The following is a 45,847-nucleotide window of genomic DNA, read 5'->3' as shown; positions in this document are numbered from 1 at the left end:
GCCGAACGGCGGGGGCGGCTCCTTGCCTGGTCCCACGAAGGACCGGCCGTGCACGGACCATCCGGGGTGTCGGGATGCCCCCGTCGGAGGGGCTTCGCCACAGTTGTCCCGACTGTCCCTACTGCCTCATAAGTCACAACTGTTTCGGTGGCCTCTATGTCCCCAAACGACTCGTTCGTCCCCTCCGTCTCAGCCGGTCCGTCTCGCCCGGCCGGTCTCAGCCGGCCGGGCCGGTGCCGAGGACGAGATGGGCGGACTGGGCCTGGCCGCTGGTGTCGGTCCAGCCGAGGGTGACGGTGTCGCCGGGGTGGTGCTGGCCGAGCAGCGCGGTCAGCGTGTTGGGATCGGGCACCGAGGCGCCGTCGAGCGAGGTGATCACGTCGCCGGCGAGCAGCCCGAGGTGGTCGGCCGGGGAGTTGGGCACGACCTGGACGACCGCCGCGCCATTGGTCGTGGAGTACTGGTTGGCGGTGCCGACCCCGACGCCGAGCCAGGCCGTCGCGCCGATGTGCACGGTCGACGAGGCGTGGCCGCCGGCGATGGCCTCGGCTGTGGTCTCCGCCTGGGTGGCCGGTATGGCGAAGCCCTCGGTCGACGCGTCCTGGAACTGGTAGCCGGTGGAGGCGGCGGTGTCGATGCCGATCACCTGGCCCTGGGCGTTGACCAGTGGGCCGCCGGAGTCGCCCGCCTGGATCTGCGCGTCGACCTGGATCAGACCGCTGAGCTGCTCGGAAGTGCCCGAGCCCTCGTCCGTCGCGGTGATCCGCTGGCCGAGCGCGGTGACCGAACCGGCCGCCTGGCTCGGTTGCCCGCCGCGCCCGCCGGCGTTGCCGAGCGCCGTGACCGAGTCGCCGACGGAGACGTTCGTGCTCGCCGCCAGGCTGAGCGTCTGGAGTCCCGAGGCGCCGTGCAGCTGGACCAGCGCCAGGTCGTGGCTGCGGTCGTAGCCGATCACGGACGCGCTGTAGCTGCGGCCGTTCCCGATGTCCACGGCGCTCAGCGACGTGGCGCCGTTGATGACGTGGTTGTTGGTGAGGACGATGCCGTCCGAGGTCAGCACGATGCCGGTGCCCGCCGCCTCGGTGCCCTGCAGGCCCTCCTCGCTGACCAGGTCGACGCTGCCCGCCGCGACCTGCGCCAGCGTCCGGGTCGTCGTCGCCGAGCCCGACCCGCCCAGCGACCCCGACGACGATCCCGACGAGGGGGACGACGACGGAGCCGTCGTCCACGGTGAGGACGACCGTGTGGGGGACGCCGTCGAGGACGTCGAGAGCGTGCACCCCGCGACGCCCATGGACGCGGCTATCCCGCAGGCCACCAGTCCTGCTGCGTTCCACCTCATGGCGCCACCTCCGTGCTCGGCGCGCCTCCATTGCCTGACTGATCCGTGCCCGGTCGGCGGGAGCGCCACGCGTGGGAGGAGGCGATTTGAAGGCCTTTCTCATGAAGCGGCAGAGCGGGCGCCGGATCCACCGCAGCTACTGCATCTGGCGGCGGGCCAGCTGGTGGAAGGGGCCGGAGGTGTCCGCGAGGAGCGCCGCGGGCGTGCCCTCCTGCACGATCCGGCCCTCGGTCATGACCAGGACCCGGTCGGCGTCCAGCACGGTCGACAGCCGGTGCGCGATCACCACGCGGGTGGCGCGAAGCCGCCGGGTGCTCTCGATCACGATCCGCTGGGTCTCGTTGTCGAGCGCGCTGGTGGCCTCGTCGAAGAGCAGGATGCGGGGACGGCGGACCAGCGCCTGAGCGATCATCAGGCGTTGCCGCTGCCCGCCGGAGACGGTGCCGCCGCCGTCGGACAGGACGGTGTGCAGGCCCATCGGCATGGCCTTGATGTCCTCCGCGAGCCCGGCCATCGCCGCCGCCTCCCACACCTCCTCCATGCTGTGCGGCTCGGTGCCGCGGATGCAGTCCAGGATCGAGCCGTTGAACGGCTGCGCGTGCTGGAGCACGACCCCGCACTGGCGGCGCACCGCCGCCTGGTCGAGCGAGGCGAGGTCCTGGCCGTCGAAGAGGACGCCGCCCGAGACGGGCTGCTCGAAGCCGATCAGCAGTCGCAGCAGCGTCGACTTGCCGCTGCCGCTCGCGCCGACGACGGCGACGAACTCGCCCGGCTCGATCCGGAACGTCACGCCGTCGAGCACCGGCGGCCCGTTCTCGGTGTAGCGGAAGGACAGGTCGCGGGCCTCGATCCCGCCGGAGAGCGGGCCCGGCGCCGCGCTGCCGCCGCGCACCTCGGGCGCCTCGTCCAGCACCGGCTTGATCTGCTCGAACAGCGGCAGCGCCGACACCACCGAGAGCAGCGAGCCGGTGAGCTGGGTGACCGAGGTCAGCACCATCGTCACCGAGGTGCTGAAGGTGAGGAAGCTGCTCGCCGACATGCTGCCGCGGGCCGGTCCGGCCAGCAGCATGAACATCCCGAGCATGCAGACCGGCAGGTAGACGGCGTTGCAGACGGTGATCAGGTTCTTGATCCGGCCCACCCGGCGCTGCATCTCCCGGCTGCGGGCGAACTCGCCCGCCCACGCCGCGTAGGCGAAGTCCTCGGCGGCGGCGACCCGCAGCTTGGGCAGCCCGCGCAGGGTCTGGAACGCCTGGTTGTTCAGCTTGTTGTTCAGCACGGTCAGCCTGCGCTGCCAGCGGACCTGCCACAGGCCCAGGCCCAGGAAGACCGCCGCGATCACCACCAGCATCCCGATCGCCGCCAGTGCCAGCGGGACGCTGAAGCAGAGCAGCAGCACGAGGTTGACCAGCCCGACCGTGCCGGCCTGGACGACCACCGTGCTGACCCCGGACAGGAGCCGGCGGATGGCGCTGATGCCCATCGCCGCCGAGGCCAGCTCGCCCGTCGACCGTCCCGCGAAGAACCGCGTGGGCAGCCGCAGCAGCCGGTCCCAGACGGCCGGCTGGAGCGTGGCCTCGACGCGGCCCTCCAGACGCAGGATGGAGAGGTTCTCCAGCAGCATGAACGCCGCGGAGACCAGCGTGGTCGCGACGATCGCCAGCGAGGTCTGCACGATCAGGTCGCTCTCGGCGTTGGGCACGTAGTCGCCGAGCACCTGCCCGGTCGCGATCGGCACCAGCGTGCCGAGCACCACCGCGACCAGGCCGCTGACGACCAGCCGCCGCAGGTCCGGGCGCGTGCCGCGGACGCTGAAGCGCAGCAGCCGCCAGGCCGAGAGCGGCTCCTCGGGGAGCGGCCGGTAACACAGGACGGCATAGGGCTCGAACTGGTCCGCGTTCTGCGCGCGGATCCGGGTGCGCCTCCCGTCGGACGGCTCCACCGCCTCGTAACCGGTGCGACGCCACAGCAGTGCGACTGGGGTGCCGGACGCCGACCGGAACCCGAGCAGCGGCCCGGCGTCCTGGCTCCACCACCGGCCCTGGAGCCGGACCTGCCGGGTGCGGAAGCGGGAGGCGACCGCGATCCTCTCGATCGGGGAGCGCCGGTCGGTCCCGGCACCGCCGCCGGTGGGCGCGGTGATCGCGATCCCGGCCGCCTCGCCCACGATCCGGCAGGCGGCGAGGGTCGCCTCGTCCACGCCGGAGCCGCCACCGGGCGTCGAACCGGGCGTCGGACCGGCACGGCCCCGGTCGGACCGCTCGAGCGAGGTGAGCAGCGCCCGGTCGGCCTGGGCGCGCGCCGCGTCGCCTGCCTTGACGCCGGCTTCGGCCCGGTCCTCGAAGGTCCGCTCCAGCTCGTCGATCCACCGGTCCAGGGCGAACAGCAGGCGGCTCTGCTGGTCCACCAGCTGCTGCCAGGCGGCCGGATCGACGAACAGGTCCAGCGCGGTCTCCTGGCTGTAGACGCCGCCGTGGACCAGGCTGCCCGGAGGGAGCGACAGCCACTGCATGTCCTCGCCGAGGTCGTCCACCACGACGTCGGGACCGGCCGACCCGCCTCCCGCGCGGGCCTCGAAGAGGAGCCGCAGGCTGCGTCCCATGCCGCGGGCGAAGGCGTCCTCCAGCGGGGACGGCGCCCCGTGCGCGCCGTAGTACGCCCAGTCGGGCGCGTACTGGGGCGCGAACATCAGCTCACGCAACTGGATCCGGCGCAGCACACAGCCGGACTGCGGCCGGCCGATCACGGTGTGCCGCGGGCCGTCGACGGGGCCGGGCAGCAGCGCGCCGGCCCCGAGGCGGCCGAGGAAGTGCCAGCGGCCCTCGAACACCGCGTCCACGGCGAACAGGTCGAGCGCACCGGCCACGACCAGCCACACCACGTGCGGGCCCTCCAGCGGCAGCCGTCGCACGCCCGTGCAGTCGACCGGCGCGCCGAGGCCGCCGAGCGCGGTGAGCACCGCGTCCTCGCCGAGCGGCTGCCGGGCGGACTCCGGCACGTACTCGGGCACGTACTCCGGCGCGTACTCCTGTCCGTACGGGGTGACCTGGACGATCTGTCCCGTCGTCCACGGGCCCTGGGGATCCGGCGAAGGCACGGGGGGTTCGGCGAACGACATGTCAGTGCTCCCTGACCAGCTGGGCGTAAGGCCCCGCGGCCGTCACCAGGTCCTCGTGACGCCCGCGTTCGACCACGACCCCGCGGTCCAGCACCACGATCTCGTCGCTGTCCCGGACGGTGCTGAGCCGGTGGGCGATCACCACGCAGGCGCAGCCGCGCCGGCGGAGGTTGTCCATGACGACCTGCTCGGTCTCCGCGTCGAGGGCGCTGGTCACCTCGTCGAGGACCAACACGCTGGGCTGGCGCACCAGCGCGCGGGCGATCTCCAGGCGTTGGCGCTGACCGCCGGAGAAGTTGCGGCCGTCCTGCTCGACCCGGCTGTGGATGCCGCCGGGACGCCGGGAGACCGCGTCGAGGACCGCCGCGTCGCGCAGCGCGGCGGTGACGGCCTCGTCCGGGACGGAGGGGTCCCAGAGCGCCACGTTGTCGCGGACCGTGCCCTCGAAGAGGAAGACGTCCTGGTCGACGAAGGACACCGAGGCCGCCAGCGAGCTGCGCGGGATGTCGGCGAGCCGCTGCCCGTCGATGCTGATCTCGCCCTCCCAGGGCTGGTAGAGGCCGGAGATCAACCGGGACACCGTGGACTTGCCGCTGCCCGAGCCGCCCACCAGCGCGACCTGCCGACCGGGTCCGACGTCCAGCGTGAAGCCCTTGAGCAGCGGCTGGTCCAGCGCGCTGTAGCCGAAGGTCACGTTCTCCAGCAGCACATGACCGCTGAGGCGGCGCGCCCCGGCGACGGCGCGGGAGCTGGTCAGCCGCGCGTCGGTGGGGAAGCTCTCGACGTCCTTGAGCCGGGCCATGTCCGCGGCGAAGTCCTGGACGCGTCCGGCCACCCCGTTCAGCCGGGTGACCGGCGCGGTGAAGCTGGCCACCAGGGCCTGGAAGGCGACCAGCAGACCGATCGAGATCTGGCCCTCCACCGCCCGCAGTCCGCCGATCAGCAGGATCAGCGCACTGTTGAGCGCGGAGAGGGTGGGGGCGACGATGCTCAGCGCGGCGCTCGGAACACCGAGGCGCTGCTCGCCGTTGAGCGTGACCGCGTGCTGGCCTGCCCAGCGCCGGAAGTACCCGGTCTCGCCGCCGGTCGCCTTCATCGTCTCGATCAACTGAAGTCCGCTGTACGAGGTGTTGGTCAGGCGGGCGCTGTCCGCGCGCAGCTTCTGCACGCCGGTCCCGCGGATGCGGACCACCACCCGCAGCGCCACCACGTTGAGCAGCGCGATGCCGATGCCGAGGACGGTCAGCTGCGGGTCGTAGGTCCACAGCAGCACGGCGTACAGGACGACCACGATCGCGTCGACGCCGACCGCGGCGAGGTCCCTGGCGAGGGTCTCGGCCACCGAGTCGTTGGACTGGAGGCGTTGGACCAGGTCGGCGGGGTTGCGCTGGGTGAAGAAGGCCACCGGCAGTCGGAGCAGGTGGCGCAGGAAGCGGGCGCTGCTGAGCGTGGACGCGATCATCCGGCCGCGCAGCAGGTTGGCCTGCTGCACGGCGGTCAGCACGCCGGTCAGCAAGACCAGCGTCGCCATCGCCGCGAACAGCACCGGCAGCAGCGAGGTCTGACTACCGATCAGGAAGGAGTCGATATAGGTGCGGCTCAGTGCCGGCATCGCCACGCCGACGGCGACCAGCAGCAGGCTGGCCGCGAGCACGGCGGGCGTGGTGCCCTTGGTGCCGCGCAGCCGGGCGGGCAGGGCGCTCAGCACGCCCGGCCGCCTGCCGCCCGGCCGGAATCCCGGGCCCGGCTCGAAGGTCAGGACCACGCCGGTGAAGCCGGAGTCGAAGTCCTCCTCGTCGACGAACCGGCGTCCGCGCGCCGGGTCGTTGAGCTGCACGCCGCGTCTGCCGAGGCGGCGGCGGGCGCCCTCGTAGACGACGAAGTGGTTGAACTCCCAGAACAGCACGGCGGGTGTGCGCACCTCGGCGGCCAGGGCGGCGGGCTCCATCTGCATGCCCTTGGCCGTCAGGTCGTATCCGCGCGCGGCCTTCAGCACGTTGCTCGCGCGGGAGCCGTCCCGGGAGACGCCGCAGGCGATCCGCAGTTCCTCGAGCGGGACGTGCCGTCCGTAGTGCCCGAGCACCATGGAGAGGGCGGCGGCGCCGCACTCGACCGCCTCCATCTGCAGGACGGTGGGGGTGCGCACGGTCTTCTGCCGCACGGTCTTCTGCTGCTCGGTCCTTTGCCGAACCGTCCGCTGCCGGGCGGTGCGTTGCGGGGCGGTGCGTTGCGGGGCGGTCCGCTGGGGGGCGGCGCGCCTGGAGCGGTTCGGGCTGGCGGCGCGTCGTCCGCTCACGGCAGGATCCAATCGATCGGGTGCTGTCCGGCCAGGTGCACGGCGGCGCTCACCAGCTCGGTGGACTGGAGCTGGTACGGCGGGCCTTGCGTGGTGGACCAGGCGTAGCCGGACCTGCTGCTGCCGTACCGCTCCAACTGCACGACCACCGGCACCGGTTCGCCCTGCGTGCTGAAGGCCTGGGCGAGCTGGTCGCTGCCGAGGAAGCCCGCGATCTGCTGCTGCGACTCGGGGCTGCGGCCGACCGACTGGACCTTCCCGCGCAGCAGCCCGTACTGCTGGACCGGCACCGACTGGACGGTGAGGTCCACCTCCGCGCCGACGGGGATCGACGAGGCGGTGGTCGCGGACGCGTACAGGACCGCGACGAGCGGCTCGTCGGGGCTGGTGACTCGTTCGACGGTGGCGAGTCCCGAGCCGGTCGCGACGACCGAGCCGAGCGGGGCGGAGAGCGTGGTGATCCGGCCCGCCGACACCGTTCTGACCATCTGCACCTTCTGGCTGCTGCCCGTGCGGACGCCGAGGAGGGGCGCTCCGGCGGCGAGGGTGTCACCCGCGCTCGCGTAGACGGCGACGACCTGACCGGCCACCGGGCTCTCCAGGGTGTAGCTGCCCTCGGCGTGGAAGAGGATGCCGGGCGCGTCGGCCTTGGTGGAGACCGTGCCGGTCACCGCCCAGAAGCCGGCGGCTGCCACGACCGCCGCCGTGACCAGGAGCACGAGGCGGCCCTGCGGGCGGGCCAGCTGAGCCGGCACGTCGAGATCCTCGGGCGACTGCTGCTTGGCCAGCGCCTGCTGCCGGAACTGCACAGGGTATTTCCTTAGGCTGCTCGGCGCCGAAATGCGCCGGAATGAAAAAAGGCGCGACGCAGGCCCCGGAACGTATAGTTCCAGGGCCTGATCCCGAACCGTTCAGCTCGGCGAGGATATCCAGAAATCAGATACCCGTGACCATGTTGGTCAGGTTGCTGACGGTGCCGGTCATACCGGCCAGGCCGGTGACCTCGGAGACCAGGCCGCCGACCGGGAGGACGGAGCCGACGCCGTTCAGCGCGTCCGAGATGCCCGACACGTGAACGCCGAGGCCGGCGACACCGTGCACGCCGGCGCCGGCGTTGAGGCCGAGGCCGCCCGCCACGCCGTCCAGGTCGGCGTCGTCGATCTCGCGGGTCTCGACCTGCGGCGTGAAGTCGCTGCGCATGAGTGTATTTCCTCTCAATGCTCTGAGCATTTCCAGTCGTGGGTACGGGTATATGCCCGCCCCTTTCTTGGCATGATCCAACCAGTCGGCGGTCGTATATGTCCACTCGCGGCCATTGGGTTTTATTGTGAACGTTCGAGTCGGCTCGTGGGCGGGAGCATCCGCAATTCCGACCGAATGATGGGGCTGCTGTGAACGAAGCTGACGATGATGGCGTTGCTGCGTTCGTTGTGTGATGTCCGGGAGGGCGTGATGTGTCCGGAATGGATGCACGTGTACCCAACGCGGAGAGGATGGGGACGAAGTGAGGAGTCGTCCGGTGTCTCCGGCGGGCGGACGAGCGCGTGAAGATTCCGCGAAGCATCGTCCTGATGAGCCCAGCATGCCGGTGCCGTGGGCGTCCTGGACACCGACGATCGGCGGAACCGGGGCCACCGGACGGGGGTACGTCCCGGGTGCCCCGGTTCCGCCGGGCTACCGCGCGACGGCGGCGGCGACGCCGACGCGGTTCCACGCGTTGGTCGTCGCGATCGTCCAGACCAGGCGGTTCGCCGACCGGTCGCCGAGGCGGCGGACGGCCTCCGCGCGGACCGGCGCGGGGACGGCGCCGCCGGTGGGGCGGGTCAGGTGCTCGGCGAGGGCGAGGGCGGCGCGTTCGGTCGGGGTGAAGTCGGAGGAGTCCTCCCAGCTGTCGAGTCGGGTGAGCTTGGCCGCCGACTGCCCTGCGGCGAGGGCTCCTTCGTGGTGGAGGCCGGTGCAGTAGGCGCAGCCGTTAAGCCGGGAGACGTGCAGGCTGACCAGCTCCGTGAGGGCGGGCGGCAGGTCCTGGCCCGCGACCTGGGTGAGCTCGGCGAGGGCTCGCATGGCGTCGACGGACGCGGTCGGGTCGAGGCGCGGCGCGTCCGCGTCCGCGTTCGTGCCGGAGCCGGTGCCGGTCGGGGCGGGGGACGGGGAGGTCATGGCAGGCCTTTCACGAGACAGAGGGGCGGGGTCGCCTGTTCGAAACTGACCGGGGTCTCCGGGGTCAGTGCCAGATCGGCCCCGGTCAGCGGGGTTTCGGTGCGGATCAGGATGTTGTAGTGGTTGGGGAGGTGGCACGCGTCGAAGCCCAGCACCGTGCCGACGGCGCGTCCGGCGATGCGGACGGTGTCGCCGCGGTCGATGACGCCGCCGCGGTCCAGTTCGACGAATCCGAGGAAGCCGACGCGGTCGATCCGCGCGCCGGGCGCCGTCTCGTGGTGGTCGGTGGTGACGAGCTCGTGCACCTCGCCGGCGCGGACGCAGCGGCTCGCGTGCGGTTCGAGCGTCATCCCGCGGTTCTCGCGGCGGTGGACCAGGACCTTGACGATCAGTCCGTGGACGGTGCGCTTGGGGCCGTCCTCGCGCAGGAGCCCGGGCAGCGGGTCGGCGGAGCTCAGCACGGGGCCGCCTCCGTCGGCTCAGGACCGACGGGCAGCGCCTCGTCGAGCAGCAGCTCCTCGAGCACCGGCTCGTCGGACGGCGGTTCGTGGGACGGCGGTTCGTGGGACGGCGGTTCGTCGGACACGGTGCGGGCGAGTCGGTAGGTCGCCGCCACCAGCGCCAGGGCGGCGGCTCCGCCGGGGTCCGGGCGGAAGGGGCCGCTGAGCCGGGTGGCGAAGGCGGCGAGAACCGCCTCGTACTCGTGCCACAGGGAGGCTTTGAAGCCCTGGTGCCCGGCCAGCATGTCGGCATGGTGGACGGAGCCGTCCGCCAGGACGACCTCGACGTCCTTCAGCTCGCCCGGGTAGGACCAGTCGAGCTCGACCGTCGCGCGCGCGTCGCCGGAGGCCGCGCGCAGGTCGATCTCCGCCTGGCGGTCGAGCCCCGCCTCGTCGTAGCGGATCCGCGCGCCCTCGACGGTCACCTCGCCCAGCAGCAGGCGGACCAGGTCGAAGGCGTTGGGCCCGTTGTCGGCGACGCAGCCGCCCCCGCAGCGGGCCGGGTCCAGGTACCAGCGGTCGGGGCCGACGTGTTCCTCGATCCGCTCGAAGTAGCGGACGGTGACCCGGGCGATCGGAACGCCGCTCGGCAGGCGCGCGGCGAGCGCGGTGACGGCGGTGTTGTGACGCCGGTGGAAGGCGGTGAACAGCGGCGTCCCGGAGACCTCGGCCAGCGCCACGAGTTCGGCGCCCTGCTCGTCGGTCAGGGCCAGCGGCTTCTCCACGCACACCGGCACGCCCGCGCGCAGGAAGTCGGCGCAGACCGCGGCGTGCGCGTCGTTGGGCACGGTGACGACGACGCCGTCGAGCGACGGGTGGGCGGCCAGCAGCTCGCGGTGGTCCCGGTAGGCAGGCACGGGGAGACGGTCACGCCAGGGGCTGAGCGCCGCGTCGTCCCGGTCGCAGACGGCCGCGAGGCGGGCGGTCGGGGAGGCCTCGAGGGCGGCGAGGTAGTAGCGGGAGATGACGCCGAGTCCGACCACGGCGACGGCGTGCGAGCGCATCAGCGTTCCCCGTCCCGCGGCGCGGGAGCCGCCGGGAGGACGGACACCGGCGGCAGGGGCGCAGGGGGCCGCAGAGCGAACCGCTCGGCCACGGCGCTGAGCTCCCGGTACTGCTCGGCGCTGACGGGCACCCCGGCGGCACGACGAACGCTCGCCCGCTCGCCCTCCGCCCAGCCCGGGTAGCGGACGGGGGAGTCGACGTCGAGCGGCGGGCAGGCGAGCAGGCTGCTGAACAGGCTGTCGGCGTCGACGGCGAACTGCTCGCGCGGACGCAGCAGAGCCGGGGCGACGGCGGCGACCAGGTAGCCGATGTCGTCGTCACGCCCGGAGGGCCGTCCGTCGCCGTCGAGCGCCTCCGGGGCCGGACCGAGGCCGGAGCCGCTGACCAGCCCGGCGAGCACCTCCACGGCCAGCCCCAGGCCGTATCCCTTGTACGCGCCGGTCTCGGGGAAGCCGCCGAGCCAGCCGAGATGGGCCTCGCCGCGGTCGAAGGCGGCGGGGTCGGTGACGGCCCCGCCGCTGTCGTCCGTGAGCCAGCCCTCCGGCACCGGTCGGCCCGCCCGGGCGGCGGCACGGACGCGCCCGGTGGGGACGACGGTGGTGCTCATGTCGAGGACGAACGGGTGGTGCGGTCCGGCGGGGGCGGCGACGGCCAGCGGGTTGGTGCCGAGCATCGCGACGCCGCCGCCCGGCGGACGGGCGATGCGCTGGCGGCCGCAGTTGGAGGCGACCAGGCCGACCAGGCCGCGCCGGGCCGCGCGGGCGGCGTGATGCCCGGCGCAGCCGAGGTGGGTGGCGTTGTGCACGGAGACCAGGCCGACGCCGAAGCGCTCCGCGCGCTCCACGGCGAGGTCCATCGCGACGGCGGCGGCCCACAGGCCCAGCGCGCGGCGGGCGTCGAGACGGACCGCCGCGCCGAGGTCGGCGGTGAGTGCCGGCTCGGCGGCCGGATCGGCGCGGCGCTGCTCGAACAGCGGGAGGTACAGGCGGGTGAGGTTGGCCAGCCCGTGGGAGCTCATGCCCGTCAGATCGCCGTAGCACAGGGCCTCGGCCGCGACGGCCGCCCGGTCCTCGGCGAGGCCGCACCGGGTGAAGACCTCGGCGACGAAACCGGTGAGCTCCTCATGGGCGAGCCGGACCGGGGCGTCCGGCCCCGCCTCCGGCGGATGACCGGACGGCGGACCCGGCGGAGGACCGGATGGCGACGACGGGCTCGACAACTGCATGGGGGAGGCTCCTCCTGACGGTCGTGGGCACGGCTTGCTCGGGGTGCTCGGGGTGCTCGGGGTGCTCGGGGCGCTCGGGGTGCTCGGGGTGCTCGGGGTGCGAAGGGTGTGGGGGTGAGCGGCGCGGAAGGCGGCGAGCAGGCGGGGGATCACGGCGGCGAACGCGTCGAGCTCGGCGAGGTCGGCGAACTCGCCGTGGGCGTGGGCGTGGTTGGTGTCGAGGCTGCCGGGGCCCAGCACGACGGTGTGCGCGTCGGGCAGGCCGGACATCCAGATCGCGTCGCAGGTGAAGGCCGGTTCGCCGGCCGGCCATGGCGGCACCTGCGCACGGTCGAGCAGCGGCGCGAGCCAGGAGGGGTCGCCGTCGAGGGCGGGCAGGCCCCGCTTGAGCCAGTCCAGATGGACGATCGCCGACGCTTCGGCGGCCGTCAGGGCGAACCTGCGGCTGTGCCGGAAGGTGGTGGCGAAGGAGCGCAGCCCGTCCGCGACCGCGTCGCGCAGCAGCCCCTCCAAACGCCGTCCGACGGCGGGCGAGCGGTAGGAGAGGTTCAGCAGCAGCTGCCCCGAGCCGTGGACGCGGTTGTGCAGCACCCCGGCCTGGAGCCCGCCCACGCACAACTGGCCGTCCTCCGTCGCGAGTTCGTCGTCGATCATGGCGGCGAGGTGCTGGGCGAGCCACCCGAGCAGGACGCCGGCGTTGTGCCCGGCCTCGGGCCGGTCGTCGATCGCGTCGCGGCCGCGGACCCGCAGCCGCGCGGTCATCGCGGCGGTGCTGCGGAGCAGGGCGCGGCCGCCGGTGGGTTCGCAGAACACGTTGAGCCGCCCGTGGTACCCGGCCTCGACCAGCGGCCGGGTGCCGAGGGTGCCCAGCGCGCCGCCCTCCTCGCCGGCCACGGCCTGGATCAGGACGCGGGTGTCGCGGGCGAGTCCGGGCTGCTCAGCGAGGGCGCGACGCAGTCCGGACAGCAGCGCGACGGCCGGCCCCTTGGCGTCGACGGCGCCGCGCCCGTGGAAGCGCTCCCCGTCGAAGCGCACCGGCTCCGACCCCGCGACGGTGTCGAGGTGGACGTTGAACATCACCGTCCGCGTGTGCGGCGCGCGGTCCGGCCCGAGGCCGAGGACCAGGCTGGGCTGGCAGGCGAGGAACTCAGGCTCCTCGTCGGCGGCTTGGCGCACCGGCAGCGGCACGTCGTCGCGCTGGACGCACTCCGGCGGCGGTGCGGCGTGGTGCAGCACGGTGAAGCCGAGCTCCGCGGCGGCCCCGGCGTAACGTCGCTGCGCCTCCCACAACTCGGGCGCGGGCGAGCCGGGCCCGCACTCCAGAGGTCCCGCGGTGGGCAGCGCGAGCAGGTCCAGCAGCAGTGCGCAGTCGGCGTCGCTCACCACCCTCGCGCTTCCCGCGCGCGCCGCGCCAGCCGGGCTCGCGGGGCACGCCGCGCTCCGCGGGCCCCCGCCGGCTGCCGCGCCTTCCGGGTTCGGGGGGCTGGCGGGGCTTCCCTGGCCAGCCGTGCTTGCCGGGTCTGCCGCGCCAGCCGGACTTCCGCCACCCGTCGCGCTTTCTGGGCCCAGCGGGCCTCCCGAGCGCGCCTGGCTCGCCGCGGTTAGCGGGCTACCAGGACTCGCGGGGTTTCCCGGGCTCTTCGTGCTTCGCGGGCTTCCGGCGCTCGGTGCGCTTCCTAGGCTCGCCGGGCCTCCCGAGCTCGCTCGCCTTCCCGCGGTTGCCGCGCTTCTCGCGCTTCTCGCGCTCGGCGCGCTTCGCGCGGTCACCGGGCGGGCTCCGGGAGGGCTGGCGTCGTGGCGTCCGGGGCTGGCGTCCCGGGTGGTGCGGGGGGTGGCGCGGCGACGGAGTCGAGCAGGCGGCGCAGTGCCATGCCGCAGCGGAGGAAGGCGGCGTGGCACTGGTCGGCCGAGTCGCGGTGGTTCTCGTGCGGCCGGACCGCGATGTGGGGTTCGATCGACAGCGCGCCGCCGTAGCCGTGCGCCAGGAGCAGACGCAGACTCTCGGCCACGCGCAGCGTGCCCGCGCCCGGCTCGCAGTAGCGCGGGCGTCCGTCGGGGCCGAGGACGGCGTCCTTGATGTGGACGTGCAGGATCCGGTCGACGTGCCGCAGCAGCCGCCGCAGCAGGTCGTGCCCGTCGTAGCCGTGGGCGGGGCCGTTGCCCGTGTCGAAGAGCAGGCCCAGGCCGGGGCCGGCCGCCTCCAGCAGGCGGACCGTCCGGTCCGCGTCCGCGCCGGCCCAGCCGGAGCAGTTCTCGTGCAGCAGCGTCAGCCCCGCCGCGTCGGCCCGTGCGGCGAGCACGCGCATGCGGCGCAGCGCCTCGCGCTCCCAGGCGTCCGCGTCCAGCCCGCCGGCGGGGAAGGACATGACGCGGACGAAGCGGGTGCCGAGCCGGGCGCAGCGCCGTTCCAGCACCGCGAGTTCGTCCAGGTCGTCGGTGAAGTCTCCCGCCGCGGACCGGGCCCAGCCGCCGATGCGGGCGTCCACCGCGACGACCGACACCCCGGTGTGCGCCAGCGCGCCCACGACCCGGTCGAAGGCGGCCTCGGACAGTTCGGCGAGCGGCGTCCCGTCCACGGTCCGCAGTTCGATCGAGCGCCAGCCCAGCGCGGTGACGGCGGCCAACTGCTCCTCGATGCCGAGCGCGGCCTCGTCGCCGATCCCCGCGAGCACCGGCGGGCCGGGCGGCTTCGCGTCGACCGGCTCCGCGTCGACCGGTTTCGCGTCGACCGGTTTCGCGTCGACCGGCTCCGTCTCAGTGGGCACCGGCCAGCTCCCTTCGTGCGTCCGGCGAAAGGCGTCCGGCCGTGAGTCGTTTGGCCTCGCCGATCAGCTCGACCACGCGTGCCTGCCGGGCGAGCGCGCTCGGGCAGGGGCCGTCCGCGGCGAAGTCCTCGTAGGCGCGTAGGAAGAACTCCGTCAACGCGTCGTCCCGCAGCACCGTCCTCGGCTCCATGGGAGCCGCGTCGCCCACGATCAGCCGCAGTTGGGCGTGGTGGTCGGACGCGTCGGCCGCGTAGTGGCCGACCGCGGTGCCGCCGTCGAAGCGCAGGGTGATCCGGCGTTCGCGGACGGGCGAGGTGAGGTCGGACCGGACGGCGGTGCGCACGCCGCCGTGGTGGACCAGGTCCACCGTCGCGCCCCCGAGGCGCGGCTCACGTCGCCCGACGGCGTCCAGGTCGGTGCACGAGGCGGTGACCACCTCGGCGTCGCCCGCAAGGCGCAGCGCGACGCCCAGCGCGTGCGGGACCTCGACGTCGAACGCGGTCGGATGCCCGGAAGTGGTGAACGAGCGCTGGAACCGGGGCTTGTTCTGGACGACCTCGATCCGCCGCAGCCGCCCCAGCACGGCCTCCTTCTCGACGAGGTCGACGAGGCGGGCGGTCAGTGTGCTCGCCAGCCAGGGGGCCACGACGGCGGACTGGACGCCGGGGCGTCGCAGCAGCTCCAGCAGCCGCGCGAGCTGGCCCGGATCGGCGGCCGGCGGCTTCTCCAGCAGCAGCCTGCGGAACCCGAGTTCGAGCAGCTCCGTGACGACCTCGGTGCGTGCGACCGGGGGAGTGCAGACGTGGACCACGGTCCGCTCGGGGTCGAGCAGCTGCCGGGCCTGGGCGAGCGAGGCGACCACCCGGTGCTCCCCGTCCGCGGCGGCCTCAGCGGCCCGCGCGGCCCCAGCGCCCCCACCGCCCAAGGCGGATCCGGCGGACCCGGCGGACCCGGCGTCCCGGGCGGATCCGGCCGGTAAGGCCGATGCCCGGTCGACGCCGATCACGGCTGCCGGTGCGAACAGGTCGGGCCGCCGTCGCCGTGCCTTGGCCAGGACCGGGAGGTGGAGACCGGCCCCCGCCCGGCCGAGGCCGACGACCAACGTGCGCAGCATCTCCTGCACCAACCTTCCGTCAAGCCGCCGACTTCGGCGTCGGCGCAGATGAGTTCGGACACGTACGGAGGGAGTGACGTCGGTCAGCCTGAAGGGCGAAAGGCGTCAAGTCAAAACCCGCGCCGCAATCGCTCCCTGTTCGGGTGAATCGGAAGAGGAACCGTGTCGCCTGGCATCGTTCGCCTACGGACATGCTCTAGCGTCGGCCGGTGAATCCGTGGCATCCGTGCCCCAGAAAGGCGGAGATGGAACTCCAGCAGACCGTGGACCGGCGCGAACCGCCGCCCGCCGCCGTGCCGTTCTTCACCCAGGCGGAGGGCTTCGCCGCGCTGTGGCCGCTGATCGAGCGGCATCTGACCGAGGTGTTCGCCGACGGGAAGTTCTCCCACGGCGCCAAGGTGCAGGAGTTGGAGCGGGCGCTCGCCGACTGGACCGGGGCCCGGCACGTCGTCGCCGTGAACAGCGGGACGGACGCGCTGGTGCTGCTGCTGCGCGCGGCCGGTCTGCGGCCGGGGGACGAGGTGGTCGTCCCGGCCTTCTCCTTCGTGGCCTCCGCCTCCTCCGTCGTCCTGGCCGGAGGTCGGCCGGTCTTCGCCGACATCGACCCGGTGACCTACGCCCTGGATCCCGCCTCCGTGGAGCGCGTGCTGACCCCGCGCTGCCGCTTCCTGATGCCGGTGCACCTGTTCTGCCAGCTCGCCGACGTCGGACGGCTCGGCGAACTCGCCCGACTGCACGGGCTCACCGTGGTCGAGGACAGCGCCGAGGCCATCGGCATGCGCCGCGACGGCGTGCACGCCGGGCTGTTCGGCGCCGGGGGCGTGCTCTCGTTCTTCCCGACCAAGACCCTGGGCGCGATCGGCGACGCCGGCGCGGTGCTGACCGACGACGACGAGATCGCCCGCACCGTGGACGCGCTGCGCCACCACGGGCGGTTCGGGCGCACCATCGCCGACTTCTCCACCATCAACACCAGCAGCTCGCTGCCGGGCTGCAACAGCAAGGCGGACGACCTCCAGGCGGCCGTGCTGCTGGCCAAGCTCACCCGGCTGGACGCCGACATCGCCCGCCGCGCCGAACTCGCCGACGCCTACGGCCGACAACTCGCCGGGATCCGCGGCGTGCTGCGGCTGCCCACGGTCGTGGACCGCGGAGTGAAGGCGGACCCGGTGTTCTACGTCTACCTGGTCGAGGTGGAGCGCCGCGACGAGCTGGCCGCGCATCTGGCCGCGCACGGCGTGGAGACCGAGACCTACTACCCGCGTCCGCTCCACCTCCAGCCCTGCTTCGCCGAACTCGGTCACCGCCTTGGGGACTTCCCGTGCGCCGAGGCCGCCTGCGCGCACGCCCTCGCGCTGCCGCTCCACCCCGACCTGCCCATCGCCGCCGTGGACCGGGTCTGCGACCTGATCCAGGGCTTCTACGCCGGAGCCGGAGCCCGCGCATGACGCCCACCACCGCCGCCTCCCGACTGCGGCTGCCGTTCTTCCCGCCCGACCTCTTCGAGGCCGACCGCGAGCACCTGCTGCGCCTCGTCCGGGAGACCGGCACCGCCCCCGCCCAGAAGTTCATCCTCGGCGAGCGGACCGCCCGCTTCGAGCAGGCGCTGCGCGACCGGCTCGGCGCGGCGGACGTGGTCGCCTGCGGCAGCGGCACCAGCGCGCTGACGCTGGTGCTGGCCGCCATGGACGTCGGCCCCGGCGACGAGGTCGTGGTCCCCGCGTTCGGCTGCGCCCCCCTCGCCGGTTCGGTCGTGGCGCTCGGCGCGACGCCCGTCTTCGCGGACATCGACCCGTGGACGATGGTCGTCGACCCGGACGCCGTGGAACGCCGCATCACCGCGCGGACCAAGGCGCTGCTGCCCGCCCACATGTTCTCGGTGATGGCCGACATGCCGCGCCTCGGCGCGCTCGCGCGGGCCTGCCGGCTGCGGCTCGTCGAGGACTCCGCCGTGGCCCAGGGCGGCGTCCAGGGCGGCGTTCCGGCCGGTCTGGCGGGCGAGGCCGGGGTCTACTCGTTCGTCCAGGTGAAGACCTTCGGCACCGCCGGGGAGGGCGGCGCCGTGGTCACCCGGGACGTCGGGCTCGGCCGCACCGTGCGCATGCTGCGCAACCACGGGCAGGACGGCGTCCACCGCTTCCTGCACCACAGGATCGGCTGGAACAGCCGCTTCGACGAGGTGCTGGCCGCCTTCCAACTCCACCGCCTGCCGGGCCTCCCCGAGCGCCTGGAGCGCCGTGCGCGGATCGCCGAGCGCTACACCGAGCGCTTCACGGACCTCGCCGACCGCGGCGTCCTCGCGCCGCCGCCGGGCCGGGACGGCCGCTGCTTCTACGTCTACACGCTCCAGGTCGAGCGCCGCGACGCGCTCCAGGCGCACCTGGCCGAACGCGGCATCGGCTCGCACGTCTACTACCCGCTGCCGCTGCCGCGCCAGCCTGCCTTCTCCCGTTACGCCGCCCCGGGCGACGCCTGGCACGCCGCCGAGCGCGCGGGGGAGCGGATCCTGTCCCTGCCCCTGTATCCACAGCTGAGCGACGCGCAGGTCGAGTACATCGCCGACGCGGTCCGGGAGTTCGCCCTCGCCGGCTGACGCCGCCGCGCGGCCCGTCGTCCCCCAGCCCCCGGGCGCCGCCCGGGGGCGATGAGTCCTGTCCGGCTCGCGCCGTCCACCGTGATCGCGCCAACTCGCCCCTGCCGCCCACGGGGTGCGGTCGGTAGGTGCCGGTCAAGCGGGTGAATTCTCCACCGGGCCGGCCGCCCTTCTCCCGGCCCCGACCCTCCCTCGGCCCTGAAATTCCGGGCATCGCAGCACTATTGGGCAGAGATTCGTACACGACACGTCGAGAGCGGCAGAAGTGCTCCGTGTACCGACGATGTGGTCCACTACGTCCGAACCCGGGCAATCGGTCCGGTCCTTTCAAGGAGATTCCATGACCCGTTTTGTCACGTCGAAGCGCGCCGCCCTGGCCGCCGCCGCTGCCGGCGTCGCCGCCCTCGCCCTGGTGGCCGGCGTCTCCGGCACCGCTTCGGCCGCCCACCTGCGCGCCGCCAACGTGCCGGCGATGACCCTCGACTTCAACGGCAGCAACGACGAGGCCGGCGCCGCGAACTCCGTGGGCGCGGGCTTCGGCGGCACCGCTGCGGTCAAGGACACCAGCGGAAACAAGATCGGGACCGCCTACGACATGTGCGACAAGGACGGCATCAACGCCAACTCGGTGACGGTCTTCTGCAGCGGGGAGATCGTCCTCAGCAACGGTGACCAGATCGCGGTCTCCGGGGTCTTCCCGATCCAGGACCCGGCCACCGCCACCTATCCGAAGTCCTTCGAGGGCGTCGTCACCGGTGGCACGGGTGCCTACGAGGGCATGACCGGCACCGCCCACTTCACCAACCGGTCCCTCGGGGTCTACGACGTGACGTTCAGCTAGCGGCTGCCGCACACCTGACCCGGTGGGCCGCCGTCGTCCGGCGGCCCACCACCGCAAGCCCGACGCCTCGTCGCCCCGACGCACCGGAGAGACCGTGCCCACCGCCGCCCCTGGCCGCTACGCCTTCGACAACGACAGCCCGTACGTGGAGGAGCAGCACCGCTGCCTGGCCGCCGCGCTCGACCCGATCACCACCGCGCGTCTCGCGACGACGGGGGTCGGTCCCGGCTGGCGCTGCCTGGAGGTCGGCGCGGGCCGGGGCAGCGTCGCCCTGTGGCTGGCCGAGCGCGCCGCGCCCGGGGGCCGCGTGCTGGCCACCGACCTGAGACCCGAGCACATCCCGTCCCGGCCGGGGCTGGAGACGCTGCGCCACGACATCGTGCACGACCCGCTGCCCGAGGCCGCCTTCGACCTGATCCACTCCCGTCTGGTGCTGACCCACCTCCCGCAGCGGCGGGCCGTCCTCGTGCGCCTGCTGCGTGCCCTGCGGCCGGGCGGGTGGCTCCAGTTGGAGGAGTTCGACATCGACTACGCGCCCGTGCTGCTGGCGCCCGACGAGCGCACCCGCGCGGGCTACCAGGCGTTCCAGGCCGCCAAGGGGCGTGCCCTGCGGGCCGCCGGAGCGGACCCGTCCTGGGGGCGCTCCTGCGCGGCGGACCTGCGCGCCGCCGGGTTCACCGGCGTCGAGCCGGTGCCGCACCTGGTGCCCTGGCACGCGGACTCCCCGGGCCTTCAGGCGCAGTTGAACCACCTCCACCACCTGCGCGACGCCCTCGTCGCGCAGGGGCTGACGGAGGACCAGTGCGCGGCGGCGTCCGAGGCCATGCGCCATCCCGCGTTCCGGGCGGCCTCCTCGGTCCTGTACTGCGTGCAGGCCCGGCGGCCGTCCTGACGACCGGCAGCACGCCACCAGGCAGCACCCGAGCAGCACCGCATCGTGCAGGAGGAGCACCGTCCATGGATTCCGCGACCGCACTCGACCGGGCCGCGCCGCCCGTCCGCACCCCGGCGGGGGTCGGCCGGGCGGCGACCGCGCCCGGCGGTTGGCGCGCGTACGCCCGGCTGGCCAAGCTCGACATCGTCGACTACTACCTGAGCGTCCCCCTGGTGGCGGCGATGCTGGTGGCGTTCGGAGGCGCGTCGGCGGGCCGCACGGCGCTGGTGTCGGGGCTGTTCCTGCTGGGCGAGGTGACGATGGTGGCCGCTTCGGTGGCCTTCGACGACGTGACCGGCCTTCGCGACGGCAGCGACGCGGCGAACTACGGCCCCGACGCCGCCGCCCGGCGGCTCGTCCGAAAGCCGCTCCTCTGCGGCGTGTTGACTGAGCGTCAGGCGATCCGTTTCGGCTGGACGTCGGTGGCGCTGTGCGCGGTCCTGTGGAGCGCGGCCGTCGTCGCCGCGCCGGCCAGGCCGCTGTGGGCGGTGCTCGGCACGGCGGCCTGCGCCGTCTTCGGCTTCCAGTACTCCTGGGGGCTCAAGCTCGGCTATCGCGGTCTCCAGGAGCTTTTCCTCGCCGCCGTCGGCTGGGGGTTCGTGCTGCCGCAGTTCGGCCTGCTGAACGGCGGGGCGCCCGGATTCGTGGTGGTGCAGGCACTGCTCTTCGGGCTCGGGCCCGCGTTGTTCGGCGTCTACTCCAACATCAACGACCGGGCCGCGGACCGCGCGGTCGGCCGGCTCACCGTCGCCGCCGTCGTCTCCGCGCGGGGCAACGCCGTGTTCATCGGAGCCGTCTCGGTGCTGGAGGCCCTGCTGATCCTCGTCCCCGCCGCCGTCGGGATCGGTCCCGGGTGGTTCCCGCTGGCCATGGCCCCGGTCCTGGTGCTGCGCTGCGCGCAGTGGCTCCAGGGGATCGTGCGCGGCGACGTCCTCGGGGCCCGCAGGCGCGGCATCCACGTGCACCGCCTCTCCGTGGCCCTCATGGCCGCGTCGGACCTGCTGTCGGCGGTGGCGTGGCGATGAAACCCCTCGACCCCGGCATCGTCCTCGACGCCCTGGCCCGACGCGGCTCACCCACCGTCGTCCACCTCAGCCGCCCCTTCGACATCGCGCCCGAGCACGGCACCCGCTGGACCGTCCCGGAGTTGGCGGACCTGGTCCGCGCGACGGCGGCCCGTCTCGCCGCCGCCGGCGTCGGCCCCGGCGAGTACGTCGCGGTCGTCAAGCGCAACCACTGGGACTACGTGCTGCTCGCCTGCGCCGCAGCCCGGATCGGCGCGGTCCCGGCACTCCTCTCCGACCACGTCGATCCCGGGACGCTGGACACGCTGCTCGGCCGGCTGCGCCCCGCCGTCCTGGTCACCGACACGCGGGTGCTGCGCGCGGCGGTGGCCGCCGGGGTCGACCCGACCCGGCACGCGGCCCGCACCGTGACCCTGGACGGCGCGGTGTCGGCCGTTCGTGGCGGGGACGTCCTTGACTTCCACCGGCTGCCCGCGCGTCCGCCCGCCCCGATCCACTACCGCTCCGACGGCAGGCCGCTGGCCGTGCACCACACCTCGGGCACCACCGGGGTGCCCAAGCTGGTCGTCCACTCCACCACGACGCTGATCCGGCGGCTCGCCGGATTCGAGGCGTTGCCCTGGCCCGTCGTCACGGCGCGACGGACGGACAGCGTCGCTTCCGCCATCGCGTTCGCTCACGGCCGTGCGCTCTCGTGGACCGTCAGCACACTGTGGCACCAGCCCCGCGAAGTGGTCATCGTCGACGACACCGACCCGGAGACCGCCCGCCGCACCCTGGGCGCGCACCCGCCCACGGTCGTCGAGGCGCTGCCGTCCACCTACCAGCGCTGGCAGCGCCTGGCCGCCGGGCCGCGAAGCCCTTTCGGCGACGTGCGCCTGTACGTCTCCACCTTCGACGCCGTCCACCCGCCCACCGTGCGGGCCTTCCTCGACTCCAGCCACCGTCGGGCGCCGCTGTGGATGCAGGGTTGGGGGCAGACGGAGACCGGTCCGCTCACCTTCCGGATCCTCACCCGGCGTTCGCTCGCCCGGCGTGCCGAGCGTCATCCGACGACCCGCAACCTCGGCCGTCCCGTGCCCGGCTGGGTCGGTCTGCGGATCGTCGACCCGCAGACCCTCGCACCCGTCCCGCGCGGGCGCCTCGGACTCGTGCTCACGCGGACCGGAGCCCGCTGCCTCGGCTACCTGGGCGAGGAGCAGCGCTGGCAGGAGAAGCTCCACGGCCCCTGGTTCAACACCGGGGACCTCGCCGTGCGCACCCGCTCCGGCGTGGTGCACTTCCTCGACCGCGAGGTCGACATGATCCCCGGCCTGAGCTGCGTCGAGATCGAGGACGTCCTCCACGAGCGGCTCCCCGAGGTCGAGGAGGCGGTCGTGCTGGGCGGCGTCGACCGGGTGCCGCAGCCCGTTCTGGTGGTCAACGCCCCGGTCGACCGGGGGCGTTGGCTGGCCGCCGTGAGCGACCTGCCCGCCCTGGCCGAGCCGCTCGTCCTGGACTGGGACGCCGTCCCGCGCACCGGCACCGGCAAGGTCCGCCGCCACGAACTGCGCGAGCGCCATCTCGCCGGAAGCCTCACCCACGGCACCGGGCAGTGGACATGACCGATCTGGACGTCGCCGTCGTCGGAGCCGGCGTGGGCGGGCTCACCGCCGCGTACCGGCTGCTGCAGGCAGGACGATCGGTCCAGGTCTTCGAGGCCGCCAAGCGCGTCGGAGGTCGCATGGCCACCGCACACGTCGACGGCCACCTCGTCGACGAGGGCGCGGAGACCATCGCCGAGCGCGGCTACGAGGCCACCTGGCGGCTGATCCGTGAGCTAGGCGTCCCGGCCGACCGACTCGCGGCGATCCAGGCGGGGTTCGCGCTGTGGCGAGACGGGCGCGCTCACGCGCGCCTCGGCCACCCGCTCGGACTCCTCAGCGGCGCCGGCATGTCCTGGCCCGGCCGATGGGCCTGGCTGCGCTCCACCGCCGGTCTGGTGCGCAGGCGCCGCGACTTCGACCCCGACCGGCCCGAGCTCTCGCCCCTCGGCACGGTCACCCTCGCCGACTACGCCAGGGCCTACCACCACGATCTGCACGACTGCCTCTTCCAGCCGCTGGCCGGCGCCTTCTTCGGCTGGCGTCCCGAACGCTCAGCGGCCGCCCCCATGCTGGCCACCCTGCTCGCCTCCGGGGGCGCGGGATGCCGCTGGACCACCTACACCACGGGCATGGACACCCTCGCCCGCGCGCTGGCCGCACACGTCCCCGTGCGGCTCGGCAGCCCCGCCCTGGCCGTCGAGCGCACCGGCCCCGAAGCCGCCTGGCTGCGCCTCGCGGACGGCCAGGTCCTGACGGCACGCCGGATCCTGCTCGCCGTGCCCGCGCCGGTCGCCCTGGCGCTGCACCCGGGTCTGCCGGCCGAGGAGCGCTCCTACCTGGAGGCCTGCACCTTCACGCCGATGCTGAAGGCCGTCTGCCTCCTCGACCGGCCGCTCGCCGGTCCCACCCGCTCGCCCAGCTACGCCCTGGCCGTCCCGGAGACCGAGAGCGGCGTCTGTGCCGGTCTGCTCTGGGACCATCTCAAGAACGGGGGGCGGGTGCCGCCCGGACGCGGGATGGTGGGCCTGTTCGCCACGCCCGGGCTCGCCGCCGACCTGCTGGACGCGCCGGACGCCGAGGTCACGCGCCTGCTCGTCGGGGAGGCCGAGCGCTTCCTGCCCGGTCTCCGGGCCGCCACCACGCGCACCCTCGTCTGCCGCTTCCGCCACGGCCTCCCTGAGGCCACGCCCGCGGCGCTGCGCCTACGCGGCGCGTTCGCCGCGCGGCCGGCGGGTCCCGTCGACTACGTCGGCGACTGGACCCTGCTGCGGCCCAACAGCGAGGGCGCGGTCCGCTCCGGAGAGCAGGCCGCGCGCCGCGCTGTCGCCCACGCGGCGACCTCCCCGCTCGTCCGGAGCGTGGGGTGAGCGGTCCCGCGCCCGCCCTCCCACGCCTCGGCCGCACCGCCCGTCCACCCCGACACCGTTCATCCCGACCCATCGGAGGTACCGCCATGCGCCGCAGCGCGACCGCCCTCGTCCTGACCCTGCTGACCCTGTCGGCCGCCTGCCTCGCGGGCGCCCCCGCGCAGGCCGCGACCGGTCAGGTCGTCGTCTTCTCCACCGAGCTCCAGCCGCTCGACGTCTACCAGAACCCCACCGGCTGCGTGAAGTTGCCGCTGCTGGCCCACGTGCTGGACAACCTCACCGACCAGTCGATCCGGGTCTACGCCGATCCGAACTGCACCGTCCCGGCCACTCTGCCCGACGCGAACGGCGTCGGCAGCCTGCCGCCGAACCACGGCTCCCACGTCACCGGCATCGGCAGCTTCTCGCTCTGAGCCCGGCGCCGCCGCCGGGTCAGAAGTCGCGGACCCGGCGGTGGCTGGTGAGCCCCCAGATGATGAAGACGTCGATGCCCATCATCACCACGGACCAGAACGGGTAGTACGGCAGCCACAGGAACTGGGCGATCAGGCTCAGACAGGCGATGGCCACGCCCGTCCAGCGGGCCCAGCCCTGGTCGGCGAGCAGACCGAGGCCGACTAGGATCGCGATGATCCCGAGCACGACGTGGATCCAGCCCCAGCCGGTCAGGTCGAACTTGTAGAGGTAGTGCGGGGTGGAGACGAAGACCTTGTCCTTGGACACGGCCGACGCGCCCTGGAGGATCCCCAGGACCCCGTTGACGAGCAGCAGCACCGCCGCGAACACGACTGCGCCGACGGCCCAGCGGCCCTCGCCGTCGCCAGCCCCGGGGGTCGGGGTCGATGTGCTCATCTGCCTGCCTCCTCGCAGCCGGACCTCATCGCCCAGCCTCCGTGCGGGACCGCCGGGGGGCGAGCGGACGGGGCCGTTCGGGGGAGAGGCGAAAAGCCGTCGGGGCCCGGTGATCGAGGATCACCGGGCCCCGACGGGGCTGCTCCTGCGTGCGCTGCTCGGTGTCGGCGCCGCTCAGGTCAGGCCACGTGCCAGATGGTGCCGGGCGTGGCCGCGACGGAAGCGGCCAGCACGGCGAGATCGGCCAGGCCCAGGGCGATGCCGAGCCCGGCGCGGACCGGTCGGCCGGTGCGGCGGACCAGCGCGATCGTGGCCAGCACGATCGCGCACGGGCCGAGCACCAGGTTGAACACGAGCAGGCCGAGCAGGCCGAGGATGAACGACGCCACGGCCATCTGGTCGGCGTCGAAGGTGCGTTGGCGTTCGGTGAGGGTGTCCACGGGTCGCTCCGGGTGGCTGGTCAGTGCTGCTTCCGACGGGCGAGGCGCTCGCGGGCGCCGAAGGCGAGCAGCCAGGCGGCGATCGCGGCCGCCCCGGTCGCGAGGACGGACGAGTCGGTGTGGAAGGCCGCGCCCGGCAGCAGGCTGAGGGCGGCGAGGGCGAAAAGGAGACTCACAGCGAGGCTCTTCTCTGGTCTCTGGCGGAGTGTGCAGTCGGCGTGAACTTTCAGCGAACACTTGTGATGACAACTGTTCGCTGACTTCTTCATCCTACGCCGGGTGGCGGATTTCAGCAAACAGTTGTTTACTCAATGGCGTGAGTCACACGACAGGGGTCCGGCAGGCCCAGAAGCAGCAGTCGCGCCGGGCGTTGATGGACGCGGCCCTGCGGCTGCTGGAGCATCAGAGCTTCTCCGGCCTCGGTATGCGCGAGGTCACCCGCGAGGCCGGCATGTCGCCGGCGGGCTTCTACCGGCACTTCCGCGACCTCGCCGATCTCGGGGTGGCCCTCGTCGAGGAGGCGCTCGCCAGCCTGCACGAGATGGTCCGCGCCGCCTTCGCCGAGCAGGGCGAGCCGGAGGAGCTGATCGACCACGCGGTCAAGGTGATCGCCGATCACGTCCGCGAGCACCGCGCGCACGTCCGCTTCGTCGCGCGCGAGCGGTTCGGGGGAGTGGCTCCCGTCCGCGAGGCGATCGCCGCCGAACTGGAGCGGTTCACCGAGGAGGTGGCGCAGGCGCTCGCCGAGCAGCCGGCCTCGGCCGGGTGGGGCCGGGCGGACGTCCGGATGGTCGCCGAGCTCTACGTCGACCACATGGTGCTGACGGCCGCGGCCCTCCAGCAGGCCGACGCCGAGACGGAACGCCAGATCACCGCGACCGCCCGCCGCCAGCTGCGCCTGATCAGCCTCGGCCGGCGGCACTGGGTCTCGGGCTGAGCCTCACCCCGGCCTTGATCCGGCCTCGGCCCGGCCTCAGCCGAGGTTCAGCTGCCAGGAGACCCCGAAACGGTCGTTCACCCAGCCGAACCTGGTGCTGAACCCGTAGGAGCCGAGCGGCATCAGCTCCTGCCCGCCCTCCGCGAGCTCACCGAAGAGCCGGTCGATCTCCTCCTCGGTGTCGCACCGGACGTAGAGCGACACCGACGGCGTGAAACCGAAGGCGTGCCGGGCCGGGCTGTCGATGCACATGAACGACTGCCCGGACAGGGAGAAGAGAGCGTGCCGCACGGTCCCCTCCAGGCCGTCCTGGTCGGGGCCGTAACGGTCCACGGACAGCACCTCGCCGTCGTCGAACAGCGAGGTGTAGAAGCGCATCGCCTCCTCGGCACGCCCCTCGAACATGAGGAACGTGGTGATCTTCTGCGGTGACGTCGCGATGGCCATCGGTCGCCCACCTCCGGAGCGGGTCGCGGTTCGGGAACGCTGACTTCTCGGGTCTACACCAGCCGGAGGCGGTGTTCCCGATCCGCCGCGCATCGAGCAGGATGATCGCTACCGGAACGAACCATCCGCACCTCGGGGGAGACCACGCCCATGAGCAGTACACCGACGAGCCCGGCGACGACCTCGCCCGCCACGCCGCCCGACACCGCGCCCGCCGCCCCGCCCGCCACCGCGCGACAGATCGCCGACGACTACGTCGCCCGGGCCGCCGTCCTGGACCCCGGCGTCACCACCTGGCTGGGCCTCGACCCGACCGACGACCGGATGCCCGACCTCTCGCCGCAGGGCGGCGAGGCGGAGGCCGACCTCGCCCGCGACACGCTGCGACGGCTCGACGCCCTCCCGCGCGACGCGGTCGCGGACCCGGCCGAGCAGGTCTGCGCCCGGCTGCTGCGCGAGCGGCTAACGTCCGAACTGCGGGTGCACGAGTCGGGCGAGAACTTCCGCGCGGTCCGCAACATCCACGCGCCCGTGCACGGGCTGCGCGGCATCCTGACCCAGATGCCCACCGCCGCCGACGAGGACTGGGTCCCCGTGCTCGGGCGGCTGCGCAAGCTGCCCGCCGCCCTGGAGGGCCACCAGGCCACCCTGGTCGAGGGCGTCCGGCGCGGCCTGTTCGCCGCGCCGCGTCAGGCCGAGGTGCTCGCCGCGCAGCTGACCGCGTGGACCGGCGAGCGAACCGGCACGGCCGGCTGGTTCGCCGAGTTCGTCGAGCCCGCGCCGCAGCGGCTCCGTCCGGAGCTCGACGCCGCCGCCCTCGCGGCGACGGAGGCGCTCGTCGGGTTCCGCGACTGGCTGCGCACGGACTACGCGAGCGCCGCCCAGGGCACCCCGGACGCCGTCGGACGGGAGCGCTACCTGCTGTGGGCCCGCCAGTTCACCGGCTCCGACCTCGACCTGGACGAGACCTACGCCTGGGGCTGGGAGGAGTTCCACCGCGTCTGGGCCGAACTCCAGGCGGAGGCGCGGCGCGTGCTGCCCGGCGCGGGCGTCCAGGAGGCGCGGGAGCACCTGAACCGGCACGGGCACACCGTGCAGGGCGCCGAGAACATGCGGGCATGGCTCCAGCAGATCATGGAGGACGCGATCACGGCGTTGGACGGGACCCACTTCGACATCACCGGCCCGCTGCGCCGCGTCGAGACCCGGATCGCCCCGGCCGGCGGCGCCGCCGCGCCCCACTACAGCGGCCCGAGCCTGGACTTCAGCCGCCCCGGCCGCACCTTCCTGCCGCTGGCCAACGGCGACGCCCAGGAGCGGTTCCAGACCTGGCGGCTGGTCAGCACCTGGTACCACGAGGGGGTTCCGGGCCACCACCTGCAGATCGCCTCCTGGGCGGCGGAGGCGGAGCGGCTCTCGCGCTACCAGGTCACACTCGGCAAGATCAGCGCGAACGTGGAGGGCTGGGCCCTGTACGCGGAGCGCCTGATGGACGAGCTGGGCTTCCTCGAGGACCCCGCGCGTCGGCTCGGCTACCTGGGCAAGCAGATGATGCGCATCGTCCGGGTGATCGTCGACATCGGCATGCACCTGGAGCTGGCGATCCCGGCCCACTCCCCGTTCCACCCGGGCGAGCGCTGGACCCCGGAGCTGGCCACGGACTTCATGACCGACTACGTCGGCATGCCGCCCGCGGCCCGCGACAGCGAGATCGTCCGCTACCTCGGCCGCCCCGGCCAGGCCATCGGCTACAAGCTGGGCGAACGCGCCTGGCTCGCCGGCCGCGCCGCGGCCCGCGCCCGCCAGGGCTCCGCCTTCGACCTCAAGACCTGGCACATGACCGCCATCCGCCAGGGCTCCCTCGGCCTGGACGATCTGACGGACCACCTGGCCGCGCTCTGACGCTCCGAGGCCAGGCGGTCGGGGCCTCTGAGCGGTCGGGGTCCTAAGCGGTCGGGGCCGGGTGCGGGTCACGGAAGGTGAACGCACGCGGCCCCGAGCCGTGTTCGCGCAGGAGGGCCACGCGTTCCATGGCCTCGGCGACGGTCGGCCGGTGGCCGACCGGGACCCACCACAGCGCCTGGTGCGCCTCGGTCATGCGGGTGAACCACTCGCGGCGGCGGCTGAGCACCCGCAGATGGTCGCTGCGGTAGACGTAGTCGCGCAGCGCCTCGACCGACTCCCAGACCGAGCAGTTGACCAGCAGGAGGTCGTCGGCGCCGTCCGGCCGCAGCGCGGTCGCGTCCGCGCCGTCGTCGTCGACCATGCGCCAGACGAAGCCGGGCGACTCGTCGGCGAGCTTGTTGATCGCGGGCAGCTCCGCCACGAAGCCGGCGAGCTCCGGCCCGTCGATGGGGGCGACGATGCGCCCGATGTTCACCTGCGCGAGATGAAAGCCAGTCATGGAGCAAGGATGGCGGCACCCTTGCTCTATCGTCAATGATTTTTGTTTTTAGAGCCTGCGAAGGGCGACGCAGCAGCGGCCCGGTCCCGGCGACATCTCCGCCGACCAGCCGTCGCATCCCTCCACCAGGCCCTTGACCAGCGCCAGGTTCATCCCGCAGACCAGTGCGGGGAACTCCTCGGCAAGGGCGTGGAACGGGCAGTTGCGCAGCCGCACGACCTCCTCGCCGCCCGCCTCGCCCGCCTTGCCCTGCTCGCCCTGATCGCGGAAGGGTTCGTAGCCGTGGGCGCGGAGCGTCCCGACGGGGTCGCCCGTCGCCTGCTCCGCCCCGCGCTCGCGCGCGACCGCCTGCAGTTCGCGGTCCAGCCCGGCGCGCTCCACCGCCTCCGCCAGCAGGCGTCCGGCGGTGTCGTACGCGCGCGGGGGCAGCGACAGCGTGTGCTCGCGCCCGGCCCGCCGGTACAGCTTGGCTGGGCGGCCGGCGCCGGGGCCGGACCGGCCCGAGAGCCGTCGGAAGACCGTCTCCAGCAGCCCCGCCTCGACCAGCCGGTCCAGATGGAAGGCGGCGAGCGAGCGCGAGATCCCCGCGGCCTCGGCCGCGGCGTCCCGGCCGACCGCGTCGGGCGCGGCCGCGGCGAACCGGTAGAGCCTGCGCCGCACCGGATCGCCGAGGGCTCCCAGCGCGGTGAGCGCCTCGTCCTCGGCGTCCTCGGCGTGCTCGGGGTCGTCCTGCGGGTCGGTCATCGGACGAGTCTATGGTCGGCGCGCGGTGACGACGAAGTAGTCCAGGACCCGGCCCTCGTAGGCCCGGCGGAAGTTGCGCGGCCAGGTGTCCGACGCCCACCACCGGCTGAGCCAGAGGTCCCAGCCGGGCCAGACGTCCGCGCCGATGGACTCGACGCGGACGTCGGTGAGCCCGGCCGCGGTGAACGCGTCCGTAAGGGCGGTCACCGGCCGGGCGATGTCGAGGCCGTCGGCGAAGGTGGGGAGCAGCCTCGCCAGCTCCTCGGGTCGGCCGGGCACGTCGTCCACAGTGAAGAAGCTGGTGACCGCGGCCCGGCCACCGGGCCGCAGCACGCGCGCGGTCTCCGCGGCGAAGGCGGCCAGATCGGGGAAGTGCTGCGCGGCCTCGACGCTGAGGACGACGTCGAACTCACCGCGGCCGAACGGCATCCGCTCGGCCGCGCCCTGGACGAACCGCAGTCGGCTGTCCTCCTCGCGCAACAGGTCGGCGTGCGTCTCACGCGCCCGCCGCAACTGCTCCGGATGGATGTCCAGGCCCGTCACCGCCGCGGCTCCGTACTCCCGCAGCGTCACCGCGCATCCCATCCCGAGCCCGCAGCCCACCTCCAGCACCTCCGGCAGCTGCGGCACCGGCGGCCCGCCCCGCAGCCCGGCCGAGTCCAGCACCCGCCGGTACAGGTCAACCTGACTGCGGACCCGTTCCGCCTCCCCGAGCGGACGGCCGAGGTCGACGGCGCGCCAGTAGCCGAAGTTGATGAACCCTCCGGCGAACATCGGCTGTGCGCTCAGATCCGTGGGCCCGTACACCTCCCGCACGGCGGGGCGCATCGCGGGAGCGGTCTGCCGAGTCTCGTCCGTCACTGTGCCGTACCTCCCGGATGAGCAGTCGTCACCGCGTCAGCGGTCCTCGACCATCCTGCCCGCTGTGCGGGCCGCGCGTTCATCCCGAGCCGGTGGCCACGACGGCGCAGACGAGTCCGGCCAGCAGCAGGAAGCCGAGGAGGAGCACGGACTGCCAGGCGGAGTGGCCGAGGGGCCGGCGCAGCCGCATGCGGTGCTGGCGGCGGCGCCACTGGACGTATCCGGTGACCGCGGCGGCGAGGGCGAGGGCGATCAGGTAGGCGGACAGCGCGAGCCGCAGCGGCAGCGGCGCGACCCCGCCCAGCGGGAGGACGGCCAACGAGCCCGCGAGGAGCGCGAGTGACGTCCGGGTCCAGGCCAGGAAGGTGCGTTCGTTGGCGAGGGTGGCGCGGTAGTCCGGCTCCTCGCCCTGCTCCCACCAGGGCCGCTCCGCGTCCTCCGGATCCGGCGTCGCCATCTCGTGCTCCCGCTGCTCGTGCTCGGTGCCGCGCCCGTGCGTCCATCCCTATCACCCGACGGGTGGAATTTCCCGTCGCGCCTCTGGGCTTTGTGTTTACCGCGCGGTAACTTACTCAGTCGTCAGGTTCATGTGTGATCCGTTTCACGATCCCTGGGGGACTTATGCCCGGAAGAGCCGCCCGTCTCCTGGCCACCGCCGTCGTCGCGGCGACGACCGTCGCCGTCGCCCCGGCCGTCACGGCGGAGGCCGCCACCTCGCATGCGGCGTCCGCCGCGAGCGACGCGTTCTACAGCTACGACGGCAGCCGTCCGCTGTCCTCCTTCGCGCCCGGAGACGTGCTGAAGGAGCGGACGCTGGAGTACCACGTCCTGGGCGTGCCCACCCCGCTGAAGGTGATTCAGCTGCTCTACCGCACGGTCGACGCGCAGGGACGCGCCGTCGCCAACGTGACCTCGGTGGTGCGCAGCCTCGGCGGCGACAGCGCGAAGGCGGTGTCCTACCAGTCGTTCTACGACTCGCTCAACCCGGCGGACAGCCCCTCCCGTGCCATCGCGGGCGACGTCACCCTGGGCGGCGTGATCCCGAACGCCGAGTCCGTGCTGCTGGCTCCCCTGCTGCTCCAGGGATACAACCTGGTCATCCCGGACACCGAGGGGCAGAACGCGGACTTCGCGGCCGGTCCGGAGTACGGCGCCGCGACGCTGGACTCGATCCGGGCCGCGACCAGGGCCGCGGACACGGGCCTGAACGGCGACACCAGCTTCGGCCTGATCGGCTACTCCGGCGGCGCGATCGCCACGAACTGGGCGGCCGCCCTGGCGCCCGGGTACGCGCCGGAGGTGAACCGGAAGCTGGTCGGCTTCGCCGAGGGCGGCCTGCTGGTGGATCCGGCGCACAACCTCAAATACGTGGACGGCTCGCTGGCCTGGTCCGGCGTCATCCCCATGGCGCTGATCGGCGTCGCCCGCTCCTACGGTCTGGACCTCACGCCGTACCTGAGCAGCTACGGCCTCCAGGTCTACAACGGCCTCCAGCAGGGCTCGATCGTGAACGCGATCGGCGAGTACCCCGGGCTGACCTGGAAGAAGATGGCGAAGCCGCAGTACGCGAACCCCGACTCGGTGCCGGCCTTCGTCAACGCCGTGAACAAGATCAACCTCGGCTCGGCCGCCACCCCCACCATCCCCGGCTACATCGGCCAGGGCGACGGAGGCGTCCTGGAGGGGACGTTCAGCAACGTCCCCGGCATCGGGACCGGAGACGGCGTGATGGTCGCCGGCGACGTGCGCGCGCTCGCCCGGCAGTACTGCGCCACCGGCGACAGCGCGATCGACTACCAGCAGTTCGACCTGCTCAGCCACATCGGCACGGCCGTCCCCTGGGCCGTGGCGGCCATCGGCTACCTGGACGACCGCTTCGCGGGCCACGCCGCGCCCTCCGACTGCGGCCGCATCGCCGCGGGCAACTCCCTCGCCCCGGAGGTGCCGACGTCCGGTTCGTGACGGAGAGTCCTACGCCTTCGCCGACCGGCGGCCCAGCCCCTCGGCGAAGGCGTGGGCGTCCGCCAGGTCGGCCGGTCCCGGCAGGCCCTTGTTGAGGCCGCCCACGAGCCTGAACGGGAGGAAGGTGTCGAAGGCACGGCAGGCGAAGGCGCCGTCCAACTGGAAGCCCTTGTCCGTCAGCGCCCGTTCGAGCGGCTGGAAGCGCACCCCCGGCAGCCCGCTGGTCGCGAAGACGAACGCCCGGCCGTGTCCGCCCGCCGGGAGGGCACGGACGAACTCGCGCAGCCGCGGGTGGAACCGGCGCAGGTATATCCCCGAGCCGAAGCCCACCAGGTCGAAGCCCGACAGCCGCTCCGGGTCGACCTGACCGGGCTCGACGACCCGGGCCCGCAGTTCCTGCCCCATGACGTCGGCGATCCGCCGGGTGTTGCCGTGGGACACCGAGGTGCACACGATGAGGGCCTTCATGGCCGCGCTCCTTTCGTCGCCGCTTGCACCCATGGGGACAGGGCAGCGGCGCGGAACGTGACATCAGCGGTGCACGGGACCGGAGGCTCAGAGTCTTCGGGCCGAGCGGAAGCCGCGGGCGTAGAAGTCGGTGCCGTCCAGCAGGGCGTGGCCGGCGAGGTCGCCCATGGTGGGGCCGTCGGCCGCGGAGCGGCTGGAGTAGAAGCGGGGGCGGCCCGCGTCGTCCGGGCCCAGGTACATGCCGCAGTGGTCGATCACGCTCGGCTGGTCCTTGCGGATGGCGAAGAAGACGAGGTCGCCCGGCTGCAGCACGCTCAGATCCGTGGCCTGGGCGCCGGTGTTGGGGATGAGCAGCACCCCGGGACCGGCGGCGGCGATGGCGTAGGCGCGGCGCGGCAGGCCGACGCCGGCCGTGTTGGTGTTGTGCATGGGGATGCCCATCCGGTAGCCCCACACCAGCCGCTGGAAGCCCGAGCAGTCCGCGTCGCCGTAGCGGTCCTTCTCGGGCTGCGCGTGGGTGCCGTCCGAGAAGGTCCAGGGAATGCCGAGGTAGTCGTAGAAGTCGGACTTCTCGTCGTGGTAGCCGAAGTCCAGGGAGCTGGTCACCCCGGGGTTGCGGGGGCCGAAGTGGGCCCGGCCCGCGTAGCGCAGACCCGAGGAGTTGAAGTGGTTCGGCGCTCCCGCGCTGCTGTACTCGAACGCCACCCCGAGGACGTCCGGGCTGGTGTCGTGCAGCGCCTTCGGGAACCACTGGGCGAACCAGGCGCTGTGCTCCTGGCCCTGCTTCCAGGCGTTCGGCAGTACCCGCACCCAGGTGCTGGAGGTGACCGTGGCCTGCGTGGTGCTGGGCTCGCTGAAGGTCCGGCTCGGGCCGGCGAGCACGGCCGTGCGGGCCCCGTCGGTGAAGACCGCGAGCTCGTTGCCGGAGCCGTCCTGGACCACCGTGCGCCCGGGGGAGCTCTGGCGCTGGAAGCGGTAGCCGCCGGACTGCGTCGTCGGGGCGTCGGACGACGCGTCCGCGCTGCCGAGCGAGGGCCCCGAGGCCGCGGACTTGCCCTTGTTGAGCTCGTATCCGAGCGCGGCGGCCGTTCCGGCGAGGGCGACGCCGCCGACGCCTGCGAGCAGGCGGCGGCGGGAGAGCGGCGAGGACATCGGAACTCCAGGGTCGAGGCTGGACGCCGTCGAGGGTCGGGCGTGGGGGCGGGTCAGGCGGTGGGCAGCGCGCCGAGCAGCAGACCAGCTGCCAGGACAACATAGGCCGCCAGGGTGACCGCCGTGGTGGAGATGATGGTGGCGGCCTTGGGCTGGCGGACGAGCTGGTAGGCGATCAGGCCCGGCACGATGAAGCCCAGCGTCTGCGCGGTGTACAGCAGCGGGAACGCCTGTTGCAGCGCCAGCATGACGGTCATCTGCAGCACCACCGCGGTGAGCACCACGGCGGCGAAGAGCCGCTTGCCGTAGAGGATCACGACGCGTTGGAGCGCCACCGTCAGCAGGAAGGTCAGCACGGTGACGCCGATGACCAGCCCGAACCGCTGCAGGTCGGTGACCAGGGTCAGCGCCAGCCAGCCGGGGGTGATCATGCCGCCCGGCGAGAGGTTGGTGGTGAGGTAGCAGATCAGCGAGAAGACGAGGCCCAGGGCGATACCCAGCGCGGCGGTCTGGGGGGTGACGTTGGCGGGGATCACAGGGCTTCCTCGTGGTGGCGGCTGGTGTCGTGGCGGTCGTTCGTCGTGGGGTGGTGACCGGCCCAGTGCTGGTCCGGGGTCCAGCGCTGCTCGCTGTAGGGCTCGTCGCCGTAGCGCTCGGCGCTGCGGTACTCCTCGGTCCGGAACTCCTCGGTCGGGCGCTCCTCGGCCCGGTGCTGCCCGGCCTTGTGGTCGTCGCCGAACCAGGACGAGGACGAGGACGAGGACGACGACGAGGACTGCGGCCGGGACTGCTGGCTCCGGCGACGCTGGAGCTGGAGGGGCAGACGCAGCGTCATGGTGGGCGAGTCCGGCAGCTGGGCGCCGGGCCAGGACGCCCAGGGGTCCTCGATGCCCTCGGGGAACTCCTCGTACCGGCTCGCGGGAGCGGCGGCCGGCGTGTAGGCGTCGTCCTCCTCGTCGTCCGGCGGCAGCTCGGCCAGGCAGTCCAGGAACAGCTCGCCCTGGCCGTGGATGTTGCCGACGGCCACGAGGGAGGAGTCGGCCGGCAGCGCCGCGAGCAGGTCCCGGGTGAGCTCCTCGGGGTCGCGCTTGTCGCCGCCCAGGTCGACGATCTGGCCGCGCCAGCCCTCGGGGATGCCGTCGCGCGCGCTCTTGGTCGGATGGCCGATCAGGAAGACCGTCTCCGGGTCCAGGTCGGGCACGATCGCGCCCATCTGCCCGTTGCGCTCGACCCGGTCGGGGCGGCAGTTGATGACGACGTTGACCGGTCGGCGGATCGCCCCGAGGTCCAGCAGCTGCTGCACGTTCATCAGCGTGGACTCGGGGTCGTTGGCGGCGAAGACGTTGGCGAAACGCAGCCGCTTGCCCTCGGGCGTCCGGTAGCGCTCGACCGAGAGCACCCCCGGGTCCGGCGGGGCCTCCCACATGCCGCGCAGCGCGGTCTGCCGCTCGACGCCGAGCAGTTCCGCGACGGCCAGGGCGATGGCGACGTTCTCCTTGAACGTGAACCAGCTGAAGCCGCGCAGCTCCTCGTCGCTGACGGTCTCCGGGTCCACCGCGACGAGCCGGCAGTTCCGCTTGTCGGCCTCCTCCTGGAGGATGTGCAGCCGGTCGCGCTCGGCGGTGACGCACACGCCGTTCTCGGGCATGGAGCGCGACAGCGACCGGGCGACGTCGTCCAGGGTCGGCCCCATCTCCGCGAGGTGGTCCTCGCGCACGTTGCAGAGCACGCCGATGGTGGAGCGGATCAGCTTCTGCTGGTTGATCTCCTGAAGCGCCGGCATGACCGCCATGCACTCGATCACCAGTGCGTCCGGCCGGTAGACGGCGGCACGGCGCACGATGCCGATCTGCTCCACCACGTTGGCCAGGCCGAACTTGCGGTAGACCGGCTCCTCGGTGGCGTCCGGGTGGATGAACCGGGCGGCGGTGCCGGTGGTCTTGGCGACGGTGACCAGGTCTCCGCCGCGCAGTGCGCCCGCGCACAGACGGGTGATGGAGCTCTTGCCGCGGATGCCGTTGACCAGCACCCGCACGGGTATCTGCTCCAGCGAGGTGTAGTGCCGCCGTTGCTCGACGACGCCGGCCAGGAGCAGCCCGGCGCAGCAGATCATGAGCACGCAGTAGAGGAAGAGCACCGAATCGTTCCTTCGGATCGGTCAGTACCGGGGCGCGGTGGCTGGGGAGGACGCGGCGGCTGAGGAGGACGCGGCGGCTTGGTGGCTCCCGGCCACCAGACGTTGACGGATGATCTCCAGGCTTCGGGTGATGGAGCCGACCTCGTCGTGGTGCACGGGGTACAGCACGCTCTTGCGGTCGCCCGCGGCGAGTCTCTCGGCGATGCCGGCGAGTTCGCGCAGCGGTCGCACGACGACCACGAGGAGCCAGCCGAGGCAGATGACGGACACGGTCAGGCCGATCATGCCGACGAGCATGGTCAGGTGCTGGGTGCGGTTGGCGCTCAGGTCGAGCCAGGCGACCGGCTCGGCGCTGACGACCTGCCAGCTGGGCTGGCGGGAGACGCCGGGGATGGCGGCGACCGAGGCGCTGGCCGCGATGGCCGTGCCGTCGGAGGTGGGCGCCAGGGTGTGCGCGGGCTGCGACGGGTTGTCGACGGCGAGTGCGGTCAGCGAGGAGTCGGGCAGGTCCTGGAAGGCCTTGAACCCCTGGGCGGAGCCGATCACCTTGTGGTGGGCGTCGACCAGCCAGACATGGCCCATCCCCGCGTGGTTGAGGATGCTGTTCAGGTACGTGGTGTCGAACTCGCCCACGACGGCGACCGGGCCCGAGGCGCCGAGGGCGGTCGGCTTCTTCACGAAGGCGGCCGCGGCCTTGGGCACGGTGGCGTAGACGGCCATCGACGGGACCTTGCCGCCGGTGTTGAGCTGGAGCACGCCGTCGCCCTCGGGCACGGTGCGGAGCTGGTGACGCGGGCTGCTGCCCACCCGGGCGATGACGCCGCCGTCCTGAGCGAGCACGTACAGCGTGCTGTAGCGCCCGTGCTCCTTCAGCGTCCGGCTCAGCAGCTGCTTGATCTGGTCGGAGCTGCTGAGGCTGCCGATGGCCGTGGCGATCCCGGCGACGTCGGTGGAGCCGGTGGCCAGGCTGCTGCTGATGCGGCCGGCCGCGGCGACGGTGCGCAGCTGCTGGTCGCTGATCATCTGGGCCGGGACGGTGTTGCTGGCCGGACGGTCGACGAGGAAGAGCAGCGGCACGGACCAGGCCACCAGGAGCACGCCGCACAGCACCACCAGCGCACGGGCGCCGAAGGGTCGGCGCAGCGGCTGGAACTCCTGCGCGGAGGCCCCGAGCTGCTGGACGCGCAGCGCCTCCAGGGCGTGGCCGATCCGCGCGGACTCGCCCAGCCGCGGCTGCGGGGCGGGCCGGGAGAGGTCGCCGCGGGCGAGCCGGGCGCCGCCGAGGTGCAGCCGCAGCAGCGGTCGCTGGAGCCCGAGCACCAGCAGGGCGGTGATCAGCAGCGTGGCCACGAGCAGGGACGCGGCGGCGGTCAGGGCCACCAGGGTGTTGCCGGTGACGGCGGAGGTCTGCGCGGTGCTGACGGCGACCACGGCGACCAGGTGCAGGGCGTCCGCGCTGCCGTCGGCCTGTGACGCGACGTCGGCCCAGCCCGCGACGGTCCGCTTGCCGTTGACGAGGCTGCCCAGCAGGAAGCCGGAGGGCCGCGTCGTGCTGTTGATGTCGCCCTGCTGCGCCGACGCCGAGGCGACGTCGGCGGGGATGCGGCGGTCCTGGGTGGTCGTCAGGGCGGGGCCGGTGCTGGTGACCACCTTGCCGTGCTGGTTGACGAGCTGCACGGTGCGGGTCAGGTCGCCGCCGGGAGCCTGGACCGAGAGCAGGTCCGAGCCGACCAGGAGCCGGGTGCCCTGGCCCGGAATGTCCACCGAGGCGAAGGCGAGCAGCCTGGTCTGCCCGTTCTTCAGGGTGACCAGCTTCGGCGCGATGGTGTCGCCCGCGGCGACGCCGGTGACCGCGGAGGCCGGGAAGGTCTCGCCGGTGACGGCCAGTTCCGTGCCGGTCGCGGGGTCGACCAGGGCCGCGCCGCGCCAGTGGGTGCCGAGCGAGGTGAACAGCTTCAGGTAGGCGGCGTCGTCGGCGGCCTGCGCCCCGGCGAGCGCGGTGGCGGACTCCCGCGCCGCCGCCACGTCCTGGTTGACGGAGGCGCGGATCTCGGAGGCGGTGTCGGCGGCGATGTGCTGCTGGGAGGTGAGCACGGCCTGGGGCACGTCCTCGGCCACGGTGGTGCCGAGCGCGAGCATCGCCAGGGCGACCACGGCGAGCAGAAGGCAGAGCAGCACGGCGATCGGCGGCCGCACGCCGCCGAGCAGCGGCATGTCGGCCCGCAGCCGGGTCTTGTGCCGACGAGGTCGGTTGCGGACGATCGGCGACGGCTGCCCCGGCGTCACGGCGGGCGTGGACAGGGTATTCACCTCTGGATCAGGGAGGGCGCGGCTCCTCGCCAGGGCGTTCATCTGCCCGAAGCTACCGAGCTCACAGGCACAAAAGCGTCACATGAGTGGCCCCTTCCTACCAGACTTTGTCGACACGTTCGAGGCTGTGCGATTTCTGTGCGAAGAGATGTCAGCGGGTATGTCCTGATTGTTCGTATATTCCGCTCCTCATTCGAACCGGTGAGGGTACGCGAAGGGAACTGGCCTACACTCCCGATGCATCACCCCCTTTGTCCGCTCACCCCCCGCCGCAGAGGTGCCACCCCATGACGACCACCGATCTCGGTCCCTTCTCGGCTGGGGCGGGCACCCGGCGCGCCCACAGGGCCCGCCGTCGTGGCACCGACCGCGCGCCGGGCTGGGTCGTCGCAGGTCTCGTCCTGGTCTGCCTGCTGGCCGCCTACCTGTACGGCTGGGGTCTCAGCGGCACGTCGCTGCACCCGTACTACACCGCGGCCGTGCGCTCCATGGCCACGAGTTGGCACGCCTTCTGGTACGGCGGGCTCGACTCCGGCGGCAGCATCACCGTCGACAAGCTGCCCGGCTCGCTGTGGCTCCAGGCGCTCTCGGTCCGGGTCTTCGGCCTGAACGTCTGGGCGGTCGCGCTGCCGCAGGCGCTGGAGGGCGTCGCCACCGTCCTGGTGCTCTACCGGGTCGTCAGGAAGTGGGCCGGCGCCGTCGCCGGCCTGCTGGCCGCCCTGCTGCTGGCCGTGACGCCCATCGCCACCGCCCTGGACCGGCGCAACATCGCCGACACGCTGCTCACTCTGCTGCTGGTCCTGGCGGCCGGAAGCATCATGAACGCCGTGCGGACCGGCGGGCTGCGCCCGCTGGTCGCCGCCGCCGTGTGGATCGGGCTCGCCTTCCAGGCCAAGATGCTCCAGTCCTGGGTCGTCCTGCCGGTCTTCGCCCTGGTCGCGGTGTACGCGACGCCGGGCGACCTGCGACGGCGCATCAGGAACACGGTCGTCGCGGGCCTGGTCGCGCTGTTCGCCTCCTGCTCGTGGATGCTGTGGGTCCTCGCCATGCCCGCGAGCGACCGCCCGTACCTGGACGGCACGACCGGGAACAACCCCTTCGCCCTGGCCTTCGGCTACAACGGCCTCTCCCGCTTCGGCAGCGGCGGCGTGGGCGCCACCGCCGGGTTCGGCAGCGTCGCGGGCACCGCGGCGAGCCGCCCGGTGGGCGGCTCCGGCTGGACGGTGCTGGTCAACCACACCGCGGCGCCGCAGATCAGCTGGTTCCTGCCGATCGCCCTGCTGGGCCTCGGCATCGGCCTGGCCTGGCGGCGCGGCGAGCCGCGCACCGACCAGCGACGCGCCGGCCACCTGCTCTGGGGCGGCTGGCTGCTGATCAACACCATGGCCTTCGGGGCGTCCTCGGGCATCCACGACTACTACCTGGTCGTGCTGGCCCCCGCGATCGCCGCGCTGGCCGCGGAGGGCCTCACCACGGCCTGGGACGCCTACCGCGCCGGCGGCGACCGCAGCCGCGCCCTGCTCGCGGCGCTGCTGGTCGGCGTGCTCTGGGCGGCGGTGGTCAGCTCGAAGTACAAGAGCTTCAACGTCTGGCTCGTCCCCGTCGTCGGCCTGCTCGCCCTCGTCGCGGCCGCGGGCCTGGCCCGGGGCGGCACGGCGGTCCGCCCCCGGATCGACGCGGTCACCGCGGCCTCCGCTGCGACCGGCCTGCTCGCGGTCGTGCTGGCCCCCGCCGTGTGGTGCTTCGCCACGCTCGACCCGCTGTACGCGGGCAGCGCCACCTCGCCGCTGGCCGGGCCCGTCGGGATCGGCTACACCCAGCTGCTGCACCACCAGGGCGGCTCGCCCGTCGGCTTCGGCCCCGCCGCGGGCCGCTACGGCAAGCTCCTCACCTACCTGCAGCAGAACCGCGGCACGACCCGCTACCTGGTGGCCACCCAGAGCGCGGAGCCGGCCGAGCCGCTGCTGCGCGCGACCTCGGACCCGATCCTGGTGACCGGCGGCTTCACCGGGAACACCCCGTTCCCGTCCGCGCAGGACATGGCCCAGCTGGTGCAGCAGGGGCAGCTCCGGTACGTCATCACCACCTCCATCAGGCCGAAGACCGACGCCAGCCGCTGGGTGACCGCCCACTGCACCCTGGTCTCGCCCATGGCCTACGGCGAGGCGACCAACGGGACCACGTCCCTGTACGACTGCCGCAGCCAGCACTGACGTCGCTTCGTCGACGGATCGTCAGGCCCGGGGAATCGGCGGGCTTCGACGGCGGTACTGTGTGCGGCATCCGATCGCCGGGGCGCGATCGAGGAACATGAACGAGGAGGGGGCTCCATGCGCCACCGTCGCCCGCGCCAGAGCAGCCGAGTGATCGCCAGAGCGGTCGGCACCACGGGCCTGCTGGCCGTCGTCCTGGGCGCGGGGGTCTCGCCCGCGATGGCCGCCGGCAAGTCGTCCGGCACGCCCACCGCCACGGGGTACTCGCCCGACGACGACACCATGCCCTGGTCGCCGCAGAACGACGAGGCTCCGCTCCAGCACCAGGCCGTCCACCCGACCGTGACGGCCAAGGCCCAGCACGGCGGCATGACCCCCCAGCAGCTCAGCATCCCCGCGCCGACCGGCAAGTACGCCGTCGGCACCTTCAGCATGCACCTCGTCGACAAGACCCGTACCGACCCGTACGTGGTCGCCAACGAGGCGCGTGAGCTCATGGTGTCGGTCTGGTACCCCGCCGCCTCCACCTCCGGGCACTACGCCGCTCCGTACATGCCGTCCCTCTCCGGCGCCAGCTTCCTCGCCTCCCGCGGCCTGACGACGCAGGAGGTGAGCCTGCCGACGACCGCCGGCCACGTGCTGGCCCCGGTGGACACCAAGCTCGGCAAGCTGCCGGTCCTGCTGTACTCCACCGGCCTGCACTCGGACCGCTCGATGGGCACCGCCCTGGCCGAGGACATGGCCAGCCGCGGCTACATCGTCGTCACCGTCGACCACACGCACGACGCCAGCGAGGTGCAGTTCCCCGGCAACCGGGTCGAGGTCAACACGATGCCCTCGAACGCGCACTCCTCGGTCACGCTGAACGTGCGCGCGGACGACATCAAGTTCGTCATCAACCAGCTCCAGGCGATAGCCAACGGCAAGGACCCGGACGCCGACCACGCGACCCTCCCCAAGGGGCTGGCCGGCGCGGTGGACATGTCGAAGATCGGCATGTTCGGCTGGTCGCTCGGCGGCGCGGCGGTCGACACCTCCATGCAGCTCGACTCCCGGATCAAGGCCGGCGCCGACCTGGACGGCCAGTTCTTCGGCTCCGCGCCGGGCAAGAACCTGAACCGTCCCTTCATGCTGTTCAGCTCCGGCACCCACAACCGCAACGACGACTCGTCGTGGCGCACCCTGTGGTCGCACCTGACGGGGTACCACCTCGACATCCAGCTGCACGGGGCGGCGCACCTGTCGTTCAGCGACAACGAGGCGCTGGTCCCGGAGTACGCGAGGCTGGCCGGGATCTCCCAGTCCCAGCTCCAGCAGCAGTTCGGCACGATCGACCCGGACCGGGCGATCGAGATCCAGCGGGTCTACCTGGCCGCCTTCTTCGACCAGGAGCTGCGCGGCCGGCACAGCACCCTGCTCGAGGGGTCCAGCTCGTCCTACCCGGAGATCGGTTTCGTTCGCTGACGGTCGGCGTTGTGGCGTCGGGGAGTTGACCGCCCGATCCCGTAGGCTCTGCGGATGGCGAAGTACTTCGACGTGCATCCGCAGAACCCGCAGGCCCGCATCCTCGACAACGTGGTCGACCTGATCCGGTCCGGCTCGCTCGTCGCCTACCCGACGGACTCGTGTTTCGCCCTCGGGTGCCAGTTGGGCAACCGCGAGGGCCTGTCCCGGATCCGGTCGATCCGGCACCTGGACGACCGTCACCACTTCACGCTGATGTGCCAGAACTTCGCCCAGCTCGGGCAGTTCGTGCACATCGACAACAGGGTCTTCCGGGCGATCAAGGCGGCGACGCCCGGCAGCTACACCTTCATCCTGCCCGCCACCAACGAGGTGCCGCGGCAGCTGCTGCATCCGAAGAAGAAGACGGTCGGAGTCCGGATCCCGGACCACGTCGTCACCCAGGCCCTGCTCGCCGAGCTGGGGGAGCCGCTGCTCTCCAGCACGCTGCTGCTGCCGGACGAGGACGAGCCGATGACGCAGGGCTGGGAGATCAAGGAGCGGCTCGACCACGAGGTGGACGCGGTGCTGGACTCGGGCGACTGCGGCACCGAGCCCACCACGGTGGTCGACTTCTCCGGCGGCGACGCCGAGATCGTCCGCCGGGGCGCGGGCGACCCCTCCCGGTTCGAGTAGGGCCGCGCCTCCGCCTCCCGCTTCCCGCTCGGCACGGTCCGGCGGGGTAAAAGGTGCAGGCGGGGTAAAGAGTACATATGGGCAGATTCGGCCTCTTCTCGTCGCGGGGGAGCCCCGCGCGATCGGCCTCGCCCAACCGACGGGCCGGCCGACCGACCGGCCGGCGTCGTGGCTGGAGCGTCGCCGGCCAGGCCTTCGTCTGGCAGCTGACCGTCCTGCTGCTCCTCGTCGTCGCCGCGACGATCGCCCTCGCACTCAAGAGCACGCACGACGCCCAGACCGACGCCCGCGACCGGGCGCTCGCCGTCGCGGCGGGCTTCGCCCACGCCCCCGGCCTGGTCCAGGCCCTCCAGTCGCACGACCCCACCGCGGAGCTCCAGCCGCTGACCCTCCAGGCCCAGCAGGGCTCCGGCGTCGACTTCGTCGACGTCCTCAGCAAGGACGGGATCCGGTACACGGACCCGGACCCGGGCCTGATCGGCCAGCGCGCGCAGGGCGACATCGCCCGGGCGGCCGCCGGGCAGTCCTTCACCGAGGTCTTCAAGGGCTCCCCGCAGAGCGCCGTCCGCGCCCTCGTCCCCGTCAAGGACGCCCACGGCAACGTCGTCGGACTCGTCTCCACGGGCGTCCAGACCACCGACGTCGCGGCCACCGCCAACCGCCAGCAGCCCCTGCTGCTCGGCCTGGCGGGCGGGGCACTGGTGATCGCCGGGGGCGGGGCCCTGCTGGTGAGCAACCGGCTGCGCCGCCAGACCCACGGCCTGGGGCCGGTCGAGATGACCCGCATGTACGAACACCACGACGCCGTGCTGCACAGCGTCCGCGAGGGCGTGCTGATCCTGGACGCCGAGATGCGCCTGGTGCTCGCCAACGACGAGGCGCAGCACCTGCTCGGCCTGGCCCCGGACGCGCCGGGGCTGCCCCTGGACGAGCTGGGCCTGGAACCGGGCATGGCCGGGCTGCTGGCGTCCGGGCGGACCGTCACCGACGAGGTGCACCCGGCCGGCGACCGCCTACTGGCCGTCAACCTCCGCCCCACGCAGACCCGCAGCGGCCCCTCCGGATACGTGGCGACGCTGCGGGACACCACCGAGCTGCTGACGGTGGCCGACCGGGCGGAGGAGGCCAGGGAGCGGCTCAAGCTGCTCTACGACGCGGGCATGCGCATCGGCACCACCCTCGACGTCTCCGTCACCGCGCAGGAACTGGCCGACGTGGCGGTGCCCCGGCTCGCCGACTTCGTCAGCGTCAACCTGGTGGAGGACCTGCTGAGCGGCAACGGACCGGTCCCCGGGCCGGTCACCGGGGCGGTGCTGCGCCGGGTGGCCAACCGGTCCGTCCTGGACGGCGCGCCCGAGGCCGTGGTCGAGGTGGGCGAGGCCGACTTCTACACCGAGGCCTCGCCGCAGGCCCGCTGCCTGGAGACCGGCCGGTCCGAGCTGCACCAGGTGGAGGACCCCGCCATCGGCGCCTGGCTCGCCCAGGACCCCGCCCGTTCCGCCACCTGCCGGACCTACGGCATCCACTCCTGGATGGTGGTCCCGGTCATCGCCCGCGGCACGACGCTCGGCGTCGTCGACTTCCTCCGCTCCCGGCACCCCGAGCCGTTCGCGGCCGACGACCTGGCCCTGGCCGAGGAGCTGGTCGCCCGCGCGGCGGTCTGCCTGGACAACGCCCACCGCTTCACCCGTGAGCACACCGCGGCGCTCACCCTCCAGCACAGCCTGCTGCCCCGGCGCCTGCCGGAGCAGTCCGCGGTGGAGGCGGCCTTCCGCTACCTGCCGGCCGACCCCCGGCTCGGCGTGGGCGGCGACTGGTTCGACGTGATCCCGCTGTCCGGCGCGCGGGTCGCGCTCGTCGTCGGCGACGTGGTCGGCCACGGCCTCCAGGCCTCCGCGACCATGGGCCAGCTGCGCTCCGCCGTGCGGACCCTCTCCGACGCCGACCTTCCGCCCGACGAACTGCTCACCCACCTCGACGACCTCGTCATCCGGCTGGCCGCCGACACCGACACCGACACTGCGACCGGGCCGGACCGCACGCCCGTCGCGGACGTCGGCGCGACCTGCCTGTACGCCGTCTACGACCCCGTGTCCGGCCGCTGCTCCCTGGCCCGCGCCGGTCACCCGCCGCCGGCCGTTGCCCACCCCGACGGCACCGCGAGCGTCCTGGAGCTGCCCGCCGGGCCCCCGCTCGGGCTCGGCGGCCTCCCCTTCGAGGCGGTCGAGACCGTCCTGCCCGAGGGGAGCCTGCTCGCCCTCTACACCGACGGCCTGGTCGAGAACCGGCAGCGCGCGATCGACGTCGGGCTGGACTCCCTGCGGCGCGCCCTGGCCGCCTCCGACGGTTCGCTGGACGCGCTGTGTGACCACATCGTCACTACCCTGCTGCCGGAGCGACCCGTCGACGACGCCGCGCTGCTGGTGGCCCGGGTGCGACGCCTGGACGACGACCGGGTGGCGAGCTGGGACGTGCCCGCGGATCCGGCGGCGGTCGCGGGCATGCGGGCGGAGGCGAGCCGTCGCCTGGCGGCGTGGGGCCTGGACGAGGCCGGGTTCGTCACCGAGCTGGTCATCAGCGAGCTCGTCACCAACGCCATCCGCTACGGCCGCGAGCCGATCCAGCTGCGGCTGATCCACCCGCAACCGCTGACCGGTCCGGGCGGCGCCCCCGTCCGCACCCTGATCTGCGAGGTCTCCGACGGCAGCGGCACCGCCCCCCACCTCCGTCGCGCCCGCACCTTCGACGAGGGCGGCCGGGGCCTCCTCCTCGTCGCCCAGCTCACCCAGCGCTGGGGCACCCGCCAGACCGCCAACGGCAAGACCATCTGGTGCGAACAGACCCTGCTCCCGGAGGACTGACGCCCCCGGCGGCGGATCCGGCGCGGCGAGCGCCCGCGCGGCGCGTGGC

At 73.2% G+C, this 45,847-nt stretch carries 39 protein-coding genes; 15 read left to right on the top strand and 24 right to left on the bottom strand.

The annotated features are described in order from the left end of the window. Positions 1 to 217 precede the first annotated feature (217 nt). The 11 genes from TR50_RS16550 to TR50_RS16495 form a co-directional block, all read right to left on the bottom strand. Positions 218 to 1,342 carry a S1C family serine protease gene (locus TR50_RS16550; protein ID WP_063775084.1) on the bottom strand — a complete coding sequence of 375 codons (1,125 nt, stop codon included), beginning with the start codon at positions 1,340 to 1,342 and terminating at the stop codon, positions 218 to 220. Positions 1,343 to 1,478: 136 nt separating this feature from the next. After that, positions 1,479 to 4,460, bottom strand: coding sequence for an NHLP bacteriocin export ABC transporter permease/ATPase subunit (locus TR50_RS16545; RefSeq protein WP_084700426.1), 2,982 nt, complete (start codon positions 4,458 to 4,460; stop codon positions 1,479 to 1,481). Position 4,461: 1 nt separating this feature from the next. After that, on the bottom strand, positions 4,462 to 6,582 hold the full coding sequence (locus TR50_RS16540; protein WP_084700458.1) for an NHLP family bacteriocin export ABC transporter peptidase/permease/ATPase subunit: 2,121 nt from the start codon (positions 6,580 to 6,582) through the stop codon (positions 4,462 to 4,464). Positions 6,583 to 6,752: 170 nt separating this feature from the next. Continuing rightward, complete coding sequence (locus TR50_RS16535; RefSeq protein ID WP_042421447.1) at positions 6,753 to 7,565, bottom strand: HlyD family efflux transporter periplasmic adaptor subunit; 813 nt, start codon at positions 7,563 to 7,565, stop codon at positions 6,753 to 6,755. Positions 7,566 to 7,692: 127 nt separating this feature from the next. Next, entirely contained in the window at positions 7,693 to 7,956 is a 264-nt protein-coding gene (locus tag TR50_RS16530) for a hypothetical protein (RefSeq protein WP_042421445.1), read from the bottom strand. A gap of 474 nt (positions 7,957 to 8,430) precedes the next feature. After that, the gene (locus tag TR50_RS16525; protein ID WP_042421443.1) at positions 8,431 to 8,916 is read right to left on the bottom strand and encodes a carboxymuconolactone decarboxylase family protein; all 486 of its coding nucleotides are present in this window, start codon (positions 8,914 to 8,916) and stop codon (positions 8,431 to 8,433) included. Further along, the gene (locus TR50_RS16520) at positions 8,913 to 9,377 is read right to left on the bottom strand and encodes a DUF6917 domain-containing protein (protein ID WP_236654444.1); all 465 of its coding nucleotides are present in this window, start codon (positions 9,375 to 9,377) and stop codon (positions 8,913 to 8,915) included. The genes TR50_RS16525 and TR50_RS16520 overlap by 4 nt, the downstream gene beginning before the upstream one ends. Further along, the gene (locus TR50_RS16515) at positions 9,371 to 10,420 is read right to left on the bottom strand and encodes a Gfo/Idh/MocA family protein (RefSeq protein WP_063775083.1); all 1,050 of its coding nucleotides are present in this window, start codon (positions 10,418 to 10,420) and stop codon (positions 9,371 to 9,373) included. The genes TR50_RS16520 and TR50_RS16515 overlap by 7 nt, the downstream gene beginning before the upstream one ends. Further along, positions 10,420 to 13,029 (bottom strand): Ldh family oxidoreductase, encoded by a 2,610-nt coding sequence (locus TR50_RS48820; protein WP_063775082.1) that lies wholly within the window; start codon positions 13,027 to 13,029, stop codon positions 10,420 to 10,422. The genes TR50_RS16515 and TR50_RS48820 overlap by 1 nt, the downstream gene beginning before the upstream one ends. 380 nt (positions 13,030 to 13,409) lie before the next feature. Next, entirely contained in the window at positions 13,410 to 14,411 is a 1,002-nt protein-coding gene (locus tag TR50_RS16500; RefSeq protein ID WP_063775081.1) for a sugar phosphate isomerase/epimerase family protein, read from the bottom strand. Beyond that, the gene (locus tag TR50_RS16495) at positions 14,401 to 15,525 is read right to left on the bottom strand and encodes a Gfo/Idh/MocA family oxidoreductase (RefSeq protein ID WP_042421564.1); all 1,125 of its coding nucleotides are present in this window, start codon (positions 15,523 to 15,525) and stop codon (positions 14,401 to 14,403) included. The genes TR50_RS16500 and TR50_RS16495 overlap by 11 nt, the downstream gene beginning before the upstream one ends. A gap of 245 nt (positions 15,526 to 15,770) precedes the next feature. Between TR50_RS16495 and TR50_RS16490 the strand changes: the two genes are divergently transcribed. The 8 genes from TR50_RS16490 to TR50_RS16455 all read left to right on the top strand — a co-directional run bounded on the left by TR50_RS16490 (position 15,771) and on the right by TR50_RS16455 (position 24,284). Then, entirely contained in the window at positions 15,771 to 16,973 is a 1,203-nt protein-coding gene (locus TR50_RS16490) for a DegT/DnrJ/EryC1/StrS family aminotransferase (RefSeq protein WP_042421441.1), read from the top strand. After that, positions 16,970 to 18,118, top strand: a complete 1,149-nt coding sequence (locus tag TR50_RS16485) for a DegT/DnrJ/EryC1/StrS family aminotransferase (protein ID WP_042421439.1) — start codon at positions 16,970 to 16,972, stop codon at positions 18,116 to 18,118. The genes TR50_RS16490 and TR50_RS16485 overlap by 4 nt, the downstream gene beginning before the upstream one ends. 340 nt (positions 18,119 to 18,458) lie before the next feature. Next, entirely contained in the window at positions 18,459 to 18,959 is a 501-nt protein-coding gene (locus TR50_RS16480; protein ID WP_042421436.1) for an allene oxide cyclase barrel-like domain-containing protein, read from the top strand. A 94-nt stretch (positions 18,960 to 19,053) separates the two neighbouring features. Then, positions 19,054 to 19,851 carry a class I SAM-dependent methyltransferase gene (locus TR50_RS16475; protein WP_042421434.1) on the top strand — a complete coding sequence of 266 codons (798 nt, stop codon included), beginning with the start codon at positions 19,054 to 19,056 and terminating at the stop codon, positions 19,849 to 19,851. Between the two features lie 65 nt (positions 19,852 to 19,916). After that, positions 19,917 to 20,918: a UbiA family prenyltransferase gene (locus TR50_RS16470; RefSeq protein ID WP_042421432.1), complete on the top strand. Its 1,002-nt coding sequence runs from the start codon at positions 19,917 to 19,919 to the stop codon at positions 20,916 to 20,918. Further along, the gene (locus TR50_RS16465; RefSeq protein ID WP_042421430.1) at positions 20,915 to 22,522 is read left to right on the top strand and encodes a class I adenylate-forming enzyme family protein; all 1,608 of its coding nucleotides are present in this window, start codon (positions 20,915 to 20,917) and stop codon (positions 22,520 to 22,522) included. Before TR50_RS16470 ends, TR50_RS16465 begins: the two co-directional genes overlap by 4 nt. Further along, positions 22,519 to 23,871: a protoporphyrinogen/coproporphyrinogen oxidase gene (locus TR50_RS16460; protein ID WP_042421428.1), complete on the top strand. Its 1,353-nt coding sequence runs from the start codon at positions 22,519 to 22,521 to the stop codon at positions 23,869 to 23,871. Before TR50_RS16465 ends, TR50_RS16460 begins: the two co-directional genes overlap by 4 nt. Before the next feature lie 86 nt (positions 23,872 to 23,957). Next, positions 23,958 to 24,284, top strand: coding sequence for a hypothetical protein (locus TR50_RS16455; protein ID WP_042421426.1), 327 nt, complete (start codon positions 23,958 to 23,960; stop codon positions 24,282 to 24,284). A 19-nt stretch (positions 24,285 to 24,303) separates the two neighbouring features. On the opposite strand, the gene TR50_RS16450 is transcribed toward TR50_RS16455, so the two are convergent. The 3 genes from TR50_RS16450 to TR50_RS47590 all read right to left on the bottom strand — a co-directional run bounded on the left by TR50_RS16450 (position 24,304) and on the right by TR50_RS47590 (position 25,339). Beyond that, positions 24,304 to 24,723: a DUF7144 family membrane protein gene (locus tag TR50_RS16450; protein ID WP_042421425.1), complete on the bottom strand. Its 420-nt coding sequence runs from the start codon at positions 24,721 to 24,723 to the stop codon at positions 24,304 to 24,306. A 179-nt stretch (positions 24,724 to 24,902) separates the two neighbouring features. Continuing rightward, positions 24,903 to 25,163 (bottom strand): DUF4190 domain-containing protein, encoded by a 261-nt coding sequence (locus TR50_RS44230; RefSeq protein WP_439654226.1) that lies wholly within the window; start codon positions 25,161 to 25,163, stop codon positions 24,903 to 24,905. Positions 25,164 to 25,183: 20 nt separating this feature from the next. Continuing rightward, entirely contained in the window at positions 25,184 to 25,339 is a 156-nt protein-coding gene (locus TR50_RS47590) for a hypothetical protein (protein WP_162837961.1), read from the bottom strand. 140 nt (positions 25,340 to 25,479) lie between these two features. On the opposite strand from TR50_RS47590, the gene TR50_RS16440 reads away from it, so the two are divergent. Continuing rightward, positions 25,480 to 26,100: a TetR family transcriptional regulator gene (locus TR50_RS16440; RefSeq protein ID WP_042421424.1), complete on the top strand. Its 621-nt coding sequence runs from the start codon at positions 25,480 to 25,482 to the stop codon at positions 26,098 to 26,100. A 36-nt stretch (positions 26,101 to 26,136) separates the two neighbouring features. Here the strand turns inward: TR50_RS16440 and TR50_RS16435 are convergent, their stop codons facing one another. Further along, a complete protein-coding gene (locus TR50_RS16435; RefSeq protein ID WP_042421423.1) occupies positions 26,137 to 26,547 on the bottom strand; it encodes a VOC family protein in 411 nt (136 codons plus the stop codon). A gap of 150 nt (positions 26,548 to 26,697) precedes the next feature. Between TR50_RS16435 and TR50_RS16430 the strand changes: the two genes are divergently transcribed. Continuing rightward, positions 26,698 to 28,449, top strand: a complete 1,752-nt coding sequence (locus TR50_RS16430; protein WP_084700420.1) for a DUF885 domain-containing protein — start codon at positions 26,698 to 26,700, stop codon at positions 28,447 to 28,449. Between the two features lie 43 nt (positions 28,450 to 28,492). Here the strand turns inward: TR50_RS16430 and TR50_RS16425 are convergent, their stop codons facing one another. The 4 genes from TR50_RS16425 to TR50_RS16410 form a co-directional block, all read right to left on the bottom strand. Continuing rightward, positions 28,493 to 28,951 (bottom strand): DUF3291 domain-containing protein, encoded by a 459-nt coding sequence (locus TR50_RS16425; RefSeq protein ID WP_042421422.1) that lies wholly within the window; start codon positions 28,949 to 28,951, stop codon positions 28,493 to 28,495. 48 nt (positions 28,952 to 28,999) lie between these two features. Further along, entirely contained in the window at positions 29,000 to 29,695 is a 696-nt protein-coding gene (locus TR50_RS16420) for a helix-turn-helix transcriptional regulator (protein WP_042421421.1), read from the bottom strand. 9 nt (positions 29,696 to 29,704) lie between these two features. Next, positions 29,705 to 30,556, bottom strand: a complete 852-nt coding sequence (locus TR50_RS16415) for a class I SAM-dependent methyltransferase (RefSeq protein ID WP_369405744.1) — start codon at positions 30,554 to 30,556, stop codon at positions 29,705 to 29,707. A gap of 79 nt (positions 30,557 to 30,635) precedes the next feature. Beyond that, on the bottom strand, positions 30,636 to 31,013 hold the full coding sequence (locus TR50_RS16410; protein ID WP_042421419.1) for a YidH family protein: 378 nt from the start codon (positions 31,011 to 31,013) through the stop codon (positions 30,636 to 30,638). A 164-nt stretch (positions 31,014 to 31,177) separates the two neighbouring features. Here TR50_RS16410 and TR50_RS16405 point away from each other — a divergent pair, with 164 nt between their 5' ends. Then, positions 31,178 to 32,518, top strand: coding sequence for a lipase family protein (locus TR50_RS16405; protein WP_042421417.1), 1,341 nt, complete (start codon positions 31,178 to 31,180; stop codon positions 32,516 to 32,518). Positions 32,519 to 32,527: 9 nt separating this feature from the next. On the opposite strand, the gene TR50_RS16400 is transcribed toward TR50_RS16405, so the two are convergent. The 5 genes from TR50_RS16400 to TR50_RS16380 form a co-directional block, all read right to left on the bottom strand. After that, complete coding sequence (locus TR50_RS16400; RefSeq protein WP_042421416.1) at positions 32,528 to 32,986, bottom strand: flavodoxin family protein; 459 nt, start codon at positions 32,984 to 32,986, stop codon at positions 32,528 to 32,530. A gap of 87 nt (positions 32,987 to 33,073) precedes the next feature. Continuing rightward, the gene (locus TR50_RS16395) at positions 33,074 to 34,138 is read right to left on the bottom strand and encodes an NlpC/P60 family protein (RefSeq protein ID WP_042421415.1); all 1,065 of its coding nucleotides are present in this window, start codon (positions 34,136 to 34,138) and stop codon (positions 33,074 to 33,076) included. 53 nt (positions 34,139 to 34,191) lie between these two features. Then, positions 34,192 to 34,674 (bottom strand): poly-gamma-glutamate biosynthesis protein PgsC/CapC, encoded by a 483-nt coding sequence (locus tag TR50_RS16390; RefSeq protein ID WP_042421414.1) that lies wholly within the window; start codon positions 34,672 to 34,674, stop codon positions 34,192 to 34,194. Next, a complete protein-coding gene (gene pgsB, locus TR50_RS16385; RefSeq protein ID WP_084700418.1) occupies positions 34,671 to 36,275 on the bottom strand; it encodes a poly-gamma-glutamate synthase PgsB in 1,605 nt (534 codons plus the stop codon). Before pgsB ends, TR50_RS16390 begins: the two co-directional genes overlap by 4 nt. Positions 36,276 to 36,296: 21 nt before the next feature. Further along, entirely contained in the window at positions 36,297 to 38,585 is a 2,289-nt protein-coding gene (locus tag TR50_RS16380; RefSeq protein ID WP_052441043.1) for a HAMP domain-containing protein, read from the bottom strand. 287 nt (positions 38,586 to 38,872) lie between these two features. Between TR50_RS16380 and TR50_RS16375 the strand changes: the two genes are divergently transcribed. From TR50_RS16375 to TR50_RS16360, 4 genes are all read left to right on the top strand, one after another. After that, positions 38,873 to 40,798 carry an ArnT family glycosyltransferase gene (locus TR50_RS16375; RefSeq protein WP_042421413.1) on the top strand — a complete coding sequence of 642 codons (1,926 nt, stop codon included), beginning with the start codon at positions 38,873 to 38,875 and terminating at the stop codon, positions 40,796 to 40,798. Positions 40,799 to 40,915: 117 nt separating this feature from the next. Beyond that, a complete protein-coding gene (locus TR50_RS16370; RefSeq protein ID WP_236654443.1) occupies positions 40,916 to 42,262 on the top strand; it encodes an alpha/beta hydrolase family protein in 1,347 nt (448 codons plus the stop codon). Between the two features lie 54 nt (positions 42,263 to 42,316). After that, positions 42,317 to 42,937: an L-threonylcarbamoyladenylate synthase gene (locus tag TR50_RS16365; RefSeq protein WP_042421412.1), complete on the top strand. Its 621-nt coding sequence runs from the start codon at positions 42,317 to 42,319 to the stop codon at positions 42,935 to 42,937. A 77-nt stretch (positions 42,938 to 43,014) separates the two neighbouring features. Next, positions 43,015 to 45,798: a SpoIIE family protein phosphatase gene (locus tag TR50_RS16360; RefSeq protein ID WP_042421410.1), complete on the top strand. Its 2,784-nt coding sequence runs from the start codon at positions 43,015 to 43,017 to the stop codon at positions 45,796 to 45,798. Positions 45,799 to 45,847 lie beyond the last annotated feature (49 nt).

This window comes from Streptacidiphilus anmyonensis (assembly GCF_000787855.1).
Lineage (GTDB): Bacteria > Actinomycetota > Actinomycetes > Streptomycetales > Streptomycetaceae > Streptacidiphilus > Streptacidiphilus anmyonensis.
Note: the sequence above shows the minus strand (reverse complement) of the source record. Positions and strands in the feature narration are given on the sequence as shown.

Excerpts from the sequence above, each read along its gene's own strand:
- TR50_RS16550 (WP_063775084.1), bottom strand. The coding sequence starts at position 1,342 with ATGAGGTGGAACGCAGCAGGACTGGTGGCCTGCGGGATAGCCGCGTCC.
- TR50_RS16545 (WP_084700426.1), bottom strand. The coding sequence starts at position 4,460 with ATGTCGTTCGCCGAACCCCCCGTGCCTTCGCCGGATCCCCAGGGCCCG.
- TR50_RS16540 (WP_084700458.1), bottom strand. The coding sequence starts at position 6,582 with ATGGAGGCGGTCGAGTGCGGCGCCGCCGCCCTCTCCATGGTGCTCGGG.
- TR50_RS16530 (WP_042421445.1), bottom strand. The coding sequence starts at position 7,956 with ATGCGCAGCGACTTCACGCCGCAGGTCGAGACCCGCGAGATCGACGAC.
- TR50_RS16525 (WP_042421443.1), bottom strand. The coding sequence starts at position 8,916 with ATGACCTCCCCGTCCCCCGCCCCGACCGGCACCGGCTCCGGCACGAAC.
- TR50_RS16515 (WP_063775083.1), bottom strand. The coding sequence starts at position 10,420 with ATGCGCTCGCACGCCGTCGCCGTGGTCGGACTCGGCGTCATCTCCCGC.
- TR50_RS16495 (WP_042421564.1), bottom strand. The coding sequence starts at position 15,525 with ATGCTGCGCACGTTGGTCGTCGGCCTCGGCCGGGCGGGGGCCGGTCTC.
- TR50_RS16490 (WP_042421441.1), top strand. The coding sequence starts at position 15,771 with ATGGAACTCCAGCAGACCGTGGACCGGCGCGAACCGCCGCCCGCCGCC.
- TR50_RS16485 (WP_042421439.1), top strand. The coding sequence starts at position 16,970 with ATGACGCCCACCACCGCCGCCTCCCGACTGCGGCTGCCGTTCTTCCCG.
- TR50_RS16480 (WP_042421436.1), top strand. The coding sequence starts at position 18,459 with ATGACCCGTTTTGTCACGTCGAAGCGCGCCGCCCTGGCCGCCGCCGCT.
- TR50_RS16470 (WP_042421432.1), top strand. The coding sequence starts at position 19,917 with ATGGATTCCGCGACCGCACTCGACCGGGCCGCGCCGCCCGTCCGCACC.
- TR50_RS16465 (WP_042421430.1), top strand. The coding sequence starts at position 20,915 with ATGAAACCCCTCGACCCCGGCATCGTCCTCGACGCCCTGGCCCGACGC.
- TR50_RS16460 (WP_042421428.1), top strand. The coding sequence starts at position 22,519 with ATGACCGATCTGGACGTCGCCGTCGTCGGAGCCGGCGTGGGCGGGCTC.
- TR50_RS16455 (WP_042421426.1), top strand. The coding sequence starts at position 23,958 with ATGCGCCGCAGCGCGACCGCCCTCGTCCTGACCCTGCTGACCCTGTCG.
- TR50_RS16450 (WP_042421425.1), bottom strand. The coding sequence starts at position 24,723 with ATGAGCACATCGACCCCGACCCCCGGGGCTGGCGACGGCGAGGGCCGC.
- TR50_RS16435 (WP_042421423.1), bottom strand. The coding sequence starts at position 26,547 with ATGGCCATCGCGACGTCACCGCAGAAGATCACCACGTTCCTCATGTTC.
- TR50_RS16430 (WP_084700420.1), top strand. The coding sequence starts at position 26,698 with ATGAGCAGTACACCGACGAGCCCGGCGACGACCTCGCCCGCCACGCCG.
- TR50_RS16425 (WP_042421422.1), bottom strand. The coding sequence starts at position 28,951 with ATGACTGGCTTTCATCTCGCGCAGGTGAACATCGGGCGCATCGTCGCC.
- TR50_RS16420 (WP_042421421.1), bottom strand. The coding sequence starts at position 29,695 with ATGACCGACCCGCAGGACGACCCCGAGCACGCCGAGGACGCCGAGGAC.
- TR50_RS16410 (WP_042421419.1), bottom strand. The coding sequence starts at position 31,013 with ATGGCGACGCCGGATCCGGAGGACGCGGAGCGGCCCTGGTGGGAGCAG.
- TR50_RS16405 (WP_042421417.1), top strand. The coding sequence starts at position 31,178 with ATGCCCGGAAGAGCCGCCCGTCTCCTGGCCACCGCCGTCGTCGCGGCG.
- TR50_RS16400 (WP_042421416.1), bottom strand. The coding sequence starts at position 32,986 with ATGAAGGCCCTCATCGTGTGCACCTCGGTGTCCCACGGCAACACCCGG.
- TR50_RS16395 (WP_042421415.1), bottom strand. The coding sequence starts at position 34,138 with ATGTCCTCGCCGCTCTCCCGCCGCCGCCTGCTCGCAGGCGTCGGCGGC.
- TR50_RS16375 (WP_042421413.1), top strand. The coding sequence starts at position 38,873 with ATGACGACCACCGATCTCGGTCCCTTCTCGGCTGGGGCGGGCACCCGG.
- TR50_RS16370 (WP_236654443.1), top strand. The coding sequence starts at position 40,916 with ATGCGCCACCGTCGCCCGCGCCAGAGCAGCCGAGTGATCGCCAGAGCG.
- TR50_RS16365 (WP_042421412.1), top strand. The coding sequence starts at position 42,317 with ATGGCGAAGTACTTCGACGTGCATCCGCAGAACCCGCAGGCCCGCATC.
- TR50_RS16360 (WP_042421410.1), top strand. The coding sequence starts at position 43,015 with ATGGGCAGATTCGGCCTCTTCTCGTCGCGGGGGAGCCCCGCGCGATCG.